Origin of the sequence: Cupriavidus sp. TMH.W2, from assembly GCF_050847365.1 — a bacterium.
Lineage (GTDB): Bacteria > Pseudomonadota > Gammaproteobacteria > Burkholderiales > Burkholderiaceae > Cupriavidus.
Map to the genome: position 1 here is coordinate 2,270,151 of NZ_CP193793.1, position 57,671 is coordinate 2,327,821.

The 57,671-nt window shown below is 67.7% G+C and carries 43 protein-coding genes (2 of these 43 cut by a window edge); 20 read left to right on the forward strand and 23 right to left on the reverse strand.

Annotated features, from left to right (window positions below):
• The 3 genes from ACREYQ_RS27740 to ACREYQ_RS27750 all read right to left on the reverse strand — a co-directional run.
• Positions 1-1,293, reverse strand: the 5' portion of a protein-coding gene (locus tag ACREYQ_RS27740; protein WP_432261171.1) for an AMP-binding protein. 243 nt of this gene lie to the left of the window's left edge; the window shows 1,293 of its 1,536 coding nt (coding positions 1-1,293); the start codon lies at positions 1,291-1,293; the stop codon falls past the left edge of the window.
• Between the two features lie 5 nt (positions 1,294-1,298).
• Positions 1,299-2,312 (reverse strand): Bug family tripartite tricarboxylate transporter substrate binding protein, encoded by a 1,014-nt coding sequence (locus ACREYQ_RS27745; protein ID WP_432261172.1) that lies wholly within the window; start codon positions 2,310-2,312, stop codon positions 1,299-1,301.
• 70 nt (positions 2,313-2,382) lie between these two features.
• On the reverse strand, positions 2,383-3,498 hold the full coding sequence (locus ACREYQ_RS27750) for a porin (protein ID WP_432261173.1): 1,116 nt from the start codon (positions 3,496-3,498) through the stop codon (positions 2,383-2,385).
• 366 nt (positions 3,499-3,864) lie between these two features.
• Here ACREYQ_RS27750 and ACREYQ_RS27755 point away from each other — a divergent pair, with 366 nt between their 5' ends.
• Complete coding sequence (locus ACREYQ_RS27755) at positions 3,865-4,863, forward strand: NAD(P)H-dependent flavin oxidoreductase (protein WP_432261174.1); 999 nt, start codon at positions 3,865-3,867, stop codon at positions 4,861-4,863.
• Between the two features lie 39 nt (positions 4,864-4,902).
• Here ACREYQ_RS27755 and ACREYQ_RS27760 read toward each other — a convergent pair whose 3' ends face one another.
• The 10 genes from ACREYQ_RS27760 to mdtD form a co-directional block, all read right to left on the reverse strand.
• Positions 4,903-5,787: a LysR family transcriptional regulator gene (locus ACREYQ_RS27760; protein WP_432261175.1), complete on the reverse strand. Its 885-nt coding sequence runs from the start codon at positions 5,785-5,787 to the stop codon at positions 4,903-4,905.
• Between the two features lie 168 nt (positions 5,788-5,955).
• Positions 5,956-9,270: an ATP-binding protein gene (locus ACREYQ_RS27765; RefSeq protein WP_432261176.1), complete on the reverse strand. Its 3,315-nt coding sequence runs from the start codon at positions 9,268-9,270 to the stop codon at positions 5,956-5,958.
• 102 nt (positions 9,271-9,372) lie between these two features.
• The gene (locus ACREYQ_RS27770; RefSeq protein WP_432261177.1) at positions 9,373-10,029 is read right to left on the reverse strand and encodes a LuxR C-terminal-related transcriptional regulator; all 657 of its coding nucleotides are present in this window, start codon (positions 10,027-10,029) and stop codon (positions 9,373-9,375) included.
• A gap of 270 nt (positions 10,030-10,299) precedes the next feature.
• Positions 10,300-10,941: a response regulator gene (locus ACREYQ_RS27775; RefSeq protein ID WP_432261178.1), complete on the reverse strand. Its 642-nt coding sequence runs from the start codon at positions 10,939-10,941 to the stop codon at positions 10,300-10,302.
• Between the two features lie 147 nt (positions 10,942-11,088).
• Positions 11,089-14,439, reverse strand: a complete 3,351-nt coding sequence (locus ACREYQ_RS27780; RefSeq protein WP_432261179.1) for an ATP-binding protein — start codon at positions 14,437-14,439, stop codon at positions 11,089-11,091.
• Between the two features lie 188 nt (positions 14,440-14,627).
• Positions 14,628-17,195, reverse strand: coding sequence for a fimbria/pilus outer membrane usher protein (locus tag ACREYQ_RS27785; protein WP_432261180.1), 2,568 nt, complete (start codon positions 17,193-17,195; stop codon positions 14,628-14,630).
• Between the two features lie 117 nt (positions 17,196-17,312).
• Positions 17,313-18,083 carry a fimbria/pilus periplasmic chaperone gene (locus tag ACREYQ_RS27790; RefSeq protein WP_432261181.1) on the reverse strand — a complete coding sequence of 257 codons (771 nt, stop codon included), beginning with the start codon at positions 18,081-18,083 and terminating at the stop codon, positions 17,313-17,315.
• Between the two features lie 100 nt (positions 18,084-18,183).
• Positions 18,184-18,738: a fimbrial protein gene (locus ACREYQ_RS27795; RefSeq protein WP_432261182.1), complete on the reverse strand. Its 555-nt coding sequence runs from the start codon at positions 18,736-18,738 to the stop codon at positions 18,184-18,186.
• 221 nt (positions 18,739-18,959) lie between these two features.
• The gene (gene treF / locus ACREYQ_RS27800) at positions 18,960-20,738 is read right to left on the reverse strand and encodes an alpha,alpha-trehalase TreF (RefSeq protein ID WP_432261183.1); all 1,779 of its coding nucleotides are present in this window, start codon (positions 20,736-20,738) and stop codon (positions 18,960-18,962) included.
• 126 nt (positions 20,739-20,864) lie between these two features.
• Positions 20,865-22,289 carry a multidrug transporter subunit MdtD gene (gene mdtD / locus ACREYQ_RS27805; protein ID WP_432261184.1) on the reverse strand — a complete coding sequence of 475 codons (1,425 nt, stop codon included), beginning with the start codon at positions 22,287-22,289 and terminating at the stop codon, positions 20,865-20,867.
• 251 nt (positions 22,290-22,540) lie between these two features.
• Here mdtD and ACREYQ_RS27810 point away from each other — a divergent pair, with 251 nt between their 5' ends.
• A complete protein-coding gene (locus ACREYQ_RS27810; protein WP_432261185.1) occupies positions 22,541-25,402 on the forward strand; it encodes an AMP-binding protein in 2,862 nt (953 codons plus the stop codon).
• A gap of 77 nt (positions 25,403-25,479) precedes the next feature.
• Here the strand turns inward: ACREYQ_RS27810 and ACREYQ_RS27815 are convergent, their stop codons facing one another.
• Positions 25,480-26,439, reverse strand: coding sequence for a LysR family transcriptional regulator (locus ACREYQ_RS27815; RefSeq protein WP_432261186.1), 960 nt, complete (start codon positions 26,437-26,439; stop codon positions 25,480-25,482).
• Positions 26,440-26,560: 121 nt separating this feature from the next.
• Between ACREYQ_RS27815 and ACREYQ_RS27820 the strand changes: the two genes are divergently transcribed.
• Both ACREYQ_RS27820 and ACREYQ_RS27825 read left to right on the forward strand, forming a co-directional pair.
• A complete protein-coding gene (locus ACREYQ_RS27820) occupies positions 26,561-27,730 on the forward strand; it encodes a M20 aminoacylase family protein (protein ID WP_432261187.1) in 1,170 nt (389 codons plus the stop codon).
• 66 nt (positions 27,731-27,796) lie between these two features.
• Complete coding sequence (locus ACREYQ_RS27825) at positions 27,797-29,122, forward strand: MFS transporter (RefSeq protein ID WP_432261188.1); 1,326 nt, start codon at positions 27,797-27,799, stop codon at positions 29,120-29,122.
• Between the two features lie 89 nt (positions 29,123-29,211).
• On the opposite strand, the gene ACREYQ_RS27830 is transcribed toward ACREYQ_RS27825, so the two are convergent.
• Positions 29,212-30,126: a LysR substrate-binding domain-containing protein gene (locus ACREYQ_RS27830; RefSeq protein ID WP_432261189.1), complete on the reverse strand. Its 915-nt coding sequence runs from the start codon at positions 30,124-30,126 to the stop codon at positions 29,212-29,214.
• A 291-nt stretch (positions 30,127-30,417) separates the two neighbouring features.
• Between ACREYQ_RS27830 and ACREYQ_RS27835 the strand changes: the two genes are divergently transcribed.
• Complete coding sequence (locus ACREYQ_RS27835; RefSeq protein ID WP_432261190.1) at positions 30,418-31,572, forward strand: methyl-accepting chemotaxis protein; 1,155 nt, start codon at positions 30,418-30,420, stop codon at positions 31,570-31,572.
• A 158-nt stretch (positions 31,573-31,730) separates the two neighbouring features.
• Here ACREYQ_RS27835 and ACREYQ_RS27840 read toward each other — a convergent pair whose 3' ends face one another.
• Positions 31,731-33,068, reverse strand: a complete 1,338-nt coding sequence (locus tag ACREYQ_RS27840; RefSeq protein ID WP_432261191.1) for an aspartate aminotransferase family protein — start codon at positions 33,066-33,068, stop codon at positions 31,731-31,733.
• Positions 33,069-33,424: 356 nt separating this feature from the next.
• Between ACREYQ_RS27840 and ACREYQ_RS27845 the strand changes: the two genes are divergently transcribed.
• The 6 genes from ACREYQ_RS27845 to ACREYQ_RS27870 all read left to right on the forward strand — a co-directional run bounded on the left by ACREYQ_RS27845 (position 33,425) and on the right by ACREYQ_RS27870 (position 38,600).
• Positions 33,425-33,889 (forward strand): SRPBCC family protein, encoded by a 465-nt coding sequence (locus ACREYQ_RS27845; RefSeq protein WP_432261192.1) that lies wholly within the window; start codon positions 33,425-33,427, stop codon positions 33,887-33,889.
• On the forward strand, positions 33,870-34,226 hold the full coding sequence (locus ACREYQ_RS27850; protein WP_432261193.1) for an ArsR/SmtB family transcription factor: 357 nt from the start codon (positions 33,870-33,872) through the stop codon (positions 34,224-34,226). The genes ACREYQ_RS27845 and ACREYQ_RS27850 overlap by 20 nt, the downstream gene beginning before the upstream one ends.
• A gap of 109 nt (positions 34,227-34,335) precedes the next feature.
• Positions 34,336-35,553, forward strand: coding sequence for an efflux RND transporter periplasmic adaptor subunit (locus ACREYQ_RS27855; RefSeq protein WP_432261194.1), 1,218 nt, complete (start codon positions 34,336-34,338; stop codon positions 35,551-35,553).
• A 10-nt stretch (positions 35,554-35,563) separates the two neighbouring features.
• Positions 35,564-36,256 (forward strand): ABC transporter ATP-binding protein, encoded by a 693-nt coding sequence (locus ACREYQ_RS27860; protein WP_432261195.1) that lies wholly within the window; start codon positions 35,564-35,566, stop codon positions 36,254-36,256.
• Between the two features lie 6 nt (positions 36,257-36,262).
• The gene (locus ACREYQ_RS27865; RefSeq protein ID WP_432261196.1) at positions 36,263-37,417 is read left to right on the forward strand and encodes an ABC transporter permease; all 1,155 of its coding nucleotides are present in this window, start codon (positions 36,263-36,265) and stop codon (positions 37,415-37,417) included.
• 16 nt (positions 37,418-37,433) lie between these two features.
• On the forward strand, positions 37,434-38,600 hold the full coding sequence (locus tag ACREYQ_RS27870) for an ABC transporter permease (protein ID WP_432261197.1): 1,167 nt from the start codon (positions 37,434-37,436) through the stop codon (positions 38,598-38,600).
• Between the two features lie 128 nt (positions 38,601-38,728).
• On the opposite strand, the gene ACREYQ_RS27875 is transcribed toward ACREYQ_RS27870, so the two are convergent.
• Both ACREYQ_RS27875 and ACREYQ_RS27880 read right to left on the reverse strand, forming a co-directional pair.
• Positions 38,729-38,962 carry a CDP-diacylglycerol pyrophosphatase gene (locus ACREYQ_RS27875; RefSeq protein ID WP_078200989.1) on the reverse strand — a complete coding sequence of 78 codons (234 nt, stop codon included), beginning with the start codon at positions 38,960-38,962 and terminating at the stop codon, positions 38,729-38,731.
• 1,105 nt (positions 38,963-40,067) lie between these two features.
• Complete coding sequence (locus ACREYQ_RS27880; protein WP_432261198.1) at positions 40,068-41,138, reverse strand: porin; 1,071 nt, start codon at positions 41,136-41,138, stop codon at positions 40,068-40,070.
• Positions 41,139-41,452: 314 nt separating this feature from the next.
• Here ACREYQ_RS27880 and ACREYQ_RS27885 point away from each other — a divergent pair, with 314 nt between their 5' ends.
• Positions 41,453-44,065 carry a transglycosylase domain-containing protein gene (locus tag ACREYQ_RS27885; RefSeq protein ID WP_432261199.1) on the forward strand — a complete coding sequence of 871 codons (2,613 nt, stop codon included), beginning with the start codon at positions 41,453-41,455 and terminating at the stop codon, positions 44,063-44,065.
• 56 nt (positions 44,066-44,121) lie between these two features.
• Here ACREYQ_RS27885 and ACREYQ_RS27890 read toward each other — a convergent pair whose 3' ends face one another.
• From ACREYQ_RS27890 to ACREYQ_RS27905, 4 genes are all read right to left on the reverse strand, one after another.
• On the reverse strand, positions 44,122-44,523 hold the full coding sequence (locus tag ACREYQ_RS27890) for a type II toxin-antitoxin system VapC family toxin (protein ID WP_432261200.1): 402 nt from the start codon (positions 44,521-44,523) through the stop codon (positions 44,122-44,124).
• Positions 44,523-44,765: an antitoxin gene (locus tag ACREYQ_RS27895; RefSeq protein ID WP_432261201.1), complete on the reverse strand. Its 243-nt coding sequence runs from the start codon at positions 44,763-44,765 to the stop codon at positions 44,523-44,525. Before ACREYQ_RS27895 ends, ACREYQ_RS27890 begins: the two co-directional genes overlap by 1 nt.
• A gap of 137 nt (positions 44,766-44,902) precedes the next feature.
• Entirely contained in the window at positions 44,903-46,228 is a 1,326-nt protein-coding gene (locus tag ACREYQ_RS27900) for a DUF1501 domain-containing protein (RefSeq protein WP_432261202.1), read from the reverse strand.
• A gap of 19 nt (positions 46,229-46,247) precedes the next feature.
• Positions 46,248-47,840: a DUF1800 domain-containing protein gene (locus ACREYQ_RS27905; RefSeq protein WP_432261203.1), complete on the reverse strand. Its 1,593-nt coding sequence runs from the start codon at positions 47,838-47,840 to the stop codon at positions 46,248-46,250.
• Positions 47,841-48,061: 221 nt separating this feature from the next.
• Here ACREYQ_RS27905 and ACREYQ_RS27910 point away from each other — a divergent pair, with 221 nt between their 5' ends.
• The 5 genes from ACREYQ_RS27910 (at position 48,062) to ACREYQ_RS27930 (ending at position 53,568) form a co-directional block, all read left to right on the forward strand.
• The gene (locus tag ACREYQ_RS27910; protein ID WP_432261204.1) at positions 48,062-48,985 is read left to right on the forward strand and encodes a DMT family transporter; all 924 of its coding nucleotides are present in this window, start codon (positions 48,062-48,064) and stop codon (positions 48,983-48,985) included.
• Positions 48,969-49,733, forward strand: coding sequence for a helix-turn-helix domain-containing protein (locus tag ACREYQ_RS27915; RefSeq protein WP_432261205.1), 765 nt, complete (start codon positions 48,969-48,971; stop codon positions 49,731-49,733). The genes ACREYQ_RS27910 and ACREYQ_RS27915 overlap by 17 nt, the downstream gene beginning before the upstream one ends.
• Before the next feature lie 236 nt (positions 49,734-49,969).
• Positions 49,970-51,349, forward strand: a complete 1,380-nt coding sequence (locus ACREYQ_RS27920) for an amino acid permease (protein WP_432261206.1) — start codon at positions 49,970-49,972, stop codon at positions 51,347-51,349.
• Between the two features lie 78 nt (positions 51,350-51,427).
• Positions 51,428-52,417 (forward strand): ferritin-like domain-containing protein, encoded by a 990-nt coding sequence (locus ACREYQ_RS27925; protein WP_432261207.1) that lies wholly within the window; start codon positions 51,428-51,430, stop codon positions 52,415-52,417.
• Positions 52,418-52,425: 8 nt separating this feature from the next.
• The gene (locus ACREYQ_RS27930) at positions 52,426-53,568 is read left to right on the forward strand and encodes a glycosyltransferase (protein ID WP_432261208.1); all 1,143 of its coding nucleotides are present in this window, start codon (positions 52,426-52,428) and stop codon (positions 53,566-53,568) included.
• Between the two features lie 15 nt (positions 53,569-53,583).
• On the opposite strand, the gene hpnA is transcribed toward ACREYQ_RS27930, so the two are convergent.
• On the reverse strand, positions 53,584-54,591 hold the full coding sequence (hpnA, locus tag ACREYQ_RS27935) for a hopanoid-associated sugar epimerase (protein WP_432261209.1): 1,008 nt from the start codon (positions 54,589-54,591) through the stop codon (positions 53,584-53,586).
• A 219-nt stretch (positions 54,592-54,810) separates the two neighbouring features.
• Here hpnA and ispH point away from each other — a divergent pair, with 219 nt between their 5' ends.
• The 3 genes in view from ispH to hpnI are tightly spaced (at most 21 nt apart) and all read left to right on the forward strand, a layout consistent with a single transcriptional unit that may run on beyond the window.
• Positions 54,811-55,824 (forward strand): 4-hydroxy-3-methylbut-2-enyl diphosphate reductase, encoded by a 1,014-nt coding sequence (gene ispH / locus ACREYQ_RS27940; RefSeq protein WP_432261210.1) that lies wholly within the window; start codon positions 54,811-54,813, stop codon positions 55,822-55,824.
• Positions 55,825-55,845: 21 nt separating this feature from the next.
• The gene (gene hpnH / locus ACREYQ_RS27945; protein WP_432261211.1) at positions 55,846-57,009 is read left to right on the forward strand and encodes an adenosyl-hopene transferase HpnH; all 1,164 of its coding nucleotides are present in this window, start codon (positions 55,846-55,848) and stop codon (positions 57,007-57,009) included.
• An 11-nt stretch (positions 57,010-57,020) separates the two neighbouring features.
• Positions 57,021-57,671: the 5' portion of a bacteriohopanetetrol glucosamine biosynthesis glycosyltransferase HpnI gene (gene hpnI / locus ACREYQ_RS27950; RefSeq protein WP_432261212.1), read on the forward strand. It continues 516 nt past the right edge of the window; 651 of the gene's 1,167 nt are visible here — the first part of the coding sequence; it begins with the start codon at positions 57,021-57,023; its stop codon lies beyond the right edge, outside the window.

The following is a 57,671-nucleotide window of genomic DNA, read 5'->3' on the forward strand; positions in this document are numbered from 1 at the left end:
CACGGCAGGATGCATGGCCAGCACGTCCTCGACCTCCTGCGGATACACATTGACGCCACCTGTGATGATGGTGAAAGACTTTCGACCCGTCAGGTAGAGGTATCCGTCGCTGTCCAGGTAGCCGACATCGCCATAGGTCCGCCACCCCTGTGGACTGGTCGCGGCATCGGTCTTCGCCTGGTCACCGTGGTAGCTGAAATTGCCAGTCCCTTCGAAGTAGATCGTGCCGACCTGTCCCGCTCCCAGTTCTTGCCAGTTGTCGTCGAGGATCCGCGCCGGCGGATCAACCGGGCGGCCGACGGATCCCTTGTGCGTGATCCACTCCGCGGAATCGATGCCACACTGGCCGACCCCTTCAGTCCCCGCGTAGACCTCGTAGAGGATCGGACCCCACCACGCGATCATGGCCTCCTTGACGTGGATGGGGCATGCAGCGGCACCGTGCACGGCAAGCCGCATCGAAGACAGGTCGAAGCGCCGGCGCACGTCGTCGGGAACGCGCAGCAGCCGCGCGAACATGGTCGGGACCCACAGGCTGTCGGTGCATCGGTATTGCTCGATCAGCTGCAATGCCGCCTCCGGGTCGAATCGCGGCATCACGACAAGTTTTCCGCCCGTAGCCAGCACGGCGCACGCGTACCGATATGGAGCGCTGTGATACAGCGGCGAAGTGGACAGGAAAACAGAGTCGCGGTTGCACCGTTCGCCGAGCCTTGCGATCCGCGGGTCGGCGGCATCATAGGCGCGCGATGCCACCGGGCGCTTGATGCCTTTCGGCTTGCCAGTGGTTCCCGACGAATAGAGCAGGACTTCACCACAGACCGGATCGGTCAAAGCATCGGTGGTGAATGACTGGGCGGCCCGCTGCCAGTTCAGGTAGCCCGCCACGTCCCGTCCGCAGGCGACACGATGCACCGCGGGGTCGACCAGCGTGTCCAGCCCTTGCAGCGCCGCGGCCTTTTCGCTTGAAAGCACCAGGACATCCGCCTGGCTGTCGGCCACGATGTAGGCCAGCTCTTCGGCTGTCGCCCGCGTGGAGACTGGCGTGAAGTACACGCCAATGCGTTGGGCCGCAAGCGCAACGGTGAGGAAAGACGGATCGTTCTCCAGGCAGAAGACCAGCGAACGGCCTTCGCGCAAACCAAGGCCGCGCAGCAGGCGTGCCCCGCGATTGGCGCTACGCTCCAGTTCCCCGTATGTCAGCGTCGAGCCATCCTGGGCAAATACCGCGCACACGGTATCCGGCGTGTGCTTTCCAAAGTATGACGGATGCATCGTCAGATTCTGCGGCACAGTCGCTACTCCTGAATGGTGACGCCGGAGCGGCGAACAGCGTCCGTCCAGAATGCCAGCTCCTTCTGAAAATAGTGGGCGGATTCGTCGACATCGAGGTTCAGCGGATCCAGGTTGAAGGCGGTCGAGTTCGACTTGCTTTCCTCCGCCACGGCCTGGCGGAAGGCAAGATTGAGCCTCGTCAGCACCGGCCTGGGTGTTCCGGCCGGCGCATACACGCCGACATGGAATTTCAGGGAATATTTCTCCAGGCCCGGAGTTTCCGAAGCCAACGGAATATCCGGCATGCTCGGACTGCGTTTGTTCCCTGATTGGGCAATTACCCTGACCCGGCCGCTCGGCACCATGGGTGCAAGGCCACTGTATCCGTCAAAGGCGAGGTCGATGATGCCGGAGCCGAGGTCGCTCAGCAGCGTTGGGCCGCCCTTGTAGGGAACCTGGGTCAGCTTGATGCCGGCCGCCTGTTCGAGCATCACCGGGCCCAGGTGCGTGGTCCCTCCCGTGGTCGAGGTGCCATAGGTCAGGCCGCCCGGTCTGGACTTCGCCAGCGAGATGAGTCCGGCGAGATTGGTCACGGGCAGCGAACCGCTCACTGCGATGGCGAATCCGTCTTCCCCGAGATAGGTCACAGGCACGAGATCGGTTGCGGTGTTGTAACTCAGCTTGTGGTAGAGCGCAGCATTGGTGAGCAGAGTGTTGACGGCGATCAGCAGCGTGTATCCGTCGGGCGCGCTCTTGGCGACAGCGCTCGTGGCAATGATCGTGTTGCCGCCTGGCCGGGGCTCGATTACCACGGGCTGCCCCAGCGTCCTGGCGATACGCAGCGCAATTGGCCGCAGGAAATTGTCTGTCGATCCGCCCGCAGGGAACGGCGTGATGATGCGGATGGGCTTCGACGGGAACGGGTTGCCCGACTCCGCTGCAGCGGTTCCAGGCAGCCCGAATGTGAGCGACAAGGCCAGTGGTGCCAGAAGCAGGGCATGGTATTGGGGTGCGGCACGAGAGAGCATGATGTTCATAGCCGTGAATTCCATTGGGTGCGCAGGATATGGGGACCGGACCGATGATGAGACACCGTGGACCGTTGCGTCAGAAGATATGCCGGATGCCGAGCGCTACGCCGAGCATATTGTCCTTGCCGTTGCCGGGAAAGTACCCGTTGGCCAAGCTGATCGCGGAGGTGTCCAGGTTCAGGCCCGCATGCTTTGCATAGGCGGTGCTCAGGTAAAGATCGGTCCGCTTGCTGAGGCTGTAGTCGGCGACGACCAGGGCTTGCCATGGATTCTTGATATGGGTCCCCGCCAGGTTCTTGACGTCATCGTAGTAGTACGCGATGGTCAGGGCCAGGGCCGCGGTCACCGGGTAGTTCGCGCCGATCCAGTAGTAGTCATCCCGCAAGAGAGTGGCGCCAGCGGCATCCTTGTTCAGGCCCCAGCGGTAGCCGCCCATGACCCTGGCGGGGCCGGCGGCATAGCTGGCGGCCACCGCGGCCTTCTTGAACGTACCGGTGCTGCCGCCGGCGGTGAGCGTCGGGTTGAACTGGTCATAAGCAACGGTCGCGCCGAAGGAGCCAGAGGCATAGGCCAGGGCAGCACCGTATCCGGTGTCGCGGCGGAACTGGCCGGGGACTTCACCGTTTCCGGTGACGCCGTTGCCGAATGACCAGTGCGCAATGGCTGTCATGGCGCCAAACGTGCCGGTGTACTTGGCCGTGTTGTCCGACCGGACATTAAAGCCAAGCTGCGCGACCACCGGCTCATACTGCCCGGCATAGGCCGTGGGCGAGAAGTTGGCGAGCGCAGAGAAGAGCGTGGTGTACTGGCGTCCGAAGGTCACCCTGCCGAGGCTGGCGCTTTCCAGGCCGACAAAGGCCTGCCGACCGAAAAGACGGCCCCCTTGCTGCAGCTTGCCGTCGTCGAGCCCGAAGCCATTCTCCAGGGCAAAAAGTGCCTTCAGGCCATTGCCAAGGTCCTCCACGCCGCGCAAGCCCCATCGTGATCCGGACAGGCCGCCGGAGGTGAGCCGGTAGGCGCTGCCTGCTGCGCCAGCGTTGAATCCGTTGGCAGGCGTTGGCGTCTGCGTACCCAGGTGGCTCACATACTCGATATTGATATCGGCAACTCCGTAGAGCGTCACGCTCGACTGTGCATGGGCTGTCGCGGCAAGTGTGCTCAAGCCAGCGAGCAAGATGGACGTCCCTTTCATGCGCAATGTCTCCTCTCTTATGTTATGGATGGCGTTTACCCGTACGTCGCGCCTGGTTTCCCGCCAGTTGTTTTTGTATGTGTCCGAGCAACCTGGTCGACCGGCTTCTCGGGTGGCGTGACGGTGAGAGGACTATTTCATGCGAGCCGTGCCCGAGTCCAATGACAAGGCTGGCGATATTGATGACTGATGGGTATCAATGCCGGGCCGATATGCAGCGGGCACAAAGGGTCTGGCGGCACCCCGCAGCAATGCGCGATCCGCATCAATAGGGCACGAATGCGCATTGGACTGCGCTAGTACGTGGCCCATATAGTCTCCGCGTGCCCACCCGATTGGCGCCTTTGCATATCCTCAGGAGATCCCATGGCAATCCCAGCAGTGCTTCAGCATTCCCTTCGCCTACCCATCGTGGGCTCGCCGATGTTCATCAGTTCCGGCGTCGACATGGTTGTGGAGCAATGCGTCAATGGCATTGTCGGCGCGTTCCCTGCCCTCAATGCCCGCCCGCAGTCACAGCTGGCAGACTGGATCGCCGAGATTCGCGAGCGCATCGCGCAGGCACAAGAGGAGAATCCGCGGCAACAGATCGCGCCGTTCGCCGTCAATCAGGTGATGAGTGAGCACAACACCCGCTGGCAGGCGGATCTGGCTACGATCGTGGAAAGCAAAGTGCCGCTGATCATTACAAGCCTGAAAGCGCCGCCGCAAGAGATCATCCAGGAGGTACACGCCTACGGCGGGCTCATCTTCCACGATGTCACCAGCGTCCGGCATGCCAGGAAGGCAGCGGCAATGGGCGTGGATGGCCTGATCCTCGTATGCGCCGGGGCAGGTGGACAAGGCGGGGACCGCAGCCCGTTCGCCCTGATCAATGAGGTGCGGGCCTTCTTCGACGGCACAATCCTGCTCGCCGGTGCGATCTCCACGGGGCGCGACGTGCTGGCGGCACAGGCAATGGGCGCCGACCTTGCCTATATGGGCACCCGCTTCCTCGCCTCCCACGAATCGGGCGCCAGCAATGTGCATAAGGATGAGGTCATCGGGAGCGTGGCGGCGGACGTCGTCTACACCAACGCCTTCACCGGCATTCACGGCAATTACCTGCGGCCAAGCCTGATCAAGGCAAACCTCGACCCTGACAGGCTGCCCCCGTTCAGCGACGAAACAAGGAAGTACCGCAGCACGGGCGACGGCAATGTGAAGGTCTGGAAAGACATCCGGGGCTGCGGGCACGGGTGTGGGTCGATCCGGCATCGGGAGCGGGTCGCGGAAATCGTTGCCACGCTTGAAACCGAATACCGCGACGCCGCCACCGCGATGCAGCGCAAGCTGTTCATACCGCTGCAGGGCGCTGGCGTCTAGACAGAATGTATTGACCTGCCCCACCTCAAGCGGCGTGGATCAGGCGAACTGGCGTCTTACCAGGTTGACCATGCTCCGGACTACCGGCGAGGTCGAGGACTTTCGCCAGATGCAGAAGTTCTCAAGAATCAGGTCGAGATCCGCGATGCCGGCGAAAGCCACGCCCCTTGGCAGAAGATAGTTCTTCGCCACCGGATGGACGCCAATGCCGCCATGCTCAATGATGTGCTTCAGGACCAGGTCCAGGAAGTTGCTTTCAAATCCAACCGACACCTGAAGTCCGTGCCGGGCAAACAGCGCATCCAGCGGTTCGCGCACCCGTGGCCAGGTCTTGGCGCTGACAAGGCTCACGGAGGCGCCCTGCAGATCCTTCAGGTGCAAAGACTGACGTGAGGCCAGCGGGTGTTGTTCCGAGAGCAAGGCGCGATATCGGATCTGCTCGATGCGAACGACACCGAGTTTTTCGTCCGTGATCGGGCCGCCACAGAAGCCAACATGCAGATCGCCGTTGCGGACGCAGACGGCAACGTCCTGCGACGGCATGGTCTCGATGCGGACGGTTACGGTCGGGAAGGCCTTGACGAACATATCGCTCAGGTTTTGCCACTCGCCGTACCGTGAGGTCGCGCTCACGCCGACCAGGAACGGGCCGCTCAGATCAAAATCCGGCGAGCTGATCTCGGCAAGGCCCGCCTGGTAGTGGGCTATCGCCTCGGTCCAGTGCCGCGCCAGCGTCAGCGCCGCGCGGGTTGGCCGCACCAGGCGCGTGGTCCGCTCGAACAACCGTTGGTCCACGCGCTCTTCAATCGCATTGATCTTGCGCGACAGGCCCGATTGTGTGAGATGCAGGCTCTCGGCCGCCGCGTTGAAATTGCGCTTTTCCAGCAACTCAAGAAAGGCGTAGATATGGCTGATATTGATCATGATGCCGGCACTTGTGCGCGACCTGACAGGGACGCGTGCTCATTGTTCAGCATCACCATCGCAGTCTGTCTCTGGCTCGTTGCCAATCCATCCCGGTCACAGGATGGCCGGATGAGGAGACTACCATATGTGCAAGCCGGCGGTCCGCGCGTGCGCCTGGCCACGCCATCAGGCATGCCTTAGATCGGGCGCATGATTGCCGCCCTGCAATTCCAGCCCGTCCGCCAGCTGCTCCAGTTCGGCATGGAACGCCTGCCAGTCCGCGCCAATGGCAGCCAGCCCCGAGCGCCGCACCGACTGCTCCAGCCAGCGGCAAGCCTGGCTCTGCAGCGCATGGCCCATCACCGACAGGGCCCCGGCCAGCCCGTGCAGACGCCGGGCAAAGGCTTCGGCATCGCCCGCGATCAGCGCCTCGGCCAGCGCGCGCTGGTCGCGGCGCAGCGCATCGGCCTGCAGCACGGCGTCGCCGCCTGGATGCTGGCCGGGCGCGCTCCGCGTTCCGAGGTGGGTGCCGGACAGGTCTTCCAGCAGCTGGCGCAGGGTCGGGAGACCGACCGGCTTGGTCAGGCAGCGGTCAATGCCGGCCCGCTGGCAGCGCTCGGTCACATCGGGGCCCACGTTCGCGGTGATGGCGACGATGGGCATGGCATGGCCGGCGTCGCGCAGCCGCCCCGCCAGCGTGAAGCCGTCCATGCCGGGCATCTGCAGATCGGTCAGGATCAGGTCATAGCGCCGTCCGGATGCCAGCGACAGGGCTTCGGGCCCGTCGCCGGCCAGGTCCACCGACTGCCCCAGGCTCTCCAGCTGGTCGCGCATCACCACCTGGTTGATGGGGTGGTCTTCCACCAGCAGCAAGGCCAGTTGCGCGGCGGGCGCGTCGTCACGCGCCGGCGTCGCTGCCTGCGCCTGCGCCACCTCCGCGCCTGCCGCGGCGGCGATCGCCGCGAGCAGGCCGCGCCACGCGTAAGGAGATGCAACCACCGGCGTCTGGGTCAGGTCCGGCACAGTCGGCGCCATCGCCGACACCACCACATCGGCATCCGTGCAGCGGCGCATGGCCTCCTCGTCGCAGACCAGCACGTCGACCGGCGTCGCCGGCGGCGCTTCGGGATCGTACCTGACCGCGCGCGCGCCATAGAACTGCAGCAGCTGCTCCACACCCTGGTAAAGCTCGCGCAAGGTGACATTAAGGCCGACCGTCAGTCCGCGCAGCGCGGCCTGCGGCCACGCGTCCGCGGGCGCTTCGATGCCGGCGCGGGCCAACGGCAGGCTGACGATAAAGCAGCTGCCCAGGCCCGGCTCGCTCACCACCCGGATCTCGCCGCACATCAGCTCGACCAGCCGGCGGCAGATCGACAGCCCCAGGCCGGTGCCGCCATAGTGGCGCGTGTCGGGCTGCTCGGCCTGCACAAAGGGCTCGAACAGACGGCCCTGGTCCTGCGCGGCGATGCCGATGCCGGTATCGATGACCCGGATCTCGACGCCATCGGCACCGTTTCCGTCGATTGCCGGCTTGCGCATGGCCGTGACGATGACCTTGCCCTGCTCGGCGAACTTGACCGCGTTGCTGACCAGGTTGTTCAGGATCTGCTCCAGCTTGACCACGTCGGCCATCACCGGCTCGGCCAGGGACGGATCGTTGACGCAGAGCAGGCGCAACTGCTTGCGCGCGGCCTCCGCCGCAAAGCGCCGGGTCACTTCCTCGACGATCTCATCGAGGCGGCACGGCCGCAGCTGCAGCGACATCTGTCCGGCCTCGATCTTGCTGAAGTCGAGCACGTCGTTGATGATGTCGATCAGCGACTGCGAGGCGTGCTCCATCACCGCCAGCTGGTCGCGCTGGCGCGAATCGAGCCGGGTCATGCCAAGCAGTTCGATGCTGCCCAGCATGCCGTTGAGCGGCGTGCGGATTTCATGGCTCATGGTGGCCAGGAACGAAGACTTGGCATGGTTGGCGGCGTCCGCGGCGCGGATCGCCTCGCGCAGGCGCGCTTCGCTGCGGCGCGCCTCGGTGACATCGTTGAGGGCGCACAGCACGGCGGCCCGGCCTTCATAGGTAATCTCTACCAGCCGCACCTCCAGGGACCGCGTCTCGCCGTAGCGGCCGGCCATGTCCACATCGAAACGGGGCAGCACCTGCGGCGGCCCGTCAACGTCGGCGTCGCCGCTGGTCAGCCGCGCGTCGCAGGCATCCTGCAACTGCGTCAGGCCCGCGGACGTGGCCTGGTCGATGATCGACTGGGCGGCGGCATTGGCCAGCAGCACCTGCCGCGTGCTGCGCTCGACGATCATCAGGCCGACGCCCGCCACTTCAATCACGAAGCGCCCCAGGGCGTCGCTCTCCTGCAGGCGCGACGACTGGCGTTGCGCCGGCCGCATGATGCGGCGGTCGATCAGCCAGATCCACGCGAGGATCAGCACCGACAGCGAACCGGTCAGGCCCAGCATCCACAAGGTGTTCTGCCGGAACTGGTGCCACAGGTGGCGGAATTCGACCACGCCCACCGTGCGCCAGCCCCAGGCGTCCAGCTGGTACTCCAGCACCACGACCTGGTCCAGCAGCCCTTGCCGCACCAGCGCCGAGCGCACCGTGCCCGGACGCGCACCATGCGCGGCAAGGGTTGCCGCGGCCGGCTGGCCGAGGGTGCCGCCCGGCATGCCGTCCGCGGTCAGCACCGTGCCGGCATCGGTCACCAGCATGAAATCTCCACCGACGGTCTGTCCGTCCGGCAGCATCGGCGACAGCGGAAACTCCATGGCCAGCAGCGCGACCGGCTCGCCCTCGCATTGCACCAGGGTGACGAAGGTGACCGTGCGCATGCCGCTGACCCAGTCCTGCGCCGGCGGCAGCACCTGCGCCTGGCCGGGGTGGGCGCGCAGGCGCGCGACCAGGGCATCAGTGCGCAGGCGCGCAAGGGTGTCATGCAGCAATGTCTGGCGCGCGTCGTCATGCTGCAGCAATGCGCGCGCCGGTTCCAGCCGGCGCGGGATGACGTAGAACTGGTCGGCTTGCAGGTCGATCAGGTAGGCATTCTGCACGTCGCGGTACTGCAGGTTGTTGACACGGAAGGTGAACGTCATCATGCCGGCCAGGCTTTTCAGCCTGGTGCCCGTCGTCCCGGCCTGGTCCGCAGCAAGCAGCAGCGCGATGTACCGGCGTTCGCCGCGGCGCTGCAGGCGGTCGGTCCATTGCTCATCGCTGACCGCGGCCAGTTCGTCGGCCAGGCCGATGTCGGCAAGGCGGGTCAGCGATCCCTGCGCGCGGACGGTCAGGGCTTCCGCCCAATGCAGCTTCGCCTGCAATTGTTCGGACCGCGACTGCAGCACCATCTCCTGCCGCTCGATCGCTTCGCGCAGCCGGTAGTGCAACAGCACGCCCCAGGACAGTACGGTCAGTCCCAGCACGCAGGCCGAGAACAGGTAAACCAGATATCGGATCTGGCGAATGCTCAACGGCAACGCGGAGCTGCTGTCGGCAGACATCAGCCTTTTCATCGCATACCTCTTTTTGACATCGCGACTGCCCGGAGCATCCGGCCAGTTCCAGGAACGTCGTGAGCGTGGCCGCAGGCAGCGCCAGCCATCTCACAACATGCCGCGCTGGATGGCGAAGGCGGCAAGCTCCACGTCGTTCTCGGCGCCAACCTTGCGCATGACGCTCTGCTTTTGCGTGCTGATCGTCTTGACGTTGCGGCCGGTGCGTATGGCGATCTCAGTGACGGACATGCCGGAAAGGTAGAGCCGCAGCACTTCGCTTTCACGGGTGGTCAGCAACTCGGCCCAGTCGGCGCCGTCCGCCAGGCTGCCGCATGGCCTGCCCCAGATCAGTTCACAGGCGAGTTCAGAAACCGAGGCCAGGTTCAGGTGTGCCATCCACACCGCCTTCATGACCTCGTCGACGTTGTCACGGGCGGTCACGACATTACGGCAGCCATCCTTGAGCAGCCGCAGCACGCCGGCACGATCCGCGACGTTGGCGATGGCGACCACGCGCTGCCGGCCCAGCGCGGCGAGCCGCGTGCCCAGGCGCGCGTAGCTGGACGGACCATCGTCGCCGGGGGTCCCAAGGGGGAACCGCAGTGTCACCACGTCGCACGAACCTCGCAGCAGGGCTTGCGCCAGGCCCGGCTCGTCACCCACCAGGCCAAGCAGTTCGATGCTGGCGCTGGCCGCAAGCCGCCGGCCCAGCAGGCGCCGCATGACAGGTTGCGAGTCCGCGACGATCACCCGGATTTTCTTCATGGCCGCCATACGCTCCAGCGTTGTCATCCTGCATTCAGAATGGGCTATCCGCCTGGCTTTCGAAATCAGCCAAGCCTGAAAAAGGCCACGGTATTTTCTGACGAGGGGATGGCGCGCCTGGCGCCACGCTGCAGCCGACGCGCTGCGTCAGCGGCGGCGGGATGCAATCAGCCGGAAATCAGGGGGAGACATGCAGAGGCAGGCGTTGCGTTGGCCTGCAAGGGGCGGGATGAAGCGCGGGGGTATCGGGGCCGGGCGCCCGCACTGGTGTCAGGTACCGCCGAGCAGGCCGTTGGTCCTGGCGTATTCGTAAAGCTCATAGTCGTTGCCAAGGCCCAGCTTCTTCATGGCGATGCTCTTCTGCGCGCTGATGGTCTTGCTGCTGCGGTTGGCCTGGCGCGCGATCTCGATGACCGGCACCCCGGCAGCGCATTGCCGTATCACTTCAAGCTCACGCCGCGTCAGCACCGGACGGCGCGAGGGTTCGTCCAGCCCGCCCGAGGCCAGGATCGCGCGCACCGACGCCGGCTGGTAGCTCAGCCCGCTGAAGGCTGCGCGCACGGCAGGCACCAGTTCCTGAACCGGATCGGTCTTGTTCAGGATCACGGAAATCCCAACCTTCTGGATATTGCGGATCAGCGCCGGATTGTCCAGCATGGTCATGACCACGATCCGGGTGGTGGGGTAACGGCGGCGCAGCATCTGCAGCATCGGCAGGCCATCGCCGAATTGGCCGCCGGGCATGGAGTAGTCGGTCACGATCACGTCGCAATCCGTGCTTTCCAGCAAATCCACCAACTGCGTGGAATTGGCAGCACTGCCCACGATCTGCATGCCCACTTCACTCGCCAGTACCCGGCTCATTCCGTCGAGGACGACGGGGTGGTCATCGGCAATTACTACCTTGATCATTACTGCCCCCTTGCTTTTTGTCGGTTCCGCGAGCGGCTGGTGCGCCGCAGAACTGAGCCGGCATTCCATGTCGGTCATCTTCGCTGACTTGTAGTTTAGGAGTCTTCCGAAACACCAGAATTAAGGGATTACTTAAATAGTATCCGGTCAATCGCCTCTGGCCGCATCCTTTTTGCCTTCCTGCCTGCTTTCCCGGGCGCTTTCGTGGCCGCCTTGCAGGCCGACTTTCTGACGGTCAGAACCTTCAAAGTATTCTGCAAGATACAAAGCCAGGTTGTCGACATGGCCTTGCACGACCTCGAGTGCCTGGGCCGCGCCCAGTTCCAGTTCCCGGCACAGTTCGACAATCTCCTCGCCGTCCCCGGCGTGCGCCATGGCCCCGCGCATGCGATGGGCATGATGGCGGACCGCCTTCAGTTCCCCGCTGCCTGCGGCCGCGGCCAGTTGCCGGAAATCGTCGCGCATGGTGCGCTCCAGCAACATCATGCTGGCGAGGCTATCCTCCGCGCGGGCCTGGCTGGCCGCGCCCGCAGCTCTGCAGGCCAGGTCGGATGCAAGCGCCGGCAGCACGGCGCGCAGGCATTCGGCCAGGTCCCCCAGCAGGATCGGCTTGGACAGGCAGCGGTTCATGCCGGCATCCAGGCAACGCTGCGCCTCTCTCTCGGCCATGCTCGCGCTCAACCCGACTATGGGAAGCGCAGCATTTTCCGCGCGCAGCCGGCGGCTCAGTTCGTAGCCATCCATCCCGGGCATGTGGACATCCGTCAACACCACGTCAAACCTGTGCCGGTGAAACACCGCCAGCCCTTCATCGCCGCCGGCTGCCAGCGTCGGTCGGCACCCAAGGCGCTCTAGTTGCTGCTGCATCAGCAGCCGGTTGTAAGGGTGGTCGTCGACCACCAGGATCTCCAGTCCCAGCTGCGGCGTGGGATGCACCAGGGCCGGCGCCGGTGGTGCACTGACCGGTGCCATGCCGGCGGCCCTGCACAAAGCCCGCAGGATGCCTGCCTGATGATAGGCACTGACCAGCCAGCCGCCCGCGACAGGCTGCGCTTCGGCCGGGCCATCCCCGCGGGCAAAGACCACGCCGGCATAGCCGGCGGGCAGGGCCTGGGCCTTGCGCGTGGCAACCAGCAGCACCATCCCGGGTTTGCGGGCGTGCCCCGGGCAGGCAATGGCCCGGCACCCTAGCGCGGCAAGATTGGCCAGCGCGTTGTCCAGCACGGCGTCATCATCCGCCAGCACGGCCACCGGCGGCAGCCGCGGCTCGAGCGGCATGCGCGGCGGGCCTTCCGGCAGCGTGAGCACGACCCGGAACACGCTGCCCCGGCCTGGCTCGCTGGCCACGGTAATCGTGCCGCCCATCAGCGTAGCCAGTTGCCGGCAGATCGACAGGCCCAGTCCGGTCCCGCCGAAACGCCGCGCCGTCGACGCATCGGCCTGCACGAAAGGCCGGAACAGCCGCGCCTGGACCTCTGGCGCAATGCCCGGGCCGCTGTCCTCCACTTCAATCTGGATGGCTGTGTTGCCATTCCCACCAGCCGCAACGTGTTGCGGCGCCCGCTGCAGGCGCACGATGACGTGTCCGGCCGCGGTGAACTTGAGCGCATTGCCAAGCAGGTTGCCGATGATCTGGCGCACGCGCACCGGATCGCCCACCAGCCAGGGCAACCCGGGCCGCGGAAAACTCGACAGCACAAGGCCCTTGCGCAGCGCGATCGGCGCCTGCGCGCGCACCACGGATTCCAGCAGCGCCACCGGATCGAAGGGCACGGCATCCAGTTCCATCTGGCCGGCTTCGGCGCGCGAATAGTCGAGCAGGTCATCCAGCAACTGCAGCAGGACCTGCGATGAAGCCTGGATGGTGGACAGCATTTCGCGCTGGCCCTGCGCCAGCTCTGTCAGCGACAGCAGCTCCAGCGTGCCCAGCATCCCGTACAACGGCGTGCGGATTTCGTGGCTCATGGCAGCGAGGAACTGCGATTTGGCGGCGCTGGCCTCTTCCGCCAGCTGGCGCGCGCGTGCCAGGGCGCGATGCGCCTCTCGATCATCGGTGACATCGTGGATGGCGCACAGCAGCACGTCCTCGCCCTCGAAGCGGGTATGACGGCCGACCACCAGCACGTCGCGTGCCTCTCCGTTCCCGGTCGGCACCTGCAACTCCAGCCGCGCGGGCCCGGTGCCCTGCCGCGCCAGCATCTCATCCAGCCACGGCCGCCCCGCGGTGCATGTGTCGAGCGGCAGCCACTGCGCGGCCCGCGCGTTTTCGGCCCGCACGTGCGCGTCCGCAGTGCGCACCACCCGCAGGCCGACCGGGGCGGCCTGCATCACGGCGCGGTTGAAGCGCTCGCTGTCCTCGATCCGTTCCGCATTGCGCTGCATCGGCACCAATACCCTGCGCCGCAGGATATCGGCACCAGTCAGCACCACGGCGAAGCCAAGCCCGTAGAGCACAAGCGCCGCCGCCAGCGCCGGGCCATGGTCCGCCAGCGCCTGCGACAGCGGGTAAGCGTAGACCGCGCGCCAGTCGCCGTCCCGGGCCATGCTGCCGATCATCAGGCTGCCCTGCTCGAACCAATAGGCCACGCCTTGCCGGCTGCGGCCCAGCTCGCTCGCCACCCGCTCCCCCAGCCCTTGCGTGCGCAGCCAGCCAGCGTCGTCGCCCTGGTAGAGCACCCGCCCTGCGCCATCGAAGAGCACCGCCCGCCTGCCTCCCGGCACGCTGACATTCCCGGTCAGCGCGCGTGCCGGAATGGCGGTGGCGGCGTACGCCACCAGGTTTCCACCGGCATCACGGACTGGCAGGAAGCAGCTCAGGATCTGTCCCTGCTCGATGGTGCCCGGATATCCCCGATATGGCCCGGCCCATAGCGGTGCCGCGACCGCCTTGTGGCGGGTCTCGCGCGACCGGGTCGACAGCGCCTTCGCCCAGTTGCCGACGGCATCGGCAATCAGCGGCCCGTTCAACGCCAGCGCGCCGGGGAGCGGCGGTGTCACGAACGCCTCGCTGCCGTCACCGGCCACGAAGGCCGAACGCACACCCTGCGGCGCGGTGCCCCAGTACGCGCGCTCGAAGATGGCGAAGCGAACGATGTGCGAAGCCGTGGCGAGCCGCCCCGCCGCTGGCGCCGGAGCGCCCATCATCACCGTGGCCGGATTGATCAGGCCGGGCACCTCGACGGTGCGGGCACTTCCGGCAGGCACTGCGCGCAGCATGGCTTCGAGCTGGCTGGCCGGCCGGTCGCTGCGCACCAGCCGATACTCGGGGCCGGTGATCTCGGCCATGCGCCGGACAAAGTACTCGTGCGTGGCCTTGACCTCCAGCACTGCACCAAAGTGCAGGCGGCTGGCCGACGCCTGTTCCCAGACGATGCGCTGGAACTGGCTGTGGAGGAACAGGACAAGGAAGCCGCTGATCACGACGATCAGCAAGGCCACAACAACGGTCAGCAGGTGGCCTTGAACCTGCTTGTGCGCCCGCGACAGCCAGTTGACCATTGACGGTCTCCGTCTGGGCATTGCATGGCGCCGCGACGCGCGCGGCGTGGGGATCAGCAAGCGCCCGAGGTAAGTGAAGGACTGACGTCGGGATTATGCATGACATTGAAATCCGATAGTTAACCCCACGCAACTGCCGGCCACCCGGCCAGCATCCACCACTCGATGAGACACGGCCTCGACACGGATCAACGGCACCTTGCATCCACAGTTTGAAAGGCCCTTGATTTTCCGTCGTCCTTCGGCAAGGCATAGTCCAGCCTGCATGCCTCGGCAGCGGCACTACCCCACTTCACGTTCAACTGGCCGGCATCCGCCTTCAGACCACGCGCGATGATGCGACCGCCCTGTGCGACCGTGCCTATGCTCTGACCCTGCGCATCGAAAACCTCCGCCCCAAAAGACAGCGGCTTGCCATCCGGGCCCTTGGCGCGCAGGATCGCCGCGCGTCCCGGATTGTCGGTCTCGAACTTCATCCTCACGATCGCGCCCGCGGTCGGCGCCACGTTCTGCTGCGTGGTCTTCAGTTCCACGCTGATCGGCAGCCCCTTGGGGTCGATCTCGATCCGGTTGGTGGAGAACGGCATCAGGGTCGGCACGATGGCGTGGCCCCAGGGGTCCACGCGCAGGCCGCTGCCGTTGGCCAGGCGCGCGCCCGCTGCATCCCTGGCTTCGATGATGGCCATGGTGTCGCCCGCCATCGGCGTGAATGCCACGCCGCCCGCGTAGGCGACAATGCCGCCGCTGATGCCGATGCCCGCTTGCGAGTAGTTGCGGCCGGTGCTGGCGTTGGCCGCCAGGGTAGCCATCGGCGACACATAGCCGACGTTGCCGCCGACGGTGGCTGCGTCCCTGGTGTTGCCGCCGCCGGTGTAGCCGGCGTTCACGCCGTAGGTGAAGGCGTTGTCCTCGCCCAGCGTGCCGGTCACCGATTCCTGCAGCGAGGTGCCGCCGGTGGAGTCGTGGCTCAGGCTGGTCATCGAGTACGGTGCGTGCTGGCCCTTGCCCAGCGGGACGCCCACGTTGAGCATCACCCGGGTGTCCCACCTGCCCGAGCCCACGTTGAACTGGCGCGACGCCGAGACACCGTAGTTGATCCGCTTGTAGCTGTTGTTGTAGCCGGCCTGGAACTGGGTGTCGCTGCCGCTGCGGTTCCAGTAGTTCTGCGTGGAGCCGGACAGGTAGAACGAACCATAGCCCTGCGGCAGCATCTGGTTGATGGTCATCTGCAGGCGCCCGCGCTGGATGCCGCTCATGAACATGTTCGCACCCAGGCCGCGCTGGTCCAGGTCGCGCAGCGCCATGGCATCGGCCATGCTCAGGTAGCCGCTGCTGGAATATCGATAGGCGGCCAGCGTCAGGTTGGTGTTGGTCGGCGCCACCAGCTTGCTGTATGAGAGCCGCACGGACTGGCCACTCCGGCTGGACGCGTTCTGCAGCGTGGTCCAGGCCTGCGTCACGTCGGCGCCGAAGGCGCCGACGTCCGTGTTCAGCGCCCCGCCCGCCATCACCGCGGTGTAGTCCTGCGCCGCAATGAAGCCGCCGTAGCCGGTCACCATATTGCTGATGCCGTGCTGCACCGTCCCCTGCATCAGCAGCGGCTTGCTCTGGATCGAGGTGTTGCGGTACTGGCCCACGGTCACGCTGAAGCGCGTGACGCCCGGGCGCAGCGCGTTGACCGCCGCGGCATAGGGCATGCGCGAGGTATGCACGCTGCCGTCGGCTTCGGTCACGACAATTTCAAGGTCGCCGCCGTAGCCCGTCGGATAGAGGTCATTGATCTCGAACGCGCCGGGGGCAACCGTGGTTTCGTAGATGATGTTTCCGCCCTGTCGGATCTGCACGCGGGCGTTGCTGTTGGCAATGCCATGGACTGTCGGCGCATAGCCGCGCTGCGATTCCGGGTACATCCGGTCATCGCTGGCAACCTGCACGCCGCGAAAGCCGAAGCTGTCGAACATGGTGCCGTCGGTGAAGGCATCGCCGATGATCAGCTGGCTCCTGATCGGCGCGATCGAGCGCTGCAGGCTGGTCTGCACGCTCTGGTAGCGCGTGCCCTCAATATCGCCGTGCGTGAGGTTGCCCAGATGGCGCAAGCGCCAGCCGCCGAAGTTGAGCCCGGCGTTCACCCCGACGTAGCTCTGCGTGGTCGACATCCCGCTCGAATCGGTGTGGTAGACGTTGGCGTTGTACTGCAGGCGTGCCGCAGTCACGCCTTCGTCCCAATACTTGGGATCGACATAGCCGCGCGCCGAACGCGACATGGCGATCTGCGGCACCGAGACGTCCAGACGCTGCTCGCCGATGTCGAAACTGGCCGTGGCATCGGGGATCAGCTCCGGCAGCGATACACAGCCAGCGTCCAGCCGTGCCGATGCCTGCGGCGAGAGCCTGGCCATGTCGACACCCATGCGCCCGATCGCGGCACGGTCAAAGCACGGCTGCACATTGCGGCTGTCTTCGCCCACCTGGCGCAGCGTCACTTCGGCTCGGCCAAGCCACGCGTCGTTGACATACAGCTCTGCGCGATAGTTGCCCGGCAAGGCCACATTGCCCTTGTTGAAGCGGCTCACATCGATGCGGCTGCCGCCGGGCTGCTGCAGGAAGGTGTCGTTGAACTCCACTTCCGCCACCAGCGTCGACCCACTGGCACCGCCGGGCGCTGCCCATGCACCTGCGCTGGCGAACAAGGACAACACCACCGCACTGGCCGGACGCAGCGAGGAAGGGAAGGAAGAGGTCTTTCGGGTTTTCATGGGTGTATGCCGGATCATCTGGCCATGCGCGGGCAAGGCTTGTCCCTGCCGCCTGTTGCGGCATCGTCAATCGGAGAAATCAGCCTGGGAGATCGCCGGGCGCGGCCCGGCGTGTGGTCAGCGCGATGCGGCCTGGGCGCCGCTGCTGCCAAGTGCGGCTTCGCCGTTCACGGCGCCGCCGTAGTCATTGATGGCGTTGTAGCGAACCTTGGCCCCGGGGCCTTGCGCGACATCGCCGGTCAGCGGGAACGTCCTGGTTTCGCCCGGGCCGACCATGCCGCCCTCTTCAAACTTCGCGGTCTTGCCGCCGCCAACCAGTTCGAGGCTGGCGAAGGAAACGTGATACTGGCCGGGGTTGGTCGCTTCCAGCGCCGGCTTGCCGCCGGCATGGGTGAGGCGCCAGCTGATGCTGCCGGGCGCGTCGTCGGCATTGCCCTTCAGGCCCACGGGGCGGAAGAACAGCTTGATGCGCGAGCGGAAGGCCAGTTGCAGCTTGTTGACATCGGCTTCCTCGGCGGTCGGCTTGGGCGGGACCTCCAGCACATTGAGCCAGAACACGGATTCGCGGTCCTGCGGCAGCGGCTCGCCGGTGTAGATGATGCGCAGCGTCTGGCCTTTTTTCGGGTCGATGCGCGCGACCGGCGGCGTGACGGTGAACGGCACTTCGATGGACGACGGTGCCGCCTTGGGGTCGCCCTTGTCGATCCACGCCTGCGTCAACGCCGGCGCCTTGCCTTCGTTGGTCAGCTTGATCGTGGTCTCGGTGTCTTTTGCGTTATAGACGACCCGCGTGCCCGCTATGACCACGGAAGCTTGCGCATGCAGCGCGCTCATGAGCCCCAGCGCAATAGCGCCGGCGGAAATCAGGGACTTGATGCTCGATTTCATGACGGTAACGGGGGACTTGCTGGGGTGAACCGGGAATGTTTCGGTGACCGGGAGACGCGGAGCGCGCCGGTAACACGCTCCGCACCCCGGGTACTACGGCTTACTGATAAGCGATCGAGTACATCACAGTTGAGTTGGCGGCACCGGCCGTTGCTGCGCCAGTTGCGTAGTACTGCGCGTAGTACGGCAGCGTGGCCGAGCCGCCGGTGATGGCGACCGAGTTGGAGCCCTGCGACGCATCGGTAAAGCCAGCCTTGATCGGGGCCGGATTGGCGCCGCCGTTCAGCAGGCGGATCTGCACGTTGGTGGCACCGCCGGCATCCACGATCAGGTTACCGGTAGTGGTGTCCGTGGTCGGGCCAGCCTCAAAGAACGTATGCACGTTGCCGGTGTTCGGGGTGCAGTTGGTCAGCGCGATCTGGAACCCGGTCTGGCCAGCGGTGTCGCCAGCGTTGGCCAGCGTGGAGGCCGAGACGGTCGGCAGCGTCACGGTAAAGTTCTTGCCGCCCGTGCCGTTGCCGTTGATCGTGCAGGTCTGGGCGGTAATCTGGCCCTTGAAGGTAATTTGGCCGTCGGCATTGGCAGCGTGCGCAAACTGCGCGCCCATGGCGGTGCCGGCGACGATCAGAGCGGCGAAGAGCTTGGTGTGGGTCATGATTGGTGCGTCAGATGAGTTGAGGGGTAAATGACTTTCGGATCCAGCGGATCCGGCCCCGTGCCGCCATGCAACTGTCAGAAGGTTGTTGCAGCTGCCGGTCGCCCCGGGGACCACTGCAATATAGGGAGGGGGCTTAATGCCACCAATCAGGCAAGCCTTAGATCTGCCTCGGAATTTTTTCCTTTGATGCGGGAAAACGTCACAAAGATGCGTGTACGTCACCGCGCGCCCGCCGCCCCGCACGTGGCCGGCACCTCGCCATAGAGCGCCATCAGCGCACTGGCGATCCCGTTGGTCCAGCCAAACCCGTCCTGCAACGGGTATTCACCCCCGCCCCCGCCTTTGGCCCGCCCCGCAACATCCTTGATGCGGTATTTCTCTACCAGCTTGCATTCATGGATATAGAGGCTGGCCACGGTCGCCAGCCAGCGCCGCGCGATCTCGCGCGCCAGCTCGTCGTGGCCATAGCGCGCCAGGCCGCGCACGGCCAGCCACTGCAGCGGCGCCCAGCCGTTGGGATGGTCCCATTGCTGGCCCGAGGCGCATTCCGTGGTGGCCAGGCCGCCGGCATCCAGCAGCCGGTCCGTTACCGCCCGGGCCACCGCTTGCGCCTGCGCTGCCTGGGCCAGGCCGAGATAGAGCGGCATCACGGTTGCGGCGGTCAGGCACGGCCGCGGCGCGCCGCGGCACCAGTCATAGTCGACAAAGGCGCCCGCGCTGCCGTCCCACATGGTTTGCTGGATCGCCGCCTCGCGCCGCTGCGCGGCGGTTCGGTAAGCCTGCGCCACGGCGTCGCCCGCCTGTTCGCACAGCGCGGCCAAGCGTATCTCAAGGTGCCAGAGCAGAGCGTTCAGGTCGACCGGCAACATCGCCGTGGTCCGGATGGTGGCGAGGTCGGCGGGCTGGCCGGCTGGCGTGGATGGCGCATCGAGCCAGCGCGAGCTGAAGTCCCAGCCCGACTCCGCCGCGGCGCGCAGGTCGCGGAACACCAGGTGGTGCGGCCGGCCGCTGCGCATCGCGGTCTCCATGTCTTCCAGGAAGGCTTCCTCGCGCGGCCACGGGCGGTCGTCCCAGTAGCGGTTCAGCACGGCGCCGTCCGGCAGGCACACCACCCGCCGGTGCGCGTGGCCGGGCCGCACGCACTCGGCGCCGTCCATCCAGAAATCGTATTCCCGGCGCAGCTGCGGCAGGAAGTCGACGGCGCCGGCCAGTTGCTCGCGCTCGAGCAGGTCCACCATCAGCGCAAACACCGGCGGCTGCGAGCGGCTCAGGTAGTAGTTGCGCGTGCCGTTCGGCACCAGGCCGTAGCTGTCGATCAGGTAGGCGAAGTTGCGCGCCATCTCCACGATCAGGTCGCCGCGCCCGCTGCCGGCCAGGCCCTCCATGGTGAAGTAGGAATCCCAGTAGTACAGCTCGCCGAAGCGGCCGCCCGGCACCACGTAGCGGTGCGGCAGCGGCAACAGCGACGACCGCGGCGGATGGGCCACGGGCTCGCGCGTCAGCACCGGCCACAGGCTGTCGATATGCTCGCGCAGGGTGCTGGCGGGTTCGGACACGTAGTGGCTGTCCGGCACCGTGGCGCGGGTGAAATACGCCTGCACGAAATCGGCCAGCGAGAAGCCCGGCGTGTCGCGCAGTTCACGGTAGCGCGCCACGATCAGGTCCGGGTCGCAGTTGGGAATGCAGTCAGGGAAGGTCTTGCTGTCGGCAAACAGGCCGCTGTGCTGGACATCGACGAACAACTCGCCGTAGCGCGCCGCGGGCGACAGCATGTCAGCGCAGGCGCAGCCGGGCAGCGCGTGCGGCGGCGGGCAGTCGCGGTGCGTGACCAGCGCGGGCCGCGCCGCCGCATGGACCTTGCCGGGCGCCGCGGCGGGCCCCGGCACGGCGCCGGCGCCGTCAGGCGTGGCCGGGGCGGTGCGCGGCACCATGCTGGCGCCGGCAGCCGGGGCTGGCGACGGCGGGATGGCGGGTTCGGGCTTGCCGGTCGGCTGCATGGGCACCTCCTTGACCGGGTGCTGCCGGCTCCTACGGGATAGAAATAGGAGCGGGATGGTGCGGGGTAAGTTCGCAGCCGCACCGAAAAGCAGCGCATGCGTCACCCAGGTGCAAGGCGCAGCGGCTCACACCTCCTTCTCCCCATGCCCGCCCGCGAGCGCCGGCGGGGCCTCCCGGCCCCCCAGCTGCATGAAGATCCAGGCCGACGCGCAGGTGATCAGCCCCATGCAGACAAAGGTGGCATGGAAGGCCGGCAGCACCGCCGCGGTGTCGCCGCCGAAGCGGCCCTGGAAGGTCGCCAGCAAGGCGCCCGCCGACGTCACGGCCAGGCTCATCGACAGCATCTGGACCATCGACAGCATGCTGTTGCCGCTGCTGGCACCGGCGCCGCTCAGGTCCTTCAGCGTGACCGTGTTCATGGCCGTGAACTGGATCGAATTGACCATGCCGAACACAGCCAGCAACGGAATCAGCAGCCACAGCGGCAGCTGCGGCGTGATCAGCGCGAAGGCGGCCATTACCAGGCCCACCATGAAGGTATTGCCGACCAGCACGCGGCGATAGCCATGGCGCTGGATCAGGCGCGTGGCCAGCCGCTTGGACGCCATGCCGGCGGCAGTCACCGGCAGCATCATCAGCCCCGCATTGAACGGCGAATAGCCCAGGCTGATCTGCAGCGTCAGCGGGATCAGGAACGGCATCGACCCATTGCCGATGCGCGCGAACAGGTTGCCCAGCAGCCCGACGCTGAAGCTGTGGATGCGGAACAGCCGCAGCGCGAACAGCGGTTGCCTGCGGCGGTTGGCGTGCAGCCCGTAGGCGGTCAGCGCGGCCATGCTGGCAATCAGCAGCATCAGCACGGTGGCGTGCTGGAAGCCCAGCCCGGCCAGCCCGTCGAGCGAGAACGACAGCGCCAGCATGGCGATGGCCAGCAGCAGGTAGCCGGCGATGTCGAAGGGACCGAGGCCGGTCAGCCGCGCATTGGGCATGTAGCGCACCGTGGCCAGCGCGCCCAGCACGCCGACCGGCACGTTGATCAGGAAGATCCAGTGCCAGGACAGGGCCTGCGTCAGCCAGCCGCCCAGCGTGGGGCCGATCAGCGGGCCGATCATGCCGGGGATGGCGACGAAGCTCAGCGCCTGCAGGTACTGGTCGCGCGGGAAGGTGCGCAGCACCGCCAGGCGCCCCACCGGCAGCAGCATGGCCCCGCCCACGCCCTGCACCACGCGCGCGCCGATCAGGAAGTTCAGCGTCGGCGCGCAGGCGCACAGCAGCGAACCCGCCACGAACAGCCCGATCGCGGTCTGGAAGATGGTGCGGGTGCCGAAGCGGTCCGCCAGCCAGCCCGAGGCCGGGATCACCACCGCCATGGTCAGCGAGTAGGCGATCACCACGGACTGCATCCGCAGCGGACTCTCGCCCAGGCTGTGCGCCATCGACGGCAGCGCGGTGTTGACAATGGTCGAGTCCAGCGTCTGCATGAAGAAGCCGACCGCCACCACCCACAGCATGATGCGGCGGGTGTGGTCGTCGGGCTGGGGCGTGGTCATGTGGCGGGCTCCGGTCCGGCCAGCCCTCCGGGACCCGGTGTGCGCCGGCCAAAGCCGACACCTTAATGGCGTATGGCGGAACAGGCAAATCGCAATCAGGAAGCCGGGGACTTGCCGGCCTGTGCCCGGTTCGGCACCTGCCTCGACAATTTCCGCACGCAGGCTATCTTAGGGGTGTCAGTCCAGGCGCCATCCGGAAGGGCCGCCAGCACCCGGCGGCCGCCGTTGCGCGTGGAAAAGGCGATACGCGCATGAAAGAGGATTCATCCCCACGGCATAACTATGAGGATGCCCTGCTCGGCATCGTGCGGGCGATGTCTTCGGCAATGCGCCCGCCGGCCGAGGCCGAGGCGCAGGTGACGGTCTCGCTGGACAGCGCCCTCGAAGACGAACTGGGTTTCGACAGCCTGACGCGCGCCGAGCTGCTGACCCGCATCGAGCAAAGCTTCGGCGTCAGCCTGCCGGAACAGGTGCTGGGCCAGGCAGACACCCCGCGCGCCCTGCTGCGTGCCTTGCTCGCCGCCAGGGACCTGCCGCCAGGCGCCGCCGGCACGCACCTGCGGCAAGCCCGCCCGGCCCCGGCGGAACAGGCGCCCGACGGCGCCGCCACCTTGCCGGACGTGCTGCACTGGCACTTGCGCAGCCATCCGGAGCGCACCCACATCGTCTTGCAGGACGGCGCCGGCGAAGACACGAAGATCTGCTTTGCGCAACTGCACCGCCGCGCCGCGGCCATCGCCGCCGGGCTGGCCGCCCGCGGCGTGCGGGCGGGCACGACCGTGGCCATCATGCTGCCGACCAGCCCCGAGTACTTCTACTGCTTCTGCGGCATCCTGCTGGCAGGCGGGATTCCGGTGCCGCTCTATCCGCCGGCGCGGCTGGCGCAGATCGGCGACCACCTGCAGCGCCACGCCGGCATCCTGGCCAACGCGCAGGCGCCGGTCCTGATCACGGTTGCGCAGGCCAGGCCACTGGCCGCCCTGCTCAAGGCCAGCACGGGAACACTGCATAGCGTGCTGACGCCGGACGAACTGGAGGATAGCGCCGGCGCCCCGGTCCATGCGCTGCTGCGCGCGCACGACATCGCCCTGCTGCAATACACCTCGGGCAGCACCGGCTCGCCCAAGGGAGTCGTGCTCAGCCATGCCAACCTGCTGGCCAACCTGCGCGCCATGGGCAAGACCCTGGCCGTGGGCGCGCAGGATGTCTTTGTCAGCTGGCTGCCGCTCTATCACGACATGGGCCTGATCGGCGCCTGGCTGGGCAGCCTGTACTACGCATATCCGCTGGTGGTGATGTCGCCGCTTGCCTTCCTGGCGCGGCCCGAGCGCTGGCTCTGGGCGATCCACAAGTACCGCGGCACGCTCTCGGGCGGGCCCAACTTTGCCTACGAGCTGTGCCTGCGCAAGCTGGCCAGCGCCGACCTGGCGGGGCTGGACCTGTCCAGCTGGCGCTTCGCCTTCAATGGCGCCGAGCCCGTGAGCCTGCAGACCATGCGCGCCTTCATGGAGCGCTTTGCCCGCTACGGCCTGCGCCCGCAGGCCGCCGCTCCGGTGTACGGGCTGGCGGAGGCGTCGCTGGGCCTGACCTTTCCGCCGCTGGGCCGCGGGCTGGCCGCCGACCGCGTCGACCGCGCCGGCTTCACGCGCACTGGCGTGGCCGTGCCGGCCAGGCCCCTTGGCGAACGCGAGCCCCCTGACGAGCGCGGGCCGCTGGAATTCCCGTCCTGCGGCCGGCCGTTGTCCGGCCACGAAGTCCGCATCGTCGACGCCACCGGGCGCGAACTGGCCGAGCGGCATGAAGGATTGCTGCAGTTCCGCGGCCCTTCGGCCACCAGCGGCTATTACCGCAATCCGGAACAGACCCGCCTGTTGTTCGACCGCGGCTGGCTGAACACCGGGGATTATGCCTATATCGCTGCCGGCGAGGTCTTTATCACCGGGCGCGCCAAGGAGACCATCGTGCGCGGCGGCCGCAATATCTATCCCTATGAACTGGAGCAGGCAGTCGGCGCCATCCCCGGCATACGAAAGGGCTGCGTGGCCGTGTTCGGCAGCCCCGATCCGGACAGTGGCACCGAACGCATCGTGGTGATGGCGGAAACCGCCGAGAAGGATGTGCAGGCACGCCGCGCGCTGCACCGGCAGGCGCTGCAGACCGCGCTGGATGTGCTTGGCATGCCGCCGGACCGTATCGCCCTGGTGCCGCCGCACAGCATCCTGAAGACCTCGAGCGGCAAGATCCGGCGTGCCGCCTGCCGCGAGCGCTTCGAGCACGGTCGCCCCGGCCGCGGCGTGCAAGCACCCTGGCTGCAGATTGCGCGCTTTGGCTGGCGGGCGCTGCGGCCAGGGCTGCGGCGCGGCCGGCAGACTGCCGCGGGCCTGTCCTACGCGCTCTATACCTGGATCCTGTTCGCAGCGCTGGCGCCTGTGACCTGGCTGGCAGCGGTTGCGCTGCACCGGCCGGCACTGGGCTGGACCTTCAGCCACCACGCCGCCCGGCTGTTGCTCAGGCTGGGCGCGCTACCCTGGTTCGTGCAAGGGCTTGAGCACCTGCCGCGCGACCGGCCCTGCGTCCTGGTCTCGAACCACGCCAGCTACCTGGACGGCATCGTGCTGGTGGCGGCGCTGCCCGCGCCGGTGTGCATGGTTGCCAAGCGCGAACTGCAGGGCCAGCGCATTCCCGGCACCTACCTGGCGAGCATCGGCGCCGACTTTATCGATCGCTTCGACACCGTGCGCGAGCACGAGGACGTGGAGCGCGTGGTGGCGGCAGTGCGTGCCGGGCAGTCGGCGCTGTTCTTCCCGGAAGGCACCTTCGGGCGCGCGCCGGGGCTGCAGGCCTTCCGCTCGGGCGCTTTCCTGGCGGCGGCGCGGGCCGGCGCGCCGGTGGTGCCCATTGCCATTCGCGGCACCCGCTCAGTGCTGCGCGACGGCCAGTGGCTGCCGCGCCGGGGGCCGATCGGCGTGGTCATCGGCACCCCGCTCTGGCCGGACGGGGCAGACTGGCCGGCCGCCATGCGCCTGCGCAACACCGCCCGCGCCGAGATCCTGCATTACTGCGGCGAACCGGATGCGCGGCGCACGACACACCGGGATGCAGGGCGGGGCTAGACCGAATGTATCGCCCTGCCCCCTTGCGGCGCGACGCAGACGGCGGCACGCAGCCCCACGAAGAAGCGGCGTGACGTTCAGTACAAGACTTCCAGCGCGTCGAACAACTCGCTGTCCTTCTGCGCCGCCGAGCGGGAGCGGCGGCGGATCTCCTGCTGCAGGCAGTCGGTGAAGCACTGCGCCGCGGGACTGCGCACCGCGTTATGGCGCGTGATGATGCCTAGCCGGCTGGTCTCGAACTGCTCGGCCAGCGCAAAGGCGTGGACCCAGCCGCGCATCGGCTCGGTCAGCAGCAGCGGCCGCGGGCAATAACTGATCATGCCGGCATTGCGGATCAACTCCAGCAGCAATGCGGTGGAGTGTGCGCAATGCAGCCGCGCCGGATCGATCCGGGCTTCATGCTGCCAGAACAGGTTGCGCATGAAGGACTCGTAGCTGGCCGCGGTGTAGTTGACGACCCAGTCCTGCTCCAGCAGTCCGTGCAGCGACCGCTCTCCCGCGCACGGGTGCCCGCGCCGCGCGATCACGCACGAGGTGTAGGCAAGCAGCGGCTCGCACTCGAATTCCTGCGTGGACATCGCGGCCGTGAACGGCCCCACCGCAAAGTCCAGCGTGCCTTCACGCAGGCGGGGCAAGGCCACCGCGGTCAGGCCTTCGAAGATCTCCACCTGCACGCCCGGCATGCGTTCGCGAAAACGCAGCAGCACGCGCGGCAGGAAGGTCAGCATGACCCACGGCGTGACGCTGATGCTCAGGCGCCCCACTCCTTCGCCGCGCAGCGTGGCCAGCTCCTCACTGGCGCGGGCGAGCTGCCCGACCACCAGCCGGGCATGGCCCAGCATGCGCTGCCCCGCCTCGGTCAGCGCCACGCCGCTGGCGGTGCGCAACAGCAAGGGCAGCCGCGCCTCGCTTTCCAGCTCGCGCAGCGCCTTGGTGACGGCTGCCTGCGACAGCCCGACCAGCCGGGCGGCGGCGCGGATGCTGCCGGCATCGGCCACGGCGACCAGGGCCTGGATCTGGTGGAGTTTCATCGTCATGGCGGCTCGGGATGGTGACAACCAATGGTTGTCAGGATAACAGCATTGCGGCTATCGGCACGTGCGGCGGCTGCATAAGATGGCTCCACACAATTCCCCGACAAGATCCTCCGGAGACCCCATGCATCCCGATCCCGTCCTGCCCGGCATCCGCGCCATCGAAGCCGAGATGGTCGACCTGCGCCACCGCATCCACGCCCACCCCGAGCTTGGCTTCGAGGAATTCGCCACCAGCGACCTGGTGGCGGAGTGCCTGCAGGCCTGGGGCTATGCCGTGCATCGCGGCCTGGGCGGCACCGGCGTGGTGGGCACGCTGCGTCACGGCGAAGGCCGCGCCATCGGGCTGCGCGCGGACATGGATGCGCTGCCGATCCACGAATCCACGGGCCTGCCCTACGCCAGCAAGATCGACGGCAAGATGCATGCGTGCGGCCATGACGGCCACACCGCCACGCTGCTGGCCGCGGCCCGGTACCTGGCCGGGCACAAGCCGTTCCAGGGCACGCTGCATGTCATCTTCCAGCCGGCCGAGGAAGGCATGGGCGGCGCGCGCGAGATGATCCGGGACGGCCTGTTCCGCCTGTTCCCGTGCGACGCCGTGTTCGCGCTGCACAACATGCCCGGCCACCCGACCGGCAAGTTCGGCTTCCTGGGCGGGCCGTTCATGGCCTCGTCCGACACCGTCACGATCCGCGTCACCGGGCGCGGCGGCCACGGCGCGGTGCCGCACCGGGCGGTCGACCCGGTGGTAGCGTGCGCATCGATGGTGATGGCCTTGCAGTCGGTGGTGGCGCGCAACGTGAACCCGCTCGACATGGCCATCGTGACCGTCGGTGCGATCGAGGCCGGCAAGGCGCCCAACGTGATCCCGGAGAGCGCAGAGCTGCGCCTGTCGGTGCGCGCGCTGAAGGCCGAGGTGCGCGACCTGCTGCAGGCACGCATCACCGCATTGGCGCATGCCCAGGCCGAAGGCTTCGGCGCCAGCGCCGAGGTGCACTACGACCGCCGCTATCCGGTGCTGGTCAATGACCCGGCCACCACGGACATGGCCCGCGAGGTCGCGCGCGAATGGCTGGGCGAGAACGGCCTGATCGACAACATGGTGCCGCTGACCGGCAGCGAGGACTTCTCTTTCATGCTGGAAGAATGCCCGGGCTGCTACCTGATCGTCGGCAACGGCGATGGCGAGGGCGGCTGCATGGTGCACAACCCCGGGTACGACTTCAACGACGCCTGCCTGCCGCTTGCGGCCACCTACTGGGTCAAGCTGGTCGAGCGCTACCTGCGCTGAGCCCCACCACGCCACCAACAATGACCGGTCCCGAGGCCGGCACCACCCCACCCACGGAGACACCGAATGTCCACTTCCCTGCCCGCGCAGCCGCTCGACGGCGAGTTTGCCGCGCGCCCGGCCAGCCGTGCCGCGCCGCGCCGGCGCGTGATTGCCGCCATCACCATCGGCAACGGCCTTGAATTCTACGATTTCACCGTTTACAGCTTCTTCGCGGTGCTGATCGGCAAGCTGTTCTTTCCGGTCAGCGGCAGCTTCGGCCAGCTGATGCTGTCGCTGGCCACGTTTGGCGTGGGCTTCGTCGCGCGCCCGCTCGGCGGCCTGCTGATCGGGCTCTATGCCGACCGTGTCGGACGCAAGCCGGCGATGGCGCTGACGCTGTGGCTGATGGGGCTGGGCTCGCTGCTGTTCGTGGTTTCGCCCACCTATGCGCAGGCCGGGCTGGCCGCGCCGCTGCTGATTGTGCTGGCGCGGCTGCTGCAGGGCTTTGCGCTGGGCGGCGAGGTCGGGGCCTCCACGGCGCTGCTGATGGAATACGCCGACGACCACTCGCGCGGCTACTACGGCAGCTGGCAGCTGTTCAGCCAGGGCGTCAGCGTGCTGTTGGGGGCGGTGGTCGGGCTGTCGCTGACCAACGGGCTGTCGCCTGACGCGCTGCAAGGCTGGGGCTGGCGCGTGCCGTTCGCCATCGGCATCCTGGTCATTCCGCTCGGCCTCTATATCCGCCGGCATCTGGAGGAAACCGCCGAAGCCCCCGGCGCCGATGCGCCAGGCCACGAACGCGCCGGCCTGTCGGAGATCTTCCGCGGGCACGGCCGCGTGGTGGTGGCCGGCGTGCTGGTCACGATCGGAGGCACCTCCGCCACCTACATCGTGCTGCACTACATGACCAGCTACGCGGTGACGGTGCTGAAGATCCCGCTCGGGCTCAGCATGGCCGCCGGCTGCGTCGCCGCGCTGGTGCAGGTGGCGCTGTCCGCGTATGCCGGCAGGCTGTCCGACCGCATCGGCCGCAAGCCCGCCATCCTGTGGTCGCGCGTGGCGATGCTGGTGCTGGTCTACCCCGCCTTCCTGCTGCTCAACGCGCGGCCGTCGCTCGGCACGCTGCTGGCCGTGGTCGCGATGCTGGCCCTGCCGCTGGTGCTGAACGTGGTGCCGTCCGTGGTGCTGATCACCGAGCTGTTCCCGCGCCGCATCCGCGCCAGCGGGTTATCGGTGGTCTATTGCATCGGCGTGCTGGTGTTCGGCGGCTTCGCGCAGCTGATCGCCACCTGGCTGATCGAACTCACCGGCAATGCCAGCGCGCCGGCGCTATATGTGATCGGCTGCGGCCTGATTTCGCTGATCGGGCTGGCGATGGTGCCGGAGACGGCGGGCAAGCGGCTGGACTGACGGTTGCGGACCAGGCGCCGGACAAGATCCGGCGCCTGGTCGAGCAACGGGCGGTCCACCATCTTGCCGTCTGCCGCTCCGTCGCCGCCCTATCGACCGGCCAGCCCTGCCAGCTCAGCCGTCCGCTGCGCCACAAAATCCCGCAGTACCCGCAGCAGCGGCGTAACCTGCCGCCGCCCCGGCACCACCATGTAAAGCGGCGACGCCTCCGTGCCCCAGTCCGTGCACAGCGCCTGCAAGCGCCCTTCGGCCAGGTCCCCGGCCACATCGAAATAAGCCTTGTATGCGATGCCCTTGCCGAGCAGCGCCCAGCGGTGCACGGCATCGCCGTCGTTGGACACATTGAAGGCCCGCACGCGCACCGTGGCGGCTTCGGTGCCATGGCGCCAGAAGCGCCAGCGGTCATGCACTTCGTCGCCGAGCATGTAGCACAGGCAGTTGTGTTCCGATAGCGCCAGCGGCGTGTCGGGGACGCCGTGCCGCGCCAGGTATTGCGGCGACGCGCACAGCACGCGGCGATTCTCGGGCGCCACCGGCAGCGCCACCAGGTTGGAGTCCGGCGGCTCGCCATAGCGGAACGCCGCGTCCACCGGGTCGCTGTAGATATTGGTAACGCGGTCGGTCAGGTGCAGGCGGATCTCCACCTGCGGGTGCAGTGCCTGAAAGGCATCGAGCCAAGGCAGCAGCAGGTTGCGGCCGAAATCCGACGTTGCCGACAGCTTCAGCGCGCCGCGGAAGGCCTGCACGCCGGTGGCCAGTTGCTGGCCGACTTGCTGCAGCGCGTCCAGCGCCGGCCGGCCTTGTGCCAGCAGCAGCTCACCCGCCTGCGTCAGCCGCATGGTGCGGGTGGAACGCACGAACAACTGCACGCCCAGCTCGGCCTCCAGCCGCTTGAGCGCGGCGCTGGCGGCAGCCGGGGTCAGGTCCAGCGCGCGCGCGGCGGCCGACAGGCTGCCGCTGTCGGCGGTGCGCACAAAGATATCCAGGTCTTGCAGGGCCTTCATGAGTCGATTCCTGGGGCGTGCTGTGATTTTCAAATATTAATTGATAATCGTAGCAAACAGCGCGAGGCTCTTCAAAGGAAGAACCAATTGGAGAAGGACGGACCGGATGTCGCATGCATGCTTCCACGCCAATGGACTGCTGTTGCGGCGGCATAAGCCATGCCCCGGAACCTGCTAAAGACCACGCCCACCCGGCCGTTAAGTATGAGTTGGCCAGGCAAGACAGGCAGCCGGAACGCCGGCGCCTGCACTTCTGGGGTGGTGGAGTCTGAACAGAACGGGGAGAGAGACATGCAGAACCTGGGGATTCGCATACGCCTGGGCGCGGCGTTCGGCGCCATGTGGTCGCTGATGGCAATCGGGATCGCGGTGGCATTGCCGCGGCTGCAGGATGCGGACGATGCGCGCCGCCTGCTGATCGCGCTGGGCGTGGGCGGGCTATGCCTGGCGGTGGGCGCGGTCTGGGCACTGGCGCGCAGCATCGAGGCGCCGTTGTCCGAAGCCGTCTACATAGCCGAAACCGTGGCAGCTGGCGACCTCAGCCAGGAGTTCGACACCGAGCGCGGCGGTGAATTTGGCCGGCTGCTGGGCGGCCTGGGCGAGATGGAGGACATGCTGACCGACCTGGTGACGCGCATCCGCGCCTCCACCGATTCGATCACCACCGCTTCGCTCCAGATTGCCGCGGGCAATACCGACCTTTCGCAGCGCACGGAAGAGCAGGCGGCGGCGCTGGAAGAGACCGCATCGAGCATGGGCGAGCTGACCTCGATGGTGCAGCAGAACACCGAACGCGCGCGCGCCGCCAACGGGCTGGCGGCAACCGCATCGGGCATCGCCGCGCGCGGTGGCGAGGTGGTGGGCAATGTGGTGCAGACCATGTCGGCGATCAGCGCCAGCTCGCGCAAGGTCACGGACATTATCGAAGTGATCGAAGGCATTGCCTTCCAGACCAATATCCTGGCGCTGAACGCCGCGGTGGAAGCGGCGCGCGCCGGCGAGCAGGGCCGCGGCTTTGCCGTAGTGGCGGGCGAGGTGCGCACGCTGGCGCAACGCAGTGCGTCGGCGGCGCGCGAGATCAAGCAGCTGATCGACGATTCGGTGCAGCAGGTGGACAGTGGCTCGGCGCTGGTGGGCCAGGCCGGGGAAACCATGCAGGAGATCGTCCAGGCGGTGGCCAGCGTGACCGGGCTGCTGGGCGAGATCACCGCGGCGTCTGAACAGCAGAGCACTGGCATCGCGCAGGTCAATGAGGCCGTGGCGCAGATGGACACCGTGACGCAGCAGAATGCGGCGCTGGTGGAGCAGGCGGCCAGCGCTTCGCAGGCGCTGGCGGGCCAGGCTACCGAACTGCAGCGCGTGGTGGGGGAATTCAAGCTGGATGCGGAACCGTCAGCACAGGCACCGGGGCATGGCGCATTCAGACAGGCTGCGGCGTTCGCCTGATGTAGGCATCCCGACTGATTGGGTGCTCCCTCTCCCGCTTGCGGGAGAGGGTTGGGGTGAGGGCGGGAGTCTCCACGAAGTACAGCCGGTGGTTTGCCAGCGCCTGCCCTCACCCCCGGTTGCTCTCCCGCAAGCGGGGGGAGCAAACCGACAGTAAGTTAGACCGTGACGCCAGCCGGCAGCACCGCCTGCACCGCCGCGGCAAAGCGCTCGACAATCCGGTCGATATCCTGCGGCGTGCAAATAAACGGCGGTGCGAACAGCACGTGGTCGCCATGCACGCCATCGACCGTGCCCCCCATCGGATAGACCAGCAGGCCATTCTGCATCGCGGCGGATTTCAGCCGCGCATGCGTCTTCAGCGCGGGATCGAGCGTGGCTTTGCTGCCGCGGTTGGCCACGAACTCCACCCCGACGAACAGGCCGCGTCCGCGGATATCGCCCAGGTTGGGATGATCACCCAGCGCCTCGTGCAGCCGTGCGCGCAGTTGCTCGCCGCGCGCCAGCACATTGGCCAGCAAGTTGTCTTCGGCGATGGTGCGCTGTACCGCCAGCGCCGCGGCGCAAGCGGTGGCATGCCCGATATAGGTGTGGCCGTGCTGGAAGAAGCCGCTGCCGCCGACGATGGCGTCGTAGATCCGGCGCGTCGACAACATCGCGCCGATCGGCTGGTAGCCCGCGCCCAGGCCCTTGGCGATGGTGACGATATCGGGCGCCACGCCGTCCTCTTCGCACGCGAACAGGTAGCCGGTGCGGCCCATGCCTGACATCACTTCGTCCAGGATCAGCAGCACGCCGTACTTGTCGCACACGGCGCGGATGCGCTTCAGGTAGTCGCCCACTGGCGGCACCGCGCCGGCGGTGGCGCCCACCACGGTTTCGGCGACGAAGGCGGCCACGGTGTCGGGGCCCAGTTCCAGCAACTTCGCTTCCAGTTCGTCGGCCAGGCGCTGTGCGTATTGCGCATCGGTTTCGCCGGCCTGCTGGTCGCGGTAGGCATAGCACGGCGACACGTGGTGCGCCGGCACCAGCAGCGGCAGGAACGGCTCGCGCCGCCACGCGTTGCCGCCGATGGCCAGCGCCCCCAGCGTATTGCCATGGTAGCTCTGGCGGCGCGCGATGAAGTGGCGGCGGCTAGGCCGCCCCACTTCAACAAAATACTGGCGCGCCAGCTTCAGCGCTGACTCCACCGCTTCGGAGCCGCCCGAGACAAAGTAGACATGGTCCAGGTCGCCGGGCGCGGCTTGCACGAGCGTGTCAGCCAGGGTCTCGGACACCTCGGTGGTGAAGAACGAGGTATGCGCGTAGGCGATGGTGTCGAGCTGCGACTTGATCGCCTCGATCACGCGCGGATGGCCGTGACCCAGGCACGACACGGCGGCGCCGCCGGAGGCGTCCAGATAGCGGCGGCCTTCGCTGTCGATCAGTTCGATCCCCTGCCCGGCAACGGCAACGGGCAGCTTCTGGCGCGGATTGCGATGGAATACGTGGGTCATGATGGTGTTAAGGCTGTGCCCGGCGGCACTTCAGGGGTATGCCGCGGCGATGCCTACGCAGTATAAGTATGAGTCCGGCCCTTATGCAACATATGTTTCACAACGCCGTGCAACTCACGTCAGCGCTTTGCCACGAAGGAGAGCAACGATAGTCAGGCCATGAAGATACAAATGTTTCATCAATGGCTGCGCAGCTGGTGCCGGAGGCGTGCGCGCCGCGCTGCATTCGGAGCCGGGGCTGGGTCGCTGATCGCCTGCCATTGGCATATTTGCAACCTTATGGTTGCACTATTGCGCCCAACCGCCTAACATGCAACCATGACGTTGCATATTCAATCCTGCACAGGAGACCGGACATGACTTCAGCGACTGACCGCATCGAGCGCAGCATCCTGCTGGCCGCCCCTATCGACCGCGTCTGGCATGCGCTGGCCGACGCCGACACTTTCGGCAGCTGGTTTGGCGTGAAATTCGACGGCGTGACCTTCGCGCCCGGCAAGCGCGCCGTGGGCAGCATCACCTATCCCGGCTACGAATACCTGAAGTTCGATGTGGAGGTCGAGCGCATGGAGCCGCCCCGGCTGCTGTCCTGGCGCTGGCATCCGGCGCCGATGGAGCGCGGCCGCGACTATTCGGCCGAGCCGCCCACGCTGGTGGTGTTCGCGCTGAAGGAAGCCGAAGGCGGCACGCTGCTGACCGTGGTCGAATCCGGCTTCGACCAGATCCCGCCCGAACGCCGCATGGAGGCCTTTCGCATGAACAGCGGCGGCTGGGACGGCCAGATGGAAAACATCCGCAAGCATGTCAGCGGCGCAGCCTGAGACCTCTCCCGCACTGGCGCTGCATGACGCCGCGACCGTCTTCGCCGCGCTTGGCGACGAAACCCGGCTGCGGCTGGTGGCGGCGCTGTGCGCGGGCGGCGCGATGTCGATCGCGCAGCTGACCGCGGGCAGCGCCATGACGCGGCAGGCGGTCACCAAGCACCTTGAGGTGTTGTCCCAGGCTGGGCTCGTGCGCGACAGCAAGAGCGGGCGCGAGCGCCTGTGGCAGTTCGAGCCGGGCCAGGTCGAAGCCGCGCGCCGGTCGCTGGAAGCGATCGGCCGGCAATGGGAATTCGCGCTGGCGAAGCTGAAGCTGGCGGTGGAGACCAGTCACTAGCTGACATCGCTGATTGTGCTGCCGATTTGCTCCCTTCGTGGGCCGTGGACACCCTGCCGCTCGCCGCTATACTGAGGGCCCCGCCCATCACAGCGAGAGGAAGCGCGCAGTGGCTGACCACGACCTGTCCAGGCTCAAAATCGACCGGAGCGCCGCCGCGGCCGGCGCCCGCATCCGCCCCCGGCGCAGGTGGCTGCGTTATGCAGTCATTGCGCTGGTCCTGCTGGCCCTGGCCGGCATCGGCGTTCGCCTGGCCGGCCCGCGCGCGGTGCAGACCGCCACGGTCACCTCCGCCTACCCCACCCAGAATTTCACGCTGCTCAATGCCACCGGCTATGTCGTGCCGCAGCGCAAGGCTGCGGTCGCGTCCAAGGCGCAGGGCCGGCTGGAATGGCTGGGCGTGCTGGAGGGCTCGCGCGTGAAGAAGGACGAGATCATCGCGCGGCTGGAGAGCAAGGACGTCGCCGCCTCGTTCGCCCAGGCCCAGGCCCAGGTCCAGGTGGCGCAGGCCAGCCTGGCGCTGCAGCAGGCCGAACTGAAGGACGCCGAGGTGAACCTGCGCCGCTCCAGGATGCTGATCGTGCCGAACGCCATCTCGCGCACCGAGTACGACGCCGCCGTGGCGCGCTTTGACAAGGCACAGGCATCGGTCAACAGTGCGCGCGCGTCGATCGCCTCGGCGCAGGCCAATGCCCGCGCGGCCGAGGTCGCGGTCGAGCAGACCGTGGTGCGCGCGCCGTTCGATGGCGTGGTGCTGGTCAAGCATGCCAACGTGGGCGACAACATCACCCCCTTCTCCGCCGCGGCCGACACCAAGGGGGCGATCGTGACCATCGCCGACATGGAGACGCTGGAAGTGGAAGCCGACGTCGCCGAATCCAATATCGGCAAGATCCGCGCCGGCCAGCCGTGCGAGTTGCTGCTGGATGCGCTGCCGGGGCTGCGCATGGCCGGGCAGGTGTCGCGCATCGTGCCGACGGTGGACCGCTCCAAGGCCACCGTGCTGGTCAAGGTGCGCTTTGTCGACCGCGATGCGCGCGTGCTGCCGGACATGAGCGCCAAGGTCGCCTTCCTGTCGCACGCGGCATCGGCCAGGGACCGCGAGCCGGTGGTGGCGGTGCAGCCCGCCGCGGTGGTCACGCGCAATGGCGGCCGGCAACTGGCCTATGTGGTGAGAGACGGCAGGGCGCATGAGGTGCAGGTCACGACCGGCGACAAGCTGGGCGAGCTGGTGGCCGTGCAGGGCGTCAAGCCCGGCGACGTGCTGGTGCTGTCGCCGGGCGACAAGCTCAGCGACGGCGACCGCATCACCGTGACCAGGCCGTGAAGGGGCCAACATGAGCGCAGCGCCCCTGGTGCAGATCCGCCACGTCGCCAAATCCTATCGGCGCGGCGTGCAGACCGTGCCGGTGCTGACCGATATCTCGCTGGAAATCGGCGAAGGCGATTTCGTTGCGCTGATGGGGCCGTCGGGATCGGGCAAGAGCACGCTGCTGAACCTGATCGCGGGCGTCGACCGGCCCGACAGCGGCACGCTGAGCGTGGCAGGACTGGATATCACGCGGCTGCCCGAAGCGGAACTGGCCGACTGGCGCGCCGCCAACGTCGGCTTTATCTTCCAGTTCTACAACCTGATGCCGGTGCTGTCCGCGTTCGAGAACGTGGAGCTGCCGCTGATGCTGACCAGCCTGCCGCGCGCGGAACGGCGCGCGCGCGTGGAACTGGTGCTGGACATGGTCAACCTGGCCGACCGCATGAGCCACTATCCGTCGGAGCTGTCGGGCGGCCAGCAGCAGCGCGTGGCGATCGCGCGCGCGCTGATCACCGACCCGGCACTGATCGTCGCGGACGAGCCCACCGGCGACCTCGACCGCACCTCCGCCGCCGAGATCCTGGCGATGATGCAGCGGCTCAATGCCGATGCCGGCAAGACCATCATCATGGTCACTCACGATGCGCACGCGGCGGCCGCGGCCGGATCCCTGGTGCACCTGGAGAAGGGAGAGCTGATCCGTGGCGAGGTTGCCTAAGCCCGCATGTACGCGCTCAAGCTGATCACCCGCAACGCGCTGCGGCACAAGCTGCGCACCGCGCTGACGGTGTTCGGGCTGGTGATCGCGGTGCTGGCGTTCGGGCTGCTGCAGACGGTGATCGACGCCTGGTACGCGGGCGCCTCGGCGGCGTCCAGCGCGCGGCTGGTCACGCGCAATGCGATCTCGCTGGTGTTTCCGCTGCCGCTGAGCTATGAGAACCGCATCAAGGGCGTCGACGGCGTGACCTCGGTGGCGCGCTCGAACTGGTTCGGCGGCGTCTATCGCGACCCCAAGAATTTCTTCGCGCAGTTTGCGGTATCGAACAACTATCTCGACCTCTACCCGGAGTTCATCGTGCCCGACCAGCAGCGCGCCGACTACCAGCGCGACCGCAAGGGCGCGCTGGTCGGGCGCCAGCTGGCCGACCAGTTCGGCTTCAAGATCGGTGACGTGGTCCCGATCAAGGGGACCATCTACCCTGGCACCTGGGAATTCGTGGTGCGCGGCATCATGGAAGGGCGCGACGAGAGCACCATCACGCGCCAGATGGTGTTCCACTGGGAATACCTGAACGAGACCGTGCGCAAGCGCACCCCGCGCCAGGCCGACCAGGTCGGCGTCTATGTGCTGGGCGTGGGCAATCCTGACAACACTGCCGCGATCTCGCGCAATGTCGACGCGGTGTTCCGCAATTCGCTGGCGGAAACGCTGACCGAGACCGAGCAGGCCTTCCAGCTGGGCTTTGTCGCCATGTCCAACCAGATCATCGCCGCGATCCGCGTGGTGTCCTACGTGGTGATCGTCATCATCATGGCGGTGATGGCCAATTCGATGGCGATGAGCGCGCGCGAGCGCACCGTGGAGTACGCCACGCTCAAGGCGCTGGGCTTCGGCCCCGGCTTCCTGGCGCTGCTGGTGTTCGGCGAATCGCTGGCGATCTGCGTGGCCGGCGGCACGCTCGGCATGCTGGCCACGCCGCCGGTGGCCTCCGCCTTCAAACAGGCGGTGGGCGGGGTGTTCCCGGTCTTCACCGTGTCGCCGCAGACCATGCAGCTGCAGGCGGCCTGCGCGCTGGCGGTGGGCGTCTTTGCCGGCATCGTGCCGGCGGTGCAGGCCGCGCGCGTGCGCATCGTCGAGGGCCTGCGGGCCATCGGCTAGCGCACGAAAGGCTGACGTGGCGATCCCGCTGACCTATATCGCGCGCAACCTGTGGGCCCGGCGCCTGACCACCGCGCTGACCGCGGCCGGGCTGGCGCTGGTGGTCTTTGTCTTCGCCACCATGCTGATGCTCGATGCCGGGCTGAAGAAGACGCTGGTCACAACCGGCGAGCAGAACAACGTGGTGGTGATCCGCAAGGGCGCCGAGACCGAGATCCAGAGCGCGGTCGCCCGCGACCAGGCCAGCATCATGGAAATGCACCCGGCCGTGGCCATGAATGGCGCGGGCCGGCCGCTGGCCTCGCGCGAGGCGGTGGTGCTGATCTCACTCACCAAGGCCAGCACCGGGCAACCATCCAACGTGGTGATCCGCGGTATCTCGCCGCCGGGCCTGGACCTGCGCCCGCAGGTGCGGCTGGTGGCCGGGCGCATGTTCCGCCCGGGCTCGTCCGAGATCATTGCCGGCAGCAGCATCGCCGGCGGCTTTGCGGGCGTGCAGATCGGCCAGCACCTGCGCTTTGCCCAGCGCGACTGGACCGTGGTGGGGCATTTCGATGCCGGCGGCAGCGGTTTCGACTCCGAGATCTGGGGCGACGTGGACCAGCTGATGCAGTCGTTCCGGCGCAATGCATATTCGTCGATGGTGGTCAGGCTGGCGGATACCGCGCTGTTCGAGCGCTTTCGCGCAGATATCGACGTCGACCCGCGCCTGGCGGACGAGGCCAAGCGCGAGCAGACCTTCTACAGCGACCAGTCCAAGGCCCTGTCCAGCTTTATCAATATCCTGGGCTTCACGCTGTCCACCATTTTCTCGATCGCGGCGATGATCGGCGCCATGATCACCATGTATGCCTCGGTGGCCAACCGCGTGGCCGAGATCGGCACGCTGCGCGCGCTCGGTTTCAAGCGTGTCAACGTACTCACCGCCTTCCTGATCGAAGCCGCGCTGCTGGGGCTGGTGGGCGGCGTCGCGGGACTGGCATGCGCGGCGCTGATGCAGTTCGCATCGTTCTCGACCACCAACTTCCAGACCTTCGCGGACCTCTCGTTCCGCTTCATCCTGACGCCGGGCATTGCCTTGCAGACGCTGGCGTTCTCGATGGTGATGGGGCTGGTGGGCGGCTTCCTGCCGGCGGTGCGGGCGGCGCGGATGAATATCGTGGACGCATTGCGGGCGCGCTAGGTCAAGCGTCGCCGGCCAGGGCGCTGGACGCACGGCGCCAACGCGGCAGCAGCCCGGCCCCGGCAAAGCCTGCCGTGGCGCCTGCGGCGTCCCAGACGCGGACGAAGTAGCGGATACGCTGGCCGGCTTCAGCGCCGGCCCGAAACCCCGTAGAAAGTCCCGGCGCGTGGATTAGACACCACATAAGCGTGGCGCTGCGCCCAGAACTGTGCGGTACGGAAGGCATCTGCCTCGCGCTCGCTCCATGCCGTCGCAAGCAACGGCATGGCCTCGGCATCGGTGGTGAGATAGACGCGCGCCTGATAGCGGGCGGATTGCAGCGTGCCGGTACGGATGGTGCGGATCGTGACGTGGAGGGTCATAGGCAGCTTCTCGACTAGGCGACTACCAAATCATAACCACTTCCGTGTGTTGGATTGGTGAAACCGTTGCGAATGTGCTAAGGCGCGACAGTGCGGTCAGGTTTTGGCTCCGGAGCTGAAGTAGTCTCGCCAGCCTTGTGTTTGACCGACATTTTTGCGTCGCTTGAATCACTTATCGTGCCTGCGGCGGGTATCTGTCGATGGATCGACGGCCCTGGTTTCGCCCCTGAAGGGGCGACCTACTTTTGTCCGAGCGACAAAAGTAGGCAAAAACGCGTCGCCTCAGGCGGCTGGCCATCCATTCCTCGGTGTGGGTGGTTCAGGCGGTGGTGATTTCCAGTCGATGGGGTCGGTAGTTCGACCCTGCTACGCACCCTGTCTGTGCCTGCTTCGACGGACTATTGGACGAACCCGACTTTAGGCTGTTGGCAGCCTACTAACCACGGCGTCGGTCGGACGCCTTCGGCTGCGCTGCGCGCACGTCCTGACGTGGCAGAACCGGCGGCTACGTCCTGATTTTTTTCCTTTGGCCCGGCATCATTCACGACAACGCCGTGCGAGCGCAGCGACGCACTCCGTGCCCGAGCCCCCGACCTACGATACTGAGTGCGCGCAGCGCAGCCGTAGGCGTCCTACCGATAACCTCGTTAGAAGGCTGCCAACAGCCTAAAGTCGGGTTCGTTCAATAGTCCCTGGACGCAAGGCACATCCCGGGAGCGTAGCAGGCCTGAACCACCAACCCCATCGAACGGAAATCACCACCGCCCGAACCACCCACACCGCGGAATTGGTGGCCAGCCGCCTGAGGCGACGCGTTTTTTGGTTACTTTTTGGCGCTCGGCCAAAAAGTGACCCGCCCAGCAGGGCGGAACCAGGCGGTAAAACCTACGACAACATCGAACCCGACCGACATAACCAAGCAACCCAACAAGCAGGAATCCCACCAAAACACCCCGCAACCACTGCAACGCCCAGAGAAAAAAAGGCCGATCAAACCAACCGGCCCAACGAACCCCGCAATACCAGCCGCAGGTGTCGATATGAGAGTTAAGCACTCGCCCAGGCAGGCTTCGCAGCCTGCCGGACGGGCATCAGGCGGCTACGCTCAGAAGCGGTGACGCAGGCCGATCGTGGCACCGGTCTGGTTCTCGCCGGCCACCACGGTACCAACCCCATTCAGGCCCAGCGCCGAACCGGACTTGTTCTTCGCGTAACCAACATTCAGGTACACGTCGGTACGCTTGGACAGCGAATAGTCCGCCGACAGCACGAACATCCACGGATCCGCACTGCTGTCGCGCATATCGGTGTAGTACGCCGCGCCGGTCAACTGGAGCGCAGGCGTGAAGCGGTACTGTGCGCCGGCCCAGTACACGTTGCTGCGGGTCGATGTCGCGGTGGCGGCAGACACGCCGTCGTCGCTCAGCCAGCGGTAGCCGGCGAACACCTTGGCTTCGCCGAAGGCATAGGCAGCACCCACCGCGGCGCGCTTGGCAGCACGGTCCTGCAGCGCCACGGTGGCACCCTGGTACTGGTCATAGGCGGCGCCGACAGAGAAGCCGCCCGCGGCGTACGACAGGCCGCCGCCGAAGTTGCGCGCGACCTTGGGGGCGCCCGGGACTTCGCCGTTGTTGTCGCGGCCGAAGCTGTAGAAGCCAGTGGCGGTCAGGCCGCCAAACTTGCCGGTGTACTTGATGGCGTTGTCGGCGCGGCCATTGAAGGCCGAGTCAACGCTGTTGAGCGAGTAGCGCGGGCCCACGGCCATCGGGTCGAAGGCGCCGAACAGGTCGTACAGCGCGTTCTGCTGGCGGCCCAGCGTGACCGCGCCCCAGCCGCCCTGCAGGCCGACATAGGCCTGGCGGCCGAACAGGCGGTTGCCCTGGGCCGAGGTGCCGGTGTCGATGTCGAAGCCGCTCTCCAGCACGAAGATGCCCTTCAGGCCGCCGCCCAGGTCTTCGGTGCCGCGCAGGCCCCAGCGCGAGCCGGACAGGTTGCCCGAGTTCAGGCGCGTGGCGGTGCCCTGGGCGCCGTTGCTGCCCGGCACGTGGCTGATCACTTCGACGCCGGCATCGACGATGCCGTAAAGCGTCACGTTCGACGCGGCCTGGGCCGACGCCACCCCGGATGCGGCCGACGCGGCCGCTGCTGCCGTCATTGCAAGGAGAGCTTTCTTCACTGTGATTTCTCTGTGTTCTGTTTGAGGCACGACACCGCGCCGGACCCAAGGCCAGGTCGGCAAGGGGGCCAACCCGATCGAGCCGGGCAACCCGGCAACGGCGCTTCGTCCGCACAAGTTGCGGCCTCGGCATTGTGGCGGCGCAATATGAATCCTTTGTGACCCATGCTTTGCAGCAGGAAGTGGCGGATAACCCCGAATGGGGGTTATCCCTGTAACCAAGGGGAACGTTTTGGTAGGATGCAGTCTTTTCCGACGACGGTAATGCCAGTGTCCCGTGCCGCCATGCGCCAGTGCCTCGACCGCTTCGCCTCATGAAGCTGGCTGAGATCAAGACCCGGCTTGCCCCGCTGCTCGCCTCACTGCCTGCCCGGCTCCGGCAACGCTTGTCAGGACTGGCCGCGCGCACCGCACGCGCCGGGCTGACCCGGCCCGGGACGCTGCGCCCCACCCGGCGCGGCGTGCTGGCCGCGCTGGCCGCCATCCCCGCGGCCGTTCTGCTCTACGTGCTGATCCTGATCCCGTTCACGCCGGGCATCAGCGATATCCGCAAGGCCAAGTCCGAGCAGCCGGCCCAGGTGCTGTCCGCCGACGGCAAGGAGCTGGCGGTGTTCAAGTGGGCCAACCGTGACTGGGTGCCGCTGTCGCAGATCTCGCCCAACGTCGTGGCCGCGCTGATCGCCACCGAGGACCACCGCTTCTACCAGCACCACGGGCTGGACTGGCGCCGGCTGGCGTCGGCCGCGGTGCATACCTTTTCCGGCGACCGCCAGGGCGGGTCCACCATCACCCAGCAGCTCGCGCGCAACCTCTATCCCGATGAGATCGGCCGCGCGCCCACGCTGACGCGCAAGCTCAAGGAAGCCATCACCGCGCTGAAAATCGAGGCGCTCTACACCAAGGACGAGATCCTCGAGACCTATCTCAACACGGTGCCGTTCCTGTACAACGCGTTCGGCATCGAGATGGCGGCGCGCACGTACTTCGACCGTCCGGCCCGTTCGCTGGACGTGCTGCAGAGCGCCACGCTGATCGGCATGCTCAAGGGCAACAGCTACTACAACCCGGTGCTCAACCCCGAGCGCGCGCTGGACCGGCGCAATACCGTGCTGGGCCAGATGGTCAGGCGCGGCAAGCTGGATGCGGCACGCTACGAGCAGCTGAAAAAGCGCCCGCTGCGCATCGACTTCGAACGCCAGACCGAGCCGCCCGGGCCCGCGCCGCACTTCGCGCAGCAGCTGCGCAAGTGGCTGATCGGCTGGGCCGACCGCAACGGCTACGACATCTACGCCGACGGCCTGGTGGTGCGCACCACCATCGACGCGCGCCTGCAGGCCATGGCCACGCAGGCCGTGGTGCAGCAGGGCAACCGGCTGCAGGCCATCGCCAACGCAGCCTGGGCGCCGCGCGCGGGCTGGGCCGCCAACAAGCCGCTGGTGCAGGCCTTCGTGCGTGAGACACCGGAGTACCGTGCCGCCATCGCCGCCGGCACCGCGCCGGAAGAGGCGCTGCGCCAGCTGATGGCCGACAGCGCCTTCATGCGCGCGCTGCACCAGCAGAAGACGCGCATCCAGGCCGGCTTCCTGGCCATCGACCCGCGCAACGGCGAGATCCGCGCCTGGGTCGGCAGCCGCGACTACACTCAGGACGCGTTCGACCACGTGCAGCAGGCGCGCCGCCAGCCCGGCTCGACCTTCAAGCCCTTTGTCTACGGCGCGGCCTTTGAAGACGGCAAGACGCCCGATGACACGCTGGTGGATCAGCCGGTGGAGATCAAACTGTCCGGCGGCGAGATCTGGCGCCCCAGCGACGAAGGCCGCCCCACCGGGCGCGCCATGACGCTGCGCGACGGCCTGGTCTATTCGCGCAACACCATCACCGCGCAGCTGATGCAGGAAGTGGGGCCGGCGCGCGTGGCGCGGCTGGCGCGCGACATGGGCGTGCGCGACAGCCAGCTTAACCTGGTGCCGTCGCTGGCGCTGGGCACCAGCCCGGTCACGCTCAAGGAGATGGTGGCCGCCTACGGCACCATCGCCAACGCCGGCGACTACATCGCGCCAACCATGGTGACGCGCATCGAGGACCGCCAGGGCAATGTGCTGCAGGTATTCCGCCCGGCCCGCGCCGAGCACGCGCTGCCCGCCGCGACCTCGCAAACCCTGCTCGACGTGATGCGCGACGTGATCGACCGCGGCACCGGCGCCAGCATCCGCTCGCGCTTCGGCATCCGCGCCGACGTGGCCGGCAAGACCGGCACCACCCAGGACAATGCCGACGGCTGGTTCATCCTGATGCATCCGGAACTGGTGGCGGGCGCCTGGGTCGGCTTCAACGACAGCCGCGTCACGCTGCGCAGCGACTACTGGGGCCAGGGCGCGCACAGCGCGCTGCCGATGGTGGGCGACTTCTACCAGCGCGCGCTGCACGCCCGCATCGTCGACGGCCGCGCGCGCTTTGCCGAGCACGAGGAGACCAGCCTGTTCGCGTCGCTGGGCACGCAACTGCGCGGCTGGTTCAGCCAGATGTTCACGCGCGACAAGGCCAGCGAGACCTGGGCACCGCGCCCGGCACCGCGCCGGCCGGCGCTGCCTGCGCCGGAGGCTGAGGTAGCGCCGCCGGCCGGCTCGGCATCGGGCGCTTCGGCGGATCGCGCCCAGGATGAGTCCAGCCTGGCGCTGGACCGGGGGGAGACGGTGATTGCGGTGCCGCCAGGTTCTACTGCGGACACGTCTGCGGCAAGTGGCGTGGAAATACCGACAGCATCAGCTGCGACGGCTCCGCCCGGGAAGTCCGCCCCGCCTGCTTATCCGGGCGCCCTCACGGGTCCAGCCGCGCCTGCCACGCCAGTGGCGCCTTCGCCCGCCTCCCGGCCAGTCGATGCTCCTGCGCCGACGAGCGGCACCCCGAACAACTCCACGCCAGGCTGACGTATCGGCTATCGCCGCCTGGCGTGAGATTGGCGCCTACGCACCGGCCCGAAGGCCTACTTCAGCCAGTTTTCGCAGCGTAATCCGTCGACGCGAGAAAACTCCCCGATATTGTCGGTCACTAGCACGGCACCCAGCGAGAGAGCATGCGCAGCGATCAGCATGTCATTGGCACCAATCACCCGTCCGCTGCGTTCCAGTGCTGCGCGCAACTCTCCATAGCAAGCGTCAGCGTTGCCGCTCAGCGGCAATACACGCAAGCCAGCCAAGGCCTGGCTGACACGTTCGCTCAGCGGGGCAGAGCCCTTCTTGGCGGCTCCGAAGCGAAGTTCGGCCGCCACAATGATCGAAGTGCACAAATTGTCAGGTTCGAGCGCGGCAATGCGAGCAGCACAAGGCCCACGCGTATTGCGAATCGCGTCGGAAACGATGTTCGTATCGAGCAGGAATAAGGACATCAGAGATCGACATCCTCGGCAGGCAGGTTATCGACCGTCGGCCAATCGATGTCGATAGGCTCCCATTGCGCCAGCAAGGACCGCAATGGCATTGCAGCAACCGGCTCGATGATGAGGTGATTTCCTTCGCGGCGCAGAATGGCTTCCTCCCCCGGCAGTTCGAACTCGCGCGGAATCCGGATCGCCTGGTTGCGGCCATTGCGAAACAGCCTGACATGTCGGATTTCATCTGTCGTGGTCATTGGGGACTCCTTAGCATATGCCAAAGCATATGCCAAATTGAAGGCGAGTGCAATGAGCCGGCTCGTCGTTACATCGTCACTTTTCCCTTAAAGCTGGCATCTGCGGCGAGATCAGACCCAGTCGCCACGCTATTTCATTACACCAACCCGATATCCCGCCCCCTCACCCCCGGAAACACCTGGGCCAGCCGCGCATCATCCAGCCCATAGAGCCTGCGGAACACCCCGCCCAGCACCGCGCGATATTCATTGCGCACCGGCCAGTCCCGGTTCTGGTTGAGCGTGGCCTGTTCCACCGCCACCTGCTCGCCGGCGATGCGGCCGCCGCGCACGGTGCCGCCCGCGACCCAGTAGACCGTGCCGTGGCCGTGGTCGGTGCCGCGCGTGCCGTTCTCACGGAAGGTGCGGCCGAATTCGGACAGCACCACCACGGTGGTCTTGTCCCATACAGGACCCATTTCGGCGGCGAAGGCGGACAGGCCGCGGCCGAGGTTGTCGAGCAGGCCGGCCAGTTGCCCCTGCGCGCCGCCCTGGTTGACGTGGGTGTCCCAGCCGCCCACGTCGATAAAGCCCAGGTTGAAGCGCTCGCGCATCAGCCCGGCCATGCGCCGGGCCTCGACTTCGAATCCGCGTGCGCTCAGCGAGCGGCGGTTGGCGGCCTGCATTTCCTGCTGGCGCGACGCCATCGTGCCTTGACCATCGCCAGCCATGCCACCTTGTGGCGCCTGCGCCTGGCGCGCCACCGTCTCGCGCAGTTCGAAGCCCTCATCGATCAGCGACTCAAAACGCGTGCCACCGTACATCTGCGCCAGCAGCTTCGACTGGCGCGCATCGAACGGCGCGCGGCCGGTGCCTTTGAGCGAAACGTTGGGCACATCGCGCGGGCCGGACAGCACCACCGGCAGGCCATCGGTGAACGCCACCGGCGCGGCCTGCCCGCCCATCGCCTGCGCCAGCCGGTTCAGGAAGCCGCTGCCGCGCAGCGAAGCCGCGGCCTTGCGGTCGTCCCCTTCACCCGGCAAGCCGGCCTCGATCGCGTCCTGGGTCTCGAAGTGGCTGCGCGACAGGTCGTGCGTGCCGGCGAACGGCACGAAGGCCAGCTGGCCGCGCTGCCAGAGCGGCAGCATGGCCGCGGCCAATGCCGGGTGCAGCGCCCAGTCGCCGATGCCGCGCGCGGCGCTGTCGGCGGCAAAGGCCGGCGCCAGCGCCACGGCCGCGTTGGGGTCCGCGTCCGCACCGGCCGCAGGCGGGCGGCGGATGGCGATGCTGGGCCGCGCGGCGTAGTAGAAATCGCTGCCGGCCGGCACCAGCACGCTGGCGGCGTCATAGCCGCCGCGCAGGAACACCAGCAGGAAGCGCGCGTCGGCCTGCGCCGGCAGCGCATAGACGCGCGAGGCGATGCCAGGCAGCGCCAGCCCCAGCGTGGCACCGCCCATCGTTTTCAGCCATTGTCGGCGTTGCATGGTCCGCTCCCTTGCGTGGTCATCGCTGCATCCACTCGGGCGAGCCGAGCAGCACGGTGTTCCATTCGGCCTGCGATTCGGCCTGGGCCAGCGCGGCGCGCGTGGCGGGGCCGAGGGTGGCTTCGATGGTGTCGTAGTACAGCTTGTTGCCGATCATCGGGAAGCGCGCGCCGCGCGGCCTCGTGCCATCGCCGGCAAACAGCCCCGCCGGCCCCGAGCCGATCGCGCGCGCAATCTCGAAGCGCCGCACCATCTGGCCCGAGCTGGCCCATGCACCTTCTGCCGACGGATAGCCATCCGGCGTCACGTGGCCGTACAGCGGCTCGCCAAGCTGGTTCAGCCAGCTCATCACCGGGCGCAGGTTGGTCACGGGGCGGCCCTCGTAGGCGAGCCGCATCGACGACACCACATAGACCATCGGATCCTTGAACTTGCGCGTGGGCGCGGCAAGTTGCCGGTCCAGTTCCGGCGCCAGGAACAAGGTGCGCAGCACCGCGGCGATATCACCATCGGTGCGCGTGAAGGTCTGCGCCATGCGCTCGACCAGCGCCGGCGGTGGCGTGTCGGCAATGAAGTACGTCGCCAGCTTGGCGCTGATAAAGCGCGCCGTGGCCGGCTCGCGGGCGAGGATCGAGACCGCGCGCGCCACCTCGTCGAAGCCGGCCGGCTCGATGCGCTGGCCCAGCAGTGTCTTCGCGCCGAAGTCATGGCGCGCGGGATTGAATTCGAACAGGCCATTGCTGCGGTACAGCCCCGCACGCGCAGGCGGCAGGCGCGGCGGCGGCGTGCCGCCCAGATTGACGCCCACGCCGGTCAGCACGCGCGCCAGCTCCTGCACATCCTGCTGCGTGTAGCGCGAGCCGCTGGGCCCGCCCGACACGCCCAGGGTATGCAACTCCATCAGCTCGCGCGCGTAGTTTTCATTGATGCGGTTGGCGCTGCTCTGGGCGTTGTCGAGGTAGACGAGCATGGCCGGCGCGGTCACGGTGGCCATCAGCAAGTCGCGGAAGCGGCCCAGCGCGTGCGGGCGGATGGCGCGTTCCTCGTAGTCGGACAGCAGCAGCCGGACCTGGCCCTTGCCCGAATAGACGTTGAAATGGTTCATCCAGAACCACGTCATCTGCTCGCGCAGCTGCGCCGGCGAATACAGCGCGCGCAGCAGATGGCGCCGCGCGGCATCGTCCACGATCTCGCGGCCCTGCGCGTTCAGCGCCTGGCGGGCCTGCTGCTTGCTGTCGTCATCGGGGAGGGCGTCGATGCGCTGGCGGGCGTCGCGCGCGGCCTGGATCTGGGCGCCGGCGTCGGCCTGCAGGCCGGGCAAGGCCGCGATGGCGGCCGCCAGTTCGGGCGGGTCGGCCGGGGGCGGGGTCAGTTGCTGTTCGAGGAAGGCCTTGCGGCCCAGCCGGCGCAGATCGCCAAGTGTGGCCTGGTCGGCGCCGTAGGTGACGGTATTGAGCCAGCGCAGGTCGGCGGCGGTGCCGGTACTGCCGGTGGCCCCGGCCGGCACCTGTGCGCAGGCGGCCACGCACGCGGCCAGTGCCAGTGCCGCCGCGGCGCGCCAGGCGGCGAACCCGCCACGGCCGGATTGTCTCGGATGCTGCGCCGGATGCATGCCTTTCTCCTCGCCCCTTTTGAGCAGAACACCACCGGACCATGACCAGTCCATGACCATGTTACGTGGCAGGCGGCCATCGGTTGACGTGGACAGGCGCCGGGAGTGTTACCAATACTTTCAGCGCGCGATTGCCGGATTTGCCAAGACAGCGGCGCAGCGCCTGGCTAGCCTTGCGCTTTGCCATCCTGATCCCGCCCCGGGCGGAAATCCCTGCCTTCATGTCGCGCCCCCTGCCCGCTGCCGCCTGGCTGCCCACCGTTGCCTTTGTCCTGATCTGGTCCACCGGCTTTATCGTCGGCAAGGCCATCGTGCCGCTGGCCGACACCAGCCTGTTCCTGCTGGGCCGCTTTGCCGTGGCGGGGCTGATGTTCGCGGCATGGTCGCTGGCCGCGCGCGCGGCCTGGCCGCCGCTGCGCGAGGCGCCGCGCCACCTGCTGGCTGGCGCGCTGATGCAGGGCATCTACCTGTGCGCCGGCTACGGGGCCGTGGCCAGGGGCCTGCCGCCGGCGATCATGGCCCTTCTGGGTGCGCTGCAGCCGCTGCTGACCGCACTGCTTGCCATGCCCCTGCTGAAAGAGCTACCTTCCAGGCGGACGTGGCAGGGCCTGGCGCTGGGTGCGCTTGGCGTCGCGCTGGTCGTCGCCCCGGCGATGCAGGCCGGCCTGCACAGCGCCACGCCGTCGCTATCGCCCTGGATCGTGCTGCTGGGCGTGCTGGCCATTGTCTCTATCACCATGGGAACCCTCTTGCAGAAAACCGCCATCGCCGCCTGTGACCTGCGCGCCAGCTCGGCGTGGCAGAACCTGGGCGCCATGCTGGCAGCCGCCGCGATGGTGGCGATCCAGGCGGCGGGCGCGCCGCTGCACTGGCACGGCGGCGTGGCGCTGTGGGCCGGGCTGGCGTGGGCGGCGCTCGGCCTGTCGGGCGCCGGCACTTGGCTGCTGATCAGCCTGGTGCGGCGCGGGCAGGCCGCCAATGCCGCGGCGCTGATGTTCCTGGCGCCGCCGCTGGCCGCGCTGCAGGCCTGGCTGCTGTTCGGCGAACGGCTGGATGCGGTGCAGGCGCTGGGCATGGCGGTGGCCGGGGCGGGCGTCTGGCTGTGCCAGACCCCTGGCAGGTTGCGGCATGCCGAAGCCCGCTGAACCCCACGCCTCGCCGCTGGTCGAGCAGCGGCGCTACCGCGCGCAGCCGGACGGCCACCAGCACGGCTACCACCAGCTGCTGTTCGGCCTGGCCGGCGCCACCGAACTGGAGATCGACGGCCGCGCCTACCGCGTGGACGACCACACCGGCCTGATCGTGCCGGCCGGCAGCCATCATGAATTCCTGGGCTGCGACGGCAACCTGCAGCTGGTGGCGGACTTCCCGGCGCGGTCGGTGGCGCTGCCCGCGCGGCTGATGGCGCGCCCGCGCACATTCTCGCTGGACGGCGCCTTCGGCAGCCGGGTGCGCGCGCTGGCCGCGTGGCGCGCCGCCGCCGCGGCACGCGGGCCGCAGGCCGACTGGCAACTGGCGGCCACGCTGGCCGCGGCGCTGGCGGACTGCCTCGGCATGCCCGGCGACCAGCAGGTATTCCCGCTGATGGCCGTGGATGCCTACCTGCGCGCCAACCTGTCCTCGCCGCTGCGCGTGGCGGAAGTCGCAGGGCATTTCGGCTGGAGCGTGCGGCGCTTCCAGACCCTGTTTGCCGAGGCCTTCGGCGATACCCCGCACCGCTACCAGACCCGGCTGCGCCTGGACCGCGCGCTGCAGCTGCTGACGCAGTCCACGCTGCCGCTGGCCGAGATCGCGCTGGCGTCCGGCTACCCGGACCAGACCACCTTCACGCGCAGCTTCACGCGGCGTTTTGGTCAGCCTCCCGGGGCCTGGCGGGCGGCCGCACGCGGCTAGCAAGTCGGCCGCCCGCTGTCCGTCGCGCCACACCATTGCGCGCGGGGCGGCCTCCGCTCACGCCACCAGCAATTTCTCCTGAATTTCGCGACGAATTCAGCAACAAATATCCCCTTGTTCTGATTAACCTGCCCGCTATTTTCTGTCTGCGGCCCACCGCGGACGAGAAAATAGCTGCTCCCGCCGGCCCCACGAAGGCCGGCGCGGCCATTCTGAAGACACGGAGACAACGACACATGAGTGCAAGCGCAGAACATCTGCAACGCGGCCTGGGCGAACGGCATATCCGGCTGATGGCGCTGGGTTCGGCCATTGGCGTGGGCCTGTTCCTGGGTGCCGGCAACGCCATCAAGATGGCCGGCCCCGCCATCATGCTGGGCTACCTGATCGGCGGCGCGATGATCTTCCTGATCATGCGCGCGCTGGGTGAAATGGCCGTGCACAACCCCGTGGCCGGCTCCTTCTGCCGCTACGCGCAGGACCACATGGGCCCGCTGGCCGGCTACCTGACCGGCTGGAACTACTGGTTCCTGTGGCTGGTGACGTGCGTGGCCGAGATCACCGCCGTGGCCATCTACATGGGCATGTGGTTCCCCGACATGCCGCGCTGGATCTGGGCGCTGGCCGCGCTGGCCGCGATGGGCTCGGTCAACCTGATGGCGGTCAAGGCCTATGGCGAGTTCGAGTTCTGGTTCGCCATGATCAAGATCGTCACCATCGTGCTGATGCTGTTCGGCGGCGGCGCGATGATCGTGTTCGGCTTTGGCAACGGCGGTGTCGCCACCGGCATCGCCAACCTGTGGCAGCACGGCGGCTTCATGCCCAACGGCGCCTCGGGCGTGCTGATGTCGCTGCAGATGGTGATGTTCGCCTACCTGGGCGTGGAAATGATCGGCCTGACCGCCGGCGAGGCGCGCAACCCGAAGAAGTCGATCCCGGACGCGATCAACTCGGTGTTCTGGCGCATCCTGATCTTCTACGTGGGCGCGCTGTTCGTGATCCTGTCGCTGTACCCGTGGAACGAGATCGGCGCGCAGGGCAGCCCGTTCGTGCTGACCTTCGAGCGCCTGGGCATCAAGACCGCCGCGGGCATCATCAACTTCGTGGTGCTGACCGCGGCGCTGTCGTCGTGCAACGGCGGCATCTTCAGCACCGGGCGCATGCTGTACAACCTGGCGCTGCAGGGCCAGGCGCCCGCCGCCTTTGCCAGGGTGGACCGCAACGGCGTGCCGCGCCGCGCGCTGCTGGTGTCGATCGGCGCCCTGCTGTGCGGCGTGCTGCTCAACTACCTGGTGCCGGAGAAGGTCTTTGTCTGGGTGACGGCAATCTCCACCTTCGGCGCGGTCTGGACCTGGGCCATCATCCTGGTCACCCAGATCCAGTTCCGCCGCAACCTGGCGCCGGCCGAGCGCAAGGCGCTGGCCTTCCGCATGCCGTTCTGGCCCTATGGCTCGTATATCGCGCTGGCCTTCCTGGGGCTGGTGGTGGCACTGATGGCCTACTTCCCGGATACCCGTGTGGCGCTGTACGTGGGCCCGGGCTGGCTGGTGCTGCTGACGGTGTGCTACTACGCGCTGGACGTGCGCTCGCGCGGGCCGGTCAGCTATCGCGCCTGATCCGCACCATTGGCGGGGTGCGCCGGCCGGCGCACCTCGCTACAATGGCCCCCGGGCAATCCATCGCCAGGGGGCCGCATGTCCGAGACCACAGAGGCTGCAGACCGCGCGGCCGCCATGCCACCGCGCAACAGCTGCGCCGACGCCGAGGCGCGCGCGCGCGCCGTCGCCGCAATGGTGGCCCGCACCGCCGTCGAGCAGGCCGACCACGCCATGCGCCACTGGACCGACCCCACCCCGGGAACGGTGCGCATCGGCTCGCCGCAGCACCTGCAGATGTTCTGCAACATGCTGCTGCAGACCCACAACCCCTACAAACCCGCCGTGATCGCATGGCCCAGGCTGTCGCCCGAGGCCCGGCACCGCGTCACCTCGCTGCCGATCTGGGATATCGCCGTGCAGACCGAGGGGCGCGCCTCGGTCCGCGTCAAGACCTTCGCCGATACCGTCGGCGACCCGCTGCTGCGCCGCGCGCTGGACCTGGATGGCGGCGAAGAAGCACGCCACAAGGTGGTGCTGTCGAAGCTGGTCGAAGCCTACGGCATCGCGCTCGCGCCGGAGCCGGACTACCCGCCGCCGGACGATCCGGAATGGGGCTGGCTGGTCACCGGCTACAGCGAGTGCATCGACAGCTTCTTCGCCTTCGGCCTGTTTGCCGCGGCCAGGCGCTCGGGCTTCTTCCCCGCCGAGCTGGTCGAGACCTTCGAGCCGGTGATCCAGGAGGAAGGGCGGCATATCCTGTTCTTCGTCAACTGGGCTGCCTGGTACCGGCGCAACCTGCCGTGGTGGCGCCGCGTGCCGTTCGCGCTGAAGGTGGCACGGGTGTGGGCCTTCCTGATCTGGGAGCGCATCGGCATCGCCCGCGGCATTGACGCCGACGGCGTGGCGCAGGACGCCAACTTCACCATGAACGGTTCCGCGGCGCTGGGCGAAGCCCTGACCCCGGGCGCCATGATCGACCTGTGCCTGGCCGAGAACGACCGGCGCATGGCCGGCTACGACGCGCGCCTGCTGCGCCCTGAAACCGTACCGCGGCTGGCCCGGCTGGCGCGCCGCTTCGTCAAATGAGGCAAGCCATGCACCTTGCGTTTGTGCTGTCGCTGCTGTCGCTCGTGGTCTGGCTGGTGCTGATCTTTGCCCGCGCGGGCTTCTGGCGCGTGCGCAAGCCACCGGCCGCGGCGGCCCCGGCGCACTGGCCCGAGGTGGTTGCCATCATTCCCGCGCGCAATGAAGCCGAGGTCATCGGCCGCGCGGTGGCGGGCATGCTGGGCCAGCGCTACCCCGGCCGGCTGGCGCTGGTGGTGGTGGACGACCACAGCCAGGACGGCACCGCCGATATCGCCCGCGCCGCCGCGGCGGCCACGGCGCGCCCGCAGGGGCTGACCGTCATCGGCGCGCGCGCGCTGCCCGCCGGCTGGAGCGGCAAGGTCTGGGCGCAGTCAGAGGGACTGGCCGCCGCGGACCGCATCGCCCCGCAGGCCCGCTATGTCTGGCTGACCGATGCCGATATCTGGCACGGGCCCGGCGTGCTGGCGGCGCTGGTGGCGCGCGCCGAGGACGAACGGCGCGACCTGGTCTCGCTGATGGTCCGGCTGCGCTGCGAATCGGCGTGGGAACGGCTGATCGTGCCGGCTTTTGTCTTCTTCTTCGCCAAGCTCTACCCCTTCTCCCGCGTGCGCGATGCCCGCAGCCGCGTGGCCGCCGCGGCCGGGGGCTGCATGCTGGCCAGCCGCGCGGCGCTGGCGCGCATCGGCGGCTTTGCCGCGATCCGCGGCGAACTGATCGACGACTGCAGCCTGGCCGCGCGCATCAAGCCCGGCGGCGCCATCCGGCTGGACCTGGCCGACGACAGCGTGTCGTTGCGGCCCTATGACGACTGGCGCAGCCTGTGGGACATGATCGCGCGCAGCGCCTACACGCAACTGCGCTATTCGCCGCTGCTGCTGGCCGGCGCGGTGGCGGGCATGGTGCTGACCTACCTGGTGCCGCCGGTGCTGGCGATCGGCTGGCGGCTGTGGCCGGCATGGCTGGCCTGGGGCGCGATGACCGTGGCCTACCTGCCGATGCTGCGCGAATACCGGCAGCCGGCATGGCTGGCGCCGCTGCTGCCGGTCACGGCGCTGTTCTACCTGGGGGCGACCATCGACTCGGCACGGCGCTACTGGCTGCGGCGCGGCGGACAGTGGAAGGGCCGGGCGCAGGCGCCGGTGCGGTCCTGAGCGCGCCCGGCGCCATCAGCCCTGACCCAGGTACCCCTGTGCCCGGAACCACTCCAGCGCGTCCCGCAGGCCCTCCTGGTATGGCCGCGGCTGATAGCCCAGCGCCTTGCGCGCCTTGTCGGAGGTAAAGAACATCCGGTACCGGGACATATTGAGCCCATCGACCGTGATGAAGGGCTCCTTCCCGGTAAAGCGCGCCGCCGCCTCCGCCCCATAGGCCAGCGGATACAGCGGCCAGCGCGGCAGCTGCACGGTCGGCGGGCGCCGGCCGCACAGTTGCGCGATGTCGCGCAGCATCTGCTGCAGCATCACGTCCTGGCCGCCCAGGATGTAGCGCTCGCCGGCCTGGCCGCGCTCCAGCGCCAGGAAATGCCCTTCGGCCACATCATCCACATGGGCCAGGTTCAGGCCGGTATCGACAAAGGCCGGGATCTTGCCCGTGGCCGCCTCGACGATGATGCGCCCGGTCGGCGTGGGCCGCACGTCGCGCGGGCCGATCGGGGTGGACGGGTTGACGATGACCGCCGGCAGGCCGCGCTCGGCCACCAGCTTTTCGACCACGCGCTCGGCCAGCACCTTGCTGCGCTTGTAGGCGCCGATGGCCTCGTGCGGGCGCAGCGCCGCGGTCTCGTCCACCGGCGCGCGCGCGCCGGCCACGCGCAGCGTGGCCACGCTGCTGGTATAGACCACCCGCTCGACCCCGGCCCGCTGCGCGGCCTCCATCACGGCCAGGGTGCCGTCGACGTTGGTGCGCACGATGTCCTCGGGGTCCGGCGCCCACAGCCGGTAGTCGGCGGCCACATGGAACAGGTAGCGCACGCCCTGTAGCGCGGCGGCCACGGCGCCGGCATCGCGCATGTCGCCCTCCGCCACCGTCACCGGCAGCCCTGCCAGATTGGTCCGCGGGCTTTGCGGGCGCACCAGCACGCGCACCCGGAAACCGCGTGCCAGCGCCTGGCGCGCCACCGCCGAACCCAGAAAGCCCGAGGCGCCTGTCACCAGCACGTCATCGTTTTTCGTCATAAACCCGTTTTCCCATGAGACGGAGTCGCCGCGGCCAGGCTTGCGCTGATCACAGCGCCTCCAGACAAAGCCGGCGTGTCGGGTATATAGTAACCACCGTGCGACGAAAATGTGATCTGCGGTGGATCTGCGGCAGATCTTTGCCGGATACCAGGCACATTTTTCGTCTCAACATCACAAACACTGAAACCCATTACAAAGGGTCGGGGGGCTTACTCCATGCAGGTGATTCTTGCTCAGCCCCGGGGCTTCTGTGCCGGCGTGGTGCGTGCGATCGAGATTGTCGACCGCGCCCTCGTCAAGCACGGCGCACCGGTGTTCGTGCGGCATGAGATTGTGCATAACAAGCACGTCGTAGAGGGACTGAAGGAAAAAGGCGCGCGTTTCGTCGAAGAACTGGACGAAGTGCCGACCGGCGCCGTGACCATCTTCAGCGCGCACGGGGTCTCGCGCGAAGTCGTGGCCGACGCCAGCCAGCGCCAGCTGCATGCCATCGACGCCACCTGCCCGCTGGTGATCAAGGTCCATACCCAGGGCCGCCAGTACGCCGCCAGCGGCCGTACCGTGATCCTGATCGGCCATGCCGGCCACCCCGAGGTGGAAGGCACCATGGGCCAGATCCCGGGCAAGGTGATCCTGGTGCAGAACGAGGCCGAGGTCGGCAAGCTCGACCTGCCCGCCGACACCCCCGTGGCCTATGTCACCCAGACCACGCTGAGCGTGGACGACACCCGCAATATCATCGCGGCGCTCGGCCGCCGCTTCAGCAACCTGGTCGGCCCCGATACGCGCGACATCTGCTACGCCACGCAGAACCGCCAGAGCGCGGTGCGCGACCTGTGCAAGCTGGCCGACGTGATCCTGGTGATCGGCGCGACCAACAGTTCCAACTCCAACCGCCTGCGTGAAATCGGCACCGAAAGCGGCGTGCCCAGCTACCTGATCGCCGAGGGCAGCGAGCTTGACCCGGCCTGGGTGCGCAATGCCAACGTGGTCGGCATCACCGCCGGCGCGTCCGCGCCCGAGGAAATGGTCGAGGACGTGATCGCGGCGCTGCGCCGGCTGGGCCCGGTCGAGGTCACCACCATGGCCGGACGCGAGGAGCATGCCGAATTCCGGCTGCCGGCCGAGCTGGTCGACGTCAAGCCGCGCGCCCCGCAAGCGGCCCCGCGCAAGCCCGGCAAGGAAGCCGCCGCCACACCAGCCACCGCCAACGAGAATATCGCCGGCTGAACCAAACCAGAGGAAGTTGCCTTGGCCATTCCATTCCTGCAGGTCGCCCGCGTGGGCGCCTACATCGTCGGCAAGCATCTGTCGCGACAGAAGCGCTATCCGCTTGCCTTGATGCTGGAACCGCTGTTCCGCTGCAACCTGGAATGTTCCGGGTGCGGCAAGATCGACTATCCGGACCCTATCCTGAACCAGCGCCTGTCGGTGCAGGAATGCCTGGAAGCCGTGGATGAATGCGGCGCCCCGGTGGTGTCGATCGCCGGCGGCGAGCCGCTGCTGCACAAGGACATGCCGGCCATCGTCGAAGGCATCATCGCGCGGCGCAAGTTCGTCTACCTGTGCACCAATGCGCTGCTGATGGAGAAGAAGCTCGACCAGTACAAGCCCAGCCCGTATTTCGTCTGGTCGGTGCACCTGGACGGCGATCGCGAGATGCATGACCGCTCGGTGTGCCAGGAAGGCGTGTACGACCGCTGCGTCGAGGCGATCCGGCTGGCCAAGGAGCGCGGTTTCCGCGTCAACATCAACTGCACGCTGTTCAACGATGCCGAGCCCGAGCGCGTGGCGCGCTTTTTCGACTCGGTCAAGGCGATGGGCGTGGACGGCATCACGGTATCGCCCGGCTATGCCTATGAACGCGCCCCGGACCAGCAGCACTTCCTGAACCGCGGCAAGACCCGCCAGCTGTTCCGCGACATCCTGAGCCGCGGCCGCGCCGGCAAGAACTGGGCGTTCAGCCAGTCGACGCTGTTCCTGGACTTCCTGGCCGGCAACCAGACCTACCACTGCACGCCGTGGGGCAACCCGGCGCGCACCGTGTTCGGCTGGCAGCGTCCGTGCTACCTGGTTGGCGAAGGCTATACCAAGACCTTCCGCGAACTGATGGAAGAGACCGACTGGGACGCCTACGGCACCGGCAACTACGAAAAATGCGCCGATTGCATGGTGCACAGCGGCTACGAGGCCACCGCCGTGGCGGACACCTTCGCCCACCCGCTCAAGGCGCTGGGCGTGAGCCTGCGCGGCGTGCGCACCAGCGGCGCGATGGCCCCCGATATCGCGCTCGACAAGCAACGGCCGGCCGAGTACGTGTTCTCGCGCCACGTCGAGATCAAGCTTGAAGAGATCGGCCGGGCCAAGCCGGCCAAAGCCGCCAAGCCCAAGGCACCGGCCGCGGTCACGCACTGAACCAAGCACCGATGGGCGCGGAACCGGCGACACTTGCCGCAACCCTGCTGGGCAGCACGCTGACCTGTGTATCGGCGGGATACGCGCTGGCCGCTGCATGGCGCTCGCGCCGGCACGCGGTGCGGCCGGCACCCGCCGGCGCGGCAGTGCGTCCGGTCAGCGTGCTCAAGCCGCTGTGCGGCGCCGAACCGCGCCTGTATGAAAACCTGGCCACGCTGTGCCGGCAGCAGCATCCGGCCTTCCAGCTCGTGTTCGGCGTGCGCGCGGCGGACGATCCGGCGCTTGCGGTGGTGGCGCAGCTGCGCCGCGATTTTCCGGACTGCGACATCGCACTCGTGGTCGACCCGCAAGTGCATGGCAGCAACCTGAAAGTCAGCAACCTCATCAACCTGAGCGCGCAGGCGAAACACGATGACCTCGTGGTGGCCGACAGCGACATTGCCGTGCCGCCGGACTACCTGGCGCGCGTTACCGCGCCGCTGGCGGACTCCGGTGTGGGCGTGGTCACCTGCCTGTATCGCGGCAATCCGACCGGCGGCCTGTGGTCGCGGCTGGGCGCGCAGTTCATCGACGACTGGTTTGCGCCGTCGGTGCGCATCGCGCACGCCGGCGGCTCGCGCCGCTTTGCCTTTGGCGCGACCATCGCGCTGCGGCGTGAGACG

Bases quoted from the DNA above. Each gene is read 5' to 3' on its own strand.
- ACREYQ_RS27745 (WP_432261172.1), bottom strand. From the start codon at position 2,312: ATGAACATCATGCTCTCTCGTGCCGCACCCCAATACCATGCCCTGCTT.
- ACREYQ_RS27750 (WP_432261173.1), bottom strand. From the start codon at position 3,498: ATGAAAGGGACGTCCATCTTGCTCGCTGGCTTGAGCACACTTGCCGCG.
- ACREYQ_RS27755 (WP_432261174.1), top strand. From the start codon at position 3,865: ATGGCAATCCCAGCAGTGCTTCAGCATTCCCTTCGCCTACCCATCGTG.
- ACREYQ_RS27760 (WP_432261175.1), bottom strand. From the start codon at position 5,787: ATGATCAATATCAGCCATATCTACGCCTTTCTTGAGTTGCTGGAAAAG.
- ACREYQ_RS27765 (WP_432261176.1), bottom strand. From the start codon at position 9,270: ATGTCTGCCGACAGCAGCTCCGCGTTGCCGTTGAGCATTCGCCAGATC.
- ACREYQ_RS27770 (WP_432261177.1), bottom strand. From the start codon at position 10,029: ATGAAGAAAATCCGGGTGATCGTCGCGGACTCGCAACCTGTCATGCGG.
- ACREYQ_RS27775 (WP_432261178.1), bottom strand. From the start codon at position 10,941: ATGATCAAGGTAGTAATTGCCGATGACCACCCCGTCGTCCTCGACGGA.
- ACREYQ_RS27780 (WP_432261179.1), bottom strand. From the start codon at position 14,439: ATGGTCAACTGGCTGTCGCGGGCGCACAAGCAGGTTCAAGGCCACCTG.
- ACREYQ_RS27785 (WP_432261180.1), bottom strand. From the start codon at position 17,195: ATGAAAACCCGAAAGACCTCTTCCTTCCCTTCCTCGCTGCGTCCGGCC.
- ACREYQ_RS27790 (WP_432261181.1), bottom strand. From the start codon at position 18,083: ATGAAATCGAGCATCAAGTCCCTGATTTCCGCCGGCGCTATTGCGCTG.
- ACREYQ_RS27795 (WP_432261182.1), bottom strand. From the start codon at position 18,738: ATGACCCACACCAAGCTCTTCGCCGCTCTGATCGTCGCCGGCACCGCC.
- treF (WP_432261183.1), bottom strand. From the start codon at position 20,738: ATGCAGCCGACCGGCAAGCCCGAACCCGCCATCCCGCCGTCGCCAGCC.
- mdtD (WP_432261184.1), bottom strand. From the start codon at position 22,289: ATGACCACGCCCCAGCCCGACGACCACACCCGCCGCATCATGCTGTGG.
- ACREYQ_RS27810 (WP_432261185.1), top strand. From the start codon at position 22,541: ATGAAAGAGGATTCATCCCCACGGCATAACTATGAGGATGCCCTGCTC.
- ACREYQ_RS27815 (WP_432261186.1), bottom strand. From the start codon at position 26,439: ATGACGATGAAACTCCACCAGATCCAGGCCCTGGTCGCCGTGGCCGAT.
- ACREYQ_RS27820 (WP_432261187.1), top strand. From the start codon at position 26,561: ATGCATCCCGATCCCGTCCTGCCCGGCATCCGCGCCATCGAAGCCGAG.
- ACREYQ_RS27825 (WP_432261188.1), top strand. From the start codon at position 27,797: ATGTCCACTTCCCTGCCCGCGCAGCCGCTCGACGGCGAGTTTGCCGCG.
- ACREYQ_RS27830 (WP_432261189.1), bottom strand. From the start codon at position 30,126: ATGAAGGCCCTGCAAGACCTGGATATCTTTGTGCGCACCGCCGACAGC.
- ACREYQ_RS27835 (WP_432261190.1), top strand. From the start codon at position 30,418: ATGCAGAACCTGGGGATTCGCATACGCCTGGGCGCGGCGTTCGGCGCC.
- ACREYQ_RS27840 (WP_432261191.1), bottom strand. From the start codon at position 33,068: ATGACCCACGTATTCCATCGCAATCCGCGCCAGAAGCTGCCCGTTGCC.
- ACREYQ_RS27845 (WP_432261192.1), top strand. From the start codon at position 33,425: ATGACTTCAGCGACTGACCGCATCGAGCGCAGCATCCTGCTGGCCGCC.
- ACREYQ_RS27850 (WP_432261193.1), top strand. From the start codon at position 33,870: ATGTCAGCGGCGCAGCCTGAGACCTCTCCCGCACTGGCGCTGCATGAC.
- ACREYQ_RS27860 (WP_432261195.1), top strand. From the start codon at position 35,564: ATGAGCGCAGCGCCCCTGGTGCAGATCCGCCACGTCGCCAAATCCTAT.
- ACREYQ_RS27865 (WP_432261196.1), top strand. From the start codon at position 36,263: ATGTACGCGCTCAAGCTGATCACCCGCAACGCGCTGCGGCACAAGCTG.
- ACREYQ_RS27875 (WP_078200989.1), bottom strand. From the start codon at position 38,962: ATGACCCTCCACGTCACGATCCGCACCATCCGTACCGGCACGCTGCAA.
- ACREYQ_RS27885 (WP_432261199.1), top strand. From the start codon at position 41,453: ATGAAGCTGGCTGAGATCAAGACCCGGCTTGCCCCGCTGCTCGCCTCA.
- ACREYQ_RS27890 (WP_432261200.1), bottom strand. From the start codon at position 44,523: ATGTCCTTATTCCTGCTCGATACGAACATCGTTTCCGACGCGATTCGC.
- ACREYQ_RS27895 (WP_432261201.1), bottom strand. From the start codon at position 44,765: ATGACCACGACAGATGAAATCCGACATGTCAGGCTGTTTCGCAATGGC.
- ACREYQ_RS27900 (WP_432261202.1), bottom strand. From the start codon at position 46,228: ATGCAACGCCGACAATGGCTGAAAACGATGGGCGGTGCCACGCTGGGG.
- ACREYQ_RS27905 (WP_432261203.1), bottom strand. From the start codon at position 47,840: ATGCATCCGGCGCAGCATCCGAGACAATCCGGCCGTGGCGGGTTCGCC.
- ACREYQ_RS27910 (WP_432261204.1), top strand. From the start codon at position 48,062: ATGTCGCGCCCCCTGCCCGCTGCCGCCTGGCTGCCCACCGTTGCCTTT.
- ACREYQ_RS27915 (WP_432261205.1), top strand. From the start codon at position 48,969: ATGCCGAAGCCCGCTGAACCCCACGCCTCGCCGCTGGTCGAGCAGCGG.
- ACREYQ_RS27920 (WP_432261206.1), top strand. From the start codon at position 49,970: ATGAGTGCAAGCGCAGAACATCTGCAACGCGGCCTGGGCGAACGGCAT.
- ACREYQ_RS27925 (WP_432261207.1), top strand. From the start codon at position 51,428: ATGTCCGAGACCACAGAGGCTGCAGACCGCGCGGCCGCCATGCCACCG.
- ACREYQ_RS27930 (WP_432261208.1), top strand. From the start codon at position 52,426: ATGCACCTTGCGTTTGTGCTGTCGCTGCTGTCGCTCGTGGTCTGGCTG.
- hpnA (WP_432261209.1), bottom strand. From the start codon at position 54,591: ATGACGAAAAACGATGACGTGCTGGTGACAGGCGCCTCGGGCTTTCTG.
- ispH (WP_432261210.1), top strand. From the start codon at position 54,811: ATGCAGGTGATTCTTGCTCAGCCCCGGGGCTTCTGTGCCGGCGTGGTG.